This is a genomic window from Streptomyces sp. NPDC059828 (genome assembly GCF_042731955.1).
GTDB lineage: Bacteria > Actinomycetota > Actinomycetes > Streptomycetales > Streptomycetaceae > Streptomyces.
The window spans coordinates 26,135-72,958 of sequence record NZ_JBHWIW010000038.1; the positions used below are offsets into that span (position 1 = coordinate 26,135).

Annotated in this window: 44 protein-coding genes and 1 riboswitch; of the genes, 11 read left to right on the plus strand and 33 right to left on the minus strand. The window is 71.4% G+C overall.

Annotated features, from left to right (window positions below; all coding sequences use genetic code 11):
• Positions 1 to 121: 121 nt before the first annotated feature.
• From der to ACFV6V_RS22090, 6 genes are all read right to left on the minus strand, one after another.
• The gene (der, locus tag ACFV6V_RS22065) at positions 122 to 1,570 is read right to left on the minus strand and encodes a ribosome biogenesis GTPase Der (protein WP_385567560.1); all 1,449 of its coding nucleotides are present in this window, start codon (positions 1,568 to 1,570) and stop codon (positions 122 to 124) included.
• 82 nt (positions 1,571 to 1,652) lie between these two features.
• Positions 1,653 to 2,240 carry a lysophospholipid acyltransferase family protein gene (locus ACFV6V_RS22070; RefSeq protein WP_385567562.1) on the minus strand — a complete coding sequence of 196 codons (588 nt, stop codon included), beginning with the start codon at positions 2,238 to 2,240 and terminating at the stop codon, positions 1,653 to 1,655.
• A gap of 62 nt (positions 2,241 to 2,302) precedes the next feature.
• A complete protein-coding gene (gene cmk, locus ACFV6V_RS22075) occupies positions 2,303 to 2,983 on the minus strand; it encodes a (d)CMP kinase (protein WP_385567565.1) in 681 nt (226 codons plus the stop codon).
• A gap of 176 nt (positions 2,984 to 3,159) precedes the next feature.
• Positions 3,160 to 4,245 carry a prephenate dehydrogenase gene (locus ACFV6V_RS22080; RefSeq protein WP_385567568.1) on the minus strand — a complete coding sequence of 362 codons (1,086 nt, stop codon included), beginning with the start codon at positions 4,243 to 4,245 and terminating at the stop codon, positions 3,160 to 3,162.
• Positions 4,242 to 4,604, minus strand: coding sequence for a chorismate mutase (aroH, locus tag ACFV6V_RS22085; protein ID WP_385567571.1), 363 nt, complete (start codon positions 4,602 to 4,604; stop codon positions 4,242 to 4,244). The genes ACFV6V_RS22080 and aroH overlap by 4 nt, the downstream gene beginning before the upstream one ends.
• Positions 4,605 to 4,730: 126 nt before the next feature.
• Positions 4,731 to 5,159, minus strand: a complete 429-nt coding sequence (locus tag ACFV6V_RS22090; protein WP_385567573.1) for a YidB family protein — start codon at positions 5,157 to 5,159, stop codon at positions 4,731 to 4,733.
• 161 nt (positions 5,160 to 5,320) lie between these two features.
• Here ACFV6V_RS22090 and ACFV6V_RS22095 point away from each other — a divergent pair, with 161 nt between their 5' ends.
• The 4 genes from ACFV6V_RS22095 to ACFV6V_RS22110 are packed head-to-tail and all read left to right on the plus strand — an operon-like array spanning position 5,321 to position 7,826.
• Positions 5,321 to 5,986, plus strand: coding sequence for a hypothetical protein (locus ACFV6V_RS22095; protein ID WP_385567575.1), 666 nt, complete (start codon positions 5,321 to 5,323; stop codon positions 5,984 to 5,986).
• A 32-nt stretch (positions 5,987 to 6,018) separates the two neighbouring features.
• Positions 6,019 to 6,642: a DUF6529 family protein gene (locus ACFV6V_RS22100; RefSeq protein ID WP_385567577.1), complete on the plus strand. Its 624-nt coding sequence runs from the start codon at positions 6,019 to 6,021 to the stop codon at positions 6,640 to 6,642.
• Entirely contained in the window at positions 6,639 to 7,112 is a 474-nt protein-coding gene (locus ACFV6V_RS22105) for a Rieske (2Fe-2S) protein (RefSeq protein WP_385567579.1), read from the plus strand. Before ACFV6V_RS22100 ends, ACFV6V_RS22105 begins: the two co-directional genes overlap by 4 nt.
• A 30-nt stretch (positions 7,113 to 7,142) precedes the next feature.
• Positions 7,143 to 7,826 carry a DNA polymerase beta superfamily protein gene (locus ACFV6V_RS22110; protein ID WP_385567582.1) on the plus strand — a complete coding sequence of 228 codons (684 nt, stop codon included), beginning with the start codon at positions 7,143 to 7,145 and terminating at the stop codon, positions 7,824 to 7,826.
• A 12-nt stretch (positions 7,827 to 7,838) separates the two neighbouring features.
• Here the strand turns inward: ACFV6V_RS22110 and ACFV6V_RS22115 are convergent, their stop codons facing one another.
• The 5 genes from ACFV6V_RS22115 to pnuC are packed head-to-tail and all read right to left on the minus strand — an operon-like array spanning position 7,839 to position 12,156.
• Positions 7,839 to 8,615 carry a DNA polymerase beta superfamily protein gene (locus ACFV6V_RS22115; RefSeq protein WP_385567585.1) on the minus strand — a complete coding sequence of 259 codons (777 nt, stop codon included), beginning with the start codon at positions 8,613 to 8,615 and terminating at the stop codon, positions 7,839 to 7,841.
• A gap of 3 nt (positions 8,616 to 8,618) precedes the next feature.
• The gene (locus ACFV6V_RS22120; protein ID WP_385567586.1) at positions 8,619 to 9,671 is read right to left on the minus strand and encodes an ADP-ribosylglycohydrolase family protein; all 1,053 of its coding nucleotides are present in this window, start codon (positions 9,669 to 9,671) and stop codon (positions 8,619 to 8,621) included.
• A complete protein-coding gene (locus tag ACFV6V_RS22125; RefSeq protein WP_385567588.1) occupies positions 9,658 to 10,413 on the minus strand; it encodes an NUDIX domain-containing protein in 756 nt (251 codons plus the stop codon). Before ACFV6V_RS22125 ends, ACFV6V_RS22120 begins: the two co-directional genes overlap by 14 nt.
• A 4-nt stretch (positions 10,414 to 10,417) precedes the next feature.
• A complete protein-coding gene (locus ACFV6V_RS22130; protein ID WP_385567591.1) occupies positions 10,418 to 11,500 on the minus strand; it encodes an AAA family ATPase in 1,083 nt (360 codons plus the stop codon).
• Entirely contained in the window at positions 11,497 to 12,156 is a 660-nt protein-coding gene (pnuC, locus tag ACFV6V_RS22135) for a nicotinamide riboside transporter PnuC (protein WP_385567593.1), read from the minus strand. The genes ACFV6V_RS22130 and pnuC overlap by 4 nt, the downstream gene beginning before the upstream one ends.
• Before the next feature lie 145 nt (positions 12,157 to 12,301).
• Positions 12,302 to 12,369, plus strand: a riboswitch (guanidine-III (ykkC-III) riboswitch).
• 12 nt (positions 12,370 to 12,381) lie between these two features.
• Here pnuC and ACFV6V_RS22140 point away from each other — a divergent pair.
• Positions 12,382 to 13,260 carry an MBL fold metallo-hydrolase gene (locus ACFV6V_RS22140; protein ID WP_385567596.1) on the plus strand — a complete coding sequence of 293 codons (879 nt, stop codon included), beginning with the start codon at positions 12,382 to 12,384 and terminating at the stop codon, positions 13,258 to 13,260.
• 141 nt (positions 13,261 to 13,401) lie between these two features.
• Complete coding sequence (locus ACFV6V_RS22145; RefSeq protein ID WP_385567598.1) at positions 13,402 to 14,415, plus strand: 1-aminocyclopropane-1-carboxylate deaminase/D-cysteine desulfhydrase; 1,014 nt, start codon at positions 13,402 to 13,404, stop codon at positions 14,413 to 14,415.
• Between the two features lie 246 nt (positions 14,416 to 14,661).
• Here the strand turns inward: ACFV6V_RS22145 and ACFV6V_RS22150 are convergent, their stop codons facing one another.
• From ACFV6V_RS22150 to ACFV6V_RS22195, 10 genes are all read right to left on the minus strand, one after another.
• Positions 14,662 to 16,056: a DUF6493 family protein gene (locus ACFV6V_RS22150; RefSeq protein ID WP_385567601.1), complete on the minus strand. Its 1,395-nt coding sequence runs from the start codon at positions 16,054 to 16,056 to the stop codon at positions 14,662 to 14,664.
• 77 nt (positions 16,057 to 16,133) lie between these two features.
• On the minus strand, positions 16,134 to 17,195 hold the full coding sequence (locus ACFV6V_RS22155; protein WP_385567604.1) for a pseudouridine synthase: 1,062 nt from the start codon (positions 17,193 to 17,195) through the stop codon (positions 16,134 to 16,136).
• Positions 17,195 to 17,851: an SMC-Scp complex subunit ScpB gene (gene scpB / locus ACFV6V_RS22160; RefSeq protein ID WP_385567660.1), complete on the minus strand. Its 657-nt coding sequence runs from the start codon at positions 17,849 to 17,851 to the stop codon at positions 17,195 to 17,197. Before scpB ends, ACFV6V_RS22155 begins: the two co-directional genes overlap by 1 nt.
• A 47-nt stretch (positions 17,852 to 17,898) precedes the next feature.
• A complete protein-coding gene (locus ACFV6V_RS22165) occupies positions 17,899 to 19,029 on the minus strand; it encodes a segregation and condensation protein A (protein ID WP_385567606.1) in 1,131 nt (376 codons plus the stop codon).
• 56 nt (positions 19,030 to 19,085) lie between these two features.
• Positions 19,086 to 19,682, minus strand: coding sequence for a hypothetical protein (locus tag ACFV6V_RS22170; protein WP_385567609.1), 597 nt, complete (start codon positions 19,680 to 19,682; stop codon positions 19,086 to 19,088).
• Positions 19,667 to 20,692 carry a ParA family protein gene (locus ACFV6V_RS22175; protein ID WP_385567612.1) on the minus strand — a complete coding sequence of 342 codons (1,026 nt, stop codon included), beginning with the start codon at positions 20,690 to 20,692 and terminating at the stop codon, positions 19,667 to 19,669. Before ACFV6V_RS22175 ends, ACFV6V_RS22170 begins: the two co-directional genes overlap by 16 nt.
• Positions 20,693 to 21,233: 541 nt before the next feature.
• Positions 21,234 to 22,349 carry an alanine dehydrogenase gene (ald, locus tag ACFV6V_RS22180; protein WP_385567661.1) on the minus strand — a complete coding sequence of 372 codons (1,116 nt, stop codon included), beginning with the start codon at positions 22,347 to 22,349 and terminating at the stop codon, positions 21,234 to 21,236.
• Positions 22,350 to 22,512: 163 nt separating this feature from the next.
• Positions 22,513 to 24,492, minus strand: coding sequence for a tetratricopeptide repeat protein (locus ACFV6V_RS22185; protein ID WP_385567614.1), 1,980 nt, complete (start codon positions 24,490 to 24,492; stop codon positions 22,513 to 22,515).
• A gap of 351 nt (positions 24,493 to 24,843) precedes the next feature.
• A complete protein-coding gene (locus ACFV6V_RS22190) occupies positions 24,844 to 25,473 on the minus strand; it encodes an NUDIX domain-containing protein (RefSeq protein ID WP_385567664.1) in 630 nt (209 codons plus the stop codon).
• A 98-nt stretch (positions 25,474 to 25,571) separates the two neighbouring features.
• Entirely contained in the window at positions 25,572 to 27,248 is a 1,677-nt protein-coding gene (locus ACFV6V_RS22195; RefSeq protein WP_385567617.1) for a CTP synthase, read from the minus strand.
• Between the two features lie 475 nt (positions 27,249 to 27,723).
• On the opposite strand from ACFV6V_RS22195, the gene ACFV6V_RS22200 reads away from it, so the two are divergent.
• From ACFV6V_RS22200 to ACFV6V_RS22210, 3 genes are all read left to right on the plus strand, one after another.
• Complete coding sequence (locus ACFV6V_RS22200; protein WP_385567620.1) at positions 27,724 to 29,526, plus strand: glycoside hydrolase family 15 protein; 1,803 nt, start codon at positions 27,724 to 27,726, stop codon at positions 29,524 to 29,526.
• A gap of 79 nt (positions 29,527 to 29,605) precedes the next feature.
• The gene (locus tag ACFV6V_RS22205) at positions 29,606 to 30,991 is read left to right on the plus strand and encodes an FAD-binding oxidoreductase (RefSeq protein WP_385567622.1); all 1,386 of its coding nucleotides are present in this window, start codon (positions 29,606 to 29,608) and stop codon (positions 30,989 to 30,991) included.
• A 57-nt stretch (positions 30,992 to 31,048) separates the two neighbouring features.
• The gene (locus ACFV6V_RS22210) at positions 31,049 to 32,686 is read left to right on the plus strand and encodes a PucR family transcriptional regulator (RefSeq protein ID WP_385567625.1); all 1,638 of its coding nucleotides are present in this window, start codon (positions 31,049 to 31,051) and stop codon (positions 32,684 to 32,686) included.
• 22 nt (positions 32,687 to 32,708) lie between these two features.
• Here ACFV6V_RS22210 and ACFV6V_RS22215 read toward each other — a convergent pair whose 3' ends face one another.
• The 6 genes from ACFV6V_RS22215 to ACFV6V_RS22240 all read right to left on the minus strand — a co-directional run bounded on the left by ACFV6V_RS22215 (position 32,709) and on the right by ACFV6V_RS22240 (position 38,934).
• Entirely contained in the window at positions 32,709 to 33,815 is a 1,107-nt protein-coding gene (locus ACFV6V_RS22215) for a glycosyltransferase family 4 protein (protein ID WP_385567628.1), read from the minus strand.
• Positions 33,816 to 33,904: 89 nt separating this feature from the next.
• Positions 33,905 to 34,642 (minus strand): hypothetical protein, encoded by a 738-nt coding sequence (locus ACFV6V_RS22220; RefSeq protein WP_385567630.1) that lies wholly within the window; start codon positions 34,640 to 34,642, stop codon positions 33,905 to 33,907.
• 301 nt (positions 34,643 to 34,943) lie between these two features.
• The gene (recN, locus tag ACFV6V_RS22225) at positions 34,944 to 36,662 is read right to left on the minus strand and encodes a DNA repair protein RecN (protein WP_385567666.1); all 1,719 of its coding nucleotides are present in this window, start codon (positions 36,660 to 36,662) and stop codon (positions 34,944 to 34,946) included.
• A 151-nt stretch (positions 36,663 to 36,813) separates the two neighbouring features.
• Positions 36,814 to 37,767, minus strand: a complete 954-nt coding sequence (locus tag ACFV6V_RS22230) for an NAD kinase (RefSeq protein WP_385567633.1) — start codon at positions 37,765 to 37,767, stop codon at positions 36,814 to 36,816.
• A complete protein-coding gene (locus ACFV6V_RS22235; protein ID WP_385567636.1) occupies positions 37,764 to 38,579 on the minus strand; it encodes a TlyA family RNA methyltransferase in 816 nt (271 codons plus the stop codon). Before ACFV6V_RS22235 ends, ACFV6V_RS22230 begins: the two co-directional genes overlap by 4 nt.
• 7 nt (positions 38,580 to 38,586) lie before the next feature.
• Positions 38,587 to 38,934 (minus strand): hypothetical protein, encoded by a 348-nt coding sequence (locus ACFV6V_RS22240; protein WP_385567638.1) that lies wholly within the window; start codon positions 38,932 to 38,934, stop codon positions 38,587 to 38,589.
• 42 nt (positions 38,935 to 38,976) lie between these two features.
• On the opposite strand from ACFV6V_RS22240, the gene ACFV6V_RS22245 reads away from it, so the two are divergent.
• Positions 38,977 to 39,324, plus strand: a complete 348-nt coding sequence (locus ACFV6V_RS22245) for an SCP2 sterol-binding domain-containing protein (RefSeq protein WP_385567641.1) — start codon at positions 38,977 to 38,979, stop codon at positions 39,322 to 39,324.
• Here the strand turns inward: ACFV6V_RS22245 and ACFV6V_RS22250 are convergent.
• From ACFV6V_RS22250 to ACFV6V_RS22265, 4 genes are all read right to left on the minus strand, one after another.
• Positions 39,272 to 40,111 (minus strand): ABC transporter ATP-binding protein, encoded by an 840-nt coding sequence (locus tag ACFV6V_RS22250; RefSeq protein ID WP_385567669.1) that lies wholly within the window; start codon positions 40,109 to 40,111, stop codon positions 39,272 to 39,274. The two genes, ACFV6V_RS22245 and ACFV6V_RS22250, sit on opposite strands and share 53 nt — an antisense overlap.
• A 98-nt stretch (positions 40,112 to 40,209) precedes the next feature.
• Positions 40,210 to 41,247, minus strand: coding sequence for a FecCD family ABC transporter permease (locus tag ACFV6V_RS22255; protein ID WP_385567644.1), 1,038 nt, complete (start codon positions 41,245 to 41,247; stop codon positions 40,210 to 40,212).
• A complete protein-coding gene (locus ACFV6V_RS22260) occupies positions 41,244 to 42,305 on the minus strand; it encodes a FecCD family ABC transporter permease (protein WP_385567646.1) in 1,062 nt (353 codons plus the stop codon). The genes ACFV6V_RS22255 and ACFV6V_RS22260 overlap by 4 nt, the downstream gene beginning before the upstream one ends.
• A gap of 98 nt (positions 42,306 to 42,403) precedes the next feature.
• Positions 42,404 to 43,450: an HAD-IIA family hydrolase gene (locus ACFV6V_RS22265; RefSeq protein WP_385567649.1), complete on the minus strand. Its 1,047-nt coding sequence runs from the start codon at positions 43,448 to 43,450 to the stop codon at positions 42,404 to 42,406.
• A 75-nt stretch (positions 43,451 to 43,525) separates the two neighbouring features.
• On the opposite strand from ACFV6V_RS22265, the gene ACFV6V_RS22270 reads away from it, so the two are divergent.
• Positions 43,526 to 44,806 (plus strand): DUF1015 family protein, encoded by a 1,281-nt coding sequence (locus ACFV6V_RS22270; protein ID WP_385567652.1) that lies wholly within the window; start codon positions 43,526 to 43,528, stop codon positions 44,804 to 44,806.
• Positions 44,807 to 44,882: 76 nt separating this feature from the next.
• Here the strand turns inward: ACFV6V_RS22270 and ACFV6V_RS22275 are convergent, their stop codons facing one another.
• Positions 44,883 to 45,650 (minus strand): tetratricopeptide repeat protein, encoded by a 768-nt coding sequence (locus ACFV6V_RS22275; protein ID WP_385567654.1) that lies wholly within the window; start codon positions 45,648 to 45,650, stop codon positions 44,883 to 44,885.
• Positions 45,587 to 46,585: a hypothetical protein gene (locus ACFV6V_RS22280; RefSeq protein WP_385567657.1), complete on the minus strand. Its 999-nt coding sequence runs from the start codon at positions 46,583 to 46,585 to the stop codon at positions 45,587 to 45,589. Before ACFV6V_RS22280 ends, ACFV6V_RS22275 begins: the two co-directional genes overlap by 64 nt.
• Positions 46,586 to 46,824 lie beyond the last annotated feature (239 nt).

Here is a 46,824-nt window from a genome sequence, read left to right on the forward strand (position 1 = left end):
GGGGGGCGCCCCCCCCAACCCCCTTGGGGGCGGGGCTGCCGGGGGGGTCACTGCACAGGTTTGGGGCGGGGCGGGTGGGCCCCCCCCGGCCACTTCGGCGTCTGCGCGCCTCTCGCGAGGGCTACTTCTTCTTGCCGCGCTTCTCGCGGACCCGCACCGAGATATGGATCGGGGTGCCCTCGAAGCCGAACTCCTCACGCAGCCTGCGCTCCACGAAGCGCCGGTAGCCGTGCTCCAGGAAGCCGGATGCGAAGAGGACGAAGCGCGGGGGCTTGGTGCCCGCCTGGGTTCCGAACAGGATGCGCGGCTGCTTGCCGCCGCGGATCGGGTGCGGATGGGCCGAGACCAGCTCCCCGAGGAAGGCGTTGAGGCGACCGGTCGGCACCCGGGTCTCCCATCCCTCCAGGGCCGTCTCGATCGCCGGGACCAGCTTCTCCATGTGCCGACCGGTGCGGGCGGACACGTTCACCCGGGGTGCCCAGGCGACCTGCTGCATCTCGGTCTCGATCTCGCGCTCGAGGTAGTAGCGGCGCTCTTCGTCGAGGGTGTCCCACTTGTTGTACGCGATGACGAGCGCGCGGCCCGCCTCGACGGCCATGGTGATGATCCGCTGGTCCTGGACGGAGATGGACTCACTGGTGTCGATGAGGACCACGGCGACCTCGGCCTTCTCGACGGCGGCCGCGGTACGCAGCGAGGCGTAGTAGTCGGCGCCCTCCTGGAGGTGGACCCGCTTGCGGATGCCCGCGGTGTCCACGAACTTCCAGGTCGTGCCACCGAGTTCGATGAGCTCGTCCACGGGGTCGCGGGTGGTGCCGGCCATCTCGTTGACGACGACGCGGTCTTCGTTCGCGACCTTGTTCAGCAGGGACGACTTGCCGACGTTCGGACGGCCGATCAGCGCGATCCGCCGGGGACCGCCGATCGCGCTGCCGAAGGTCTGGGCGGGGGCGTCGGGCAGGGCCTTGAGCACCTCGTCCAGGAGGTCTCCGGTGCCGCGACCGTGCAGTGCGGAGACCGGGAACGGCTCTCCGAGGCCGAGGGACCAGAGCATGGCGGCGTCGGCCTCGGCGGAGGGGCCGTCGACCTTGTTGGCTGCGAGGACGACGGGCTTTCCGGCCCTGCGCAGCAGCTTGACGACGGCCTCGTCGGTGTCGGTGGCGCCGACGGTGGCGTCCACGACGAACACGACGGCGTCGGCGGCCTCGATCGCGAACTCGGCCTGGGCGGCGACGGAGGCGTCGAGACCGAGGACGTCCTGCTCCCAGCCGCCGGTGTCGACGAGCTTGAAGCGTCGTCCGGCCCACTCCGCCTCGTAGGTCACCCGGTCGCGGGTGACCCCGGGCCGGTCCTCCACGACGGCCTCGCGGCGGCCGATGATCCGGTTGACGAGGGTCGACTTGCCGACATTGGGCCGGCCCACGACGGCGAGAACGGGCAGCGGGCCGTGACCGGCTTCCTCGATGGCGCCTTCGACGTCTTCCCGGTCGAAGCCCTCCTCCGCGGCGAGCTCCATGAACTCCGCGTACTCGGTGTCGCCGAGTGCCCCGTGGTCGTGCTGGTCGTTCATGAAGTCCGTTCCTTGTTCTTCCGTGGTGATCGGTGGGCTCGCGCGGGCCGGTGAGGCCGGGAACCCACTACTGAAGTCTGGCTCAGCGCCCGGTGAGGCGCCTGGCGTTTTCCAGGTGGGTGGTGAGCCGCTTCTGGATGTGTACGGTCGCGTCGTCCAGCACCTTGCGGGTGCGTCTGCCGGTCCCGTCGCCCTCGGTGAAGGCCTCGCCGAAGACGACGTCGACGTTGCAGCGCAACGGGGGCAGCGCGGGTATCACCCGGCCGCGCCGCTGGCTGCTTCCCAGCACGGCGACCGGGACGATCGGAGCCCCCGAGCGTACGGCGAAGTAGGCGAGTCCGGAGCGGATCGAGGTGAAGTCTCCCTCGCCCCGGGTGCCCTCGGGGAAGATCCCGAGGACGCCACCGTTCTCGAGCACCGCCAGGGCGGAGGTGATGGCCGCGCGGTCGGCGCTGGTGCGGTCCACTTCGAGCTGGCCGATCCCGCGCAGGAACCCGCCGAGCGGACCGATGAAGGCCTCCCGCTTGATCAGGAAGTGCACCGGCCTGGGGGCGCAGCCCATCAGCATGGGGCCGTCGATGTTGTGGGCGTGGTTGACGGCGAAGATCACGGGACCACTGGCCGGGACATGCCAGGCTCCCAGCACGCGCGGCTTCCACAGCGTGTACATGAGCCCGATCCCGATCCGTCTGCCGACGGCGGCACCTCTCCCTGAAGGAACAGCCGGCACGGTCACCGGGCGGCCCGCTTCTCCTCGACCAGCGTCACGACACACTCGATGACCTGCGAAAGCGTGAGGTCGGTGGTGTCGACCTCGACGGCGTCGCCGGCCTTGGCGAGCGGCGAGGTCTTACGGCTGGAGTCGGCGGCGTCGCGCTTGATCAGCGCCTCGCGGGTGGCGTCGAGCCCGCTGGCCTCCTTGCCCTTCAGCTCACCGCTGCGGCGGGCGGCGCGGGCCTCGGCGGACGCGGTCAGGAAGACCTTGAGATCGGCGTCGGGCAGGACGGTCGTGCCGATGTCCCGCCCCTCGACCACGATGCCCTTCTCGGCCGCCGCCGCCACGCTCCGCTGGAGGTCGGTCATCCGGGCGCGCACCTCGGGTACCGCGCTGACGGCGCTGACCTTGGAGGTGACCTCCTGGGTACGGATGGGGCCCGAGGCGTCCGTACCGTCCACGCTGATGGTGGGGGCGAGGGGGTCGGTACCGGACTCGATGACGGGCTTCTCGGCGGCACTGGCGATCGCGACCGGGTCGCTGGTGTCGATCCCGTTGGTGATCATCCACCAGGTGATCGCCCGGTACTGCGCACCGGTGTCCAGGTAGCTGAGCCCCAGCTCGGCAGCGACCGCCTTTGAGGTGCTCGACTTGCCCGTGCCGGAGGGGCCGTCGATGGCGACGATCACGGATTCCACGGTGTCGGGACCTTCCTCGTACGCGTATGCGGGCAGGCCGGAATGCCAAGGTGCCCCGCACAAGGTTACCGAGTGCGGGGCGGGGTCCGTGCACCCGTTCATATCGGCTGCTTATTGACCTTGTTCTAGCCGGCCGCCGGACGACCTCGACCGGGGCTCCTGACCTGGCCGGGTGGCTACTGGCGCAGCGCCCAGCCCCGCTCCCGCAGCGAGGCGCTGAGTACCGGGGCGGTGGCCGGCTCCACCATGAGCTGCACCAGACCCGCCTGCTGGCCCGTGGCGTGCTCGATGCGGACATCCTCGATGTTGACGCCCGCCCGGCCCGCGTCGGCGAAGATCCGCGCCAGCTCGCCGGGCTGGTCACTGATGAGGACGGCGACTGTCTCGTACGCGGCGGGGGCGGCGCCGTGCTTGCCCGGGACCCGCTCGCGCCCCGCGTTGCCGCGGCGCAGCACGTCCTCGACGCCAGTGGCGCCGTCGCGCCGCTTGTCCTCGTCGGACGACTGGAGGGCGCGCAGTGCGCGGACCGTCTCGTCGAGGTCGGCGGCGACCCCCGCGAGGATGTCGGCCACCGGGCCCGGGTTCGCCGAGAGGATGTCGATCCACATCCGGGGGTCGGAGGCCGCGATACGGGTCACGTCCCGGATGCCCTGGCCGCACAGCCTGACCGCGGTCTCGTCGGCGTCGGCCAGCCGCGCCGCGACCATGGACGAGATGAGCTGCGGGGTGTGGGAGACCAGCGCCACCGCGCGGTCATGGGCGTCCGCGTCCATCACCACGGGCACGGCCCGGCACAGCGCGACCAGTTCCAGGGCCAGGTTGAGCACCTCTGTGTCGGTGTCCCGGGTCGGGGTGAGCACCCAGGGGCGCCCTTCGAAGAGGTCGGCGGTCGCGGCCAGCGGGCCCGAGCGCTCCTTGCCCGACATGGGGTGCGTGCCGATGTAGTTGGACATGTCCACGCCCAGCGCTTCCAGCTCCCGCCGCGGCCCGCCCTTCACGCTGGCCACGTCGAGGTACCCGCGTGCCGCCCCGGCGCGGATCGCTTCCGCGAGCGCGGCGGGCACATACGCGGGCGGTACGGCCACGATCGCGAGGTCCACCTGCCCCTCGGGGACCTCGTCCGTACCGGCGCCGAGTGCCGCCGCCGTCCTGGCCTGCGCCGGGTCATGGTCCCTGAGGTGCACGCTGACGCCCCGCCCGGCCAGTGCCAGCGCGGCGGAGGTGCCGATCAGACCGGTTCCGATGACAAGCGCTGTTCTCACTGGGCGATGTCCTTGCGCAGAGCAGCCGCCGCACCGAGGTACACATGGGCGATCTCGGGCTTGGCCTTCTCGGATTCGACGTGCGCGAGGATCCGTACGACGCGGGGCATCGCACCCTGGATGTCCAGTTCCTGGGCGCAGATCAGCGGAACGTCCACGATGCCGAGGCCACGTGCCGCGGCGGCCGGGAAGTCGCTGTGCAGATCGGGGGTGGCCGTGAACCAGATACTGATCAGATCTTCGGTGGTGAGCCCGTTGCGCTCCAGGATGGCGGTGAGCAGCAGACTGACCTGCTCGTCCATGTGCCCGGCCTCGTCCCGTTCCAACTGGACTGCTCCCCGGACGGCTCGTACCGCCACGTCGTGCTCCTCTGCTCGTGCTCGGCATGTGCTCAGGTCAGCGTAGTCAGCCGCCCGGACGCACCGGCGCGGCGACCGCCCTGCGAGACAGGGCGGCCGCCGCGGCACGGTCGGTGCGCGGACGGGTCACATCCGCTGCGACTTGATCAGCTCCTCCAGGGAGCCGGCCTTCGGGAGCTCACCGTTGGGGGTCAGCTTGTCGACGGCCTTCGGCAGGGACTGGGCGATCTCGTCCGCGGCCTGCTGCGGCGTCACACCGCTCTGCTGCGCGACCTTGTCCAGCGTCTCGTTCGGCAGCGCCTCGGCGATCTGCGAGCCGCTGACCGGCTTGTTCTGGCCGGTGCCGATCCAGGACTGAGCCTGCTCGACCAGACCGGACTTGTTGAGCATGTCCATCAGCCCACTGAGCGGACTGCCGTTGGACGCGCTCTTCCCGTTGCCGCTGAACGCGTTGAGCAGGGCGCCGAGGATGTTTCCGGCACCGCCCTGACCGTTGCCGCTCTGGCCTCCGCCGAGCAGATTCCCCAGAAGACTGCCGAGATCGTTTCCCGCCATGATCCTGCCTTTCGCGTAGGAGACGGAGGATCACGGACAATGTCACCCACGCCCGGCGCTACCGCCACCCGGAGCATCACGGATTGTCGACCACTGGACACTCGATGTGATGTCGGTTTGCATGGACACAACCCTGTCCGCCGCCCCTGCGGAAGGCGCCGATGAAGCATCCAGGACCACTGATCACCCTGTTCGCCGGACTGGTGCTCGGGCTGTTCATGCTGTCGCTCAACGCCACCACCGGTGAGCCCTCGCCCACAGCGGTGAAACGTCCGGCGCAGAGCCGGCCTCCGGGCCCGAGTCCGAGCACGCCCGCGCCCAGGTCTCCAGCCACCGTCCCGGCGACGAGCCCGGTGGCCCGGCCGCAGACCGAGTACGCGGGCCGCACGGCCGACGACACCGCCTCCGTCGCGATCTCGCTGCGCGGGGACAGGGCCATCGCGTACTTCTGCGACGGACACACCCAGGAGGCCTGGCTGCGGGGCCCGGTCGAGGACGACGGCGACATGCATCTGACCAGCACCGACACCGACGCCAGACTGGACGGCTTCCTCGACGCGGGCAGGGTCACCGGAACGGTCCGGATCAACGGCCGCGACCATCTGTTCACCGCCCCGAAGGCGGGCAAGCCGGCCGGGCTCTACCGCGCAACGGCGGAGGTACGCGGTGCCGAACTCAAGGGCGGCTGGATCATCACGCAGGACGGCCGCCAGGTCGGGATCGTCACACGCGACGGCGAGACCACCGCGGCTCCCCCGATCGATCCGGCCACCGGTGCCGTCACGGTGGACGGGACCCAGCTGACCGCCCGCCCCGTAGTCCCCTGAGCGTCCCCAAGCGTCCCTGAGGTGCGTCTGTCATGAGCGTGGACCCGAACGCGCACAGCGGAGGCTATCCGCCCCCGCCGCCCCCACCCCCGTCCCAGCCCCCGTCCGAGCCCGAGCTCGCCGGTCCCGGCGCGACGCGCTTCCTGGTCCCCGCCCTGGTCGGCGCGGCGGTCGCGGTCGTCCTCGGGGTGTACGGGAGGGTGCACACCCCTGCGGCCACCGCCTTCAACCTGGCCGGATTCAGCAGTCCGAGCGCGGTGAAGGCATGGCTGGCCACGGTGGCGCTCGCCCTGGCGCTGGTACAGCTCGTCTCGGCACTGACGATGTACGACCAGATGCCGGGGCTGCGTGCCGGGTCCTGGACCCCCGTGCTGCACCGCTGGTCGGGCAGGGTGGCGTTCCTGGTGACGGTGCCGGTGGCAGTGCACTGCCTGTACGCGCTGGGCTACCAGACGGACACCCCGCGTGCGCTGTGGCACTCGCTGCTGGGCTGCTTCTTCTTCGGGGCGTTCAGCGCGAAAATGTTGCTGTTGCGCATGGAGCGACTGCCGGGGTGGCTGCTGCCTGTCGTCGGCGGAGTGGTCTTCGTCGTGCTCACCATGCTGTGGCTCACCTCGGCGCTCTGGTTCTTCCGCACGTTTGGAGTGACGGCATGACTGAGCGCAGGAGCAACCCGCCGGACGACGGGGTACGCGGCCAGGGCAGCAGCCGCCGTACCGTGCTCGTATCCGGAGCCGCCGTCCTCGCGGCGGCAGGCTGCACCCGGTACGGGGAGGACACCGGTGGCGGCGAGTCGTTCGCCCCCGAGCCCGGCTCACCGACGGCCGCCTCGCCCGGAGGCGAGCGGCTGGGCACGACCGCCGAAGTACCCGAGGGCGGCGGAAAGGTGTTCACCGGGCAGAAGGTCGTGGTGACCCAGCCGGAGAAGGGCGACTTCAAGGCGTTCACGGCGGTCTGCACCCACCAGGGCTGCCTGGTCGACAAGGTGGCGAACGGCACGATCGACTGCCCCTGCCACGGCAGTGAGTTCAGCGTCACGGACGGCTCTGTGGCCAGGGGTCCCGCGACCCGTCCCCTCGCGGCCAAGCCGATCGCCGTCTCCAGGGGCGAGATCAGACTCGTCTGACACACCCCCCGGTCACATAGCCTTTCGCCCATGACCCCCGAGGCGCTGATACGTGACCACACCATCTACTCCTGTGTGATGGGCTCCCGGGCCTTCGGCCTGGCGACGGACGGCAGCGACACGGACCGCCGCGGGGTCTTCCTGGCCCCCGCCCCGCTGTACTGGCGCTTCGACAAGCCCCCGACCCATGTGGAGGGTCCGGCGGACGAGCAGTTCAGCTGGGAGCTTGAGCGCTTCTGCGAGCTGGCACTGCGCGCCAACCCGAACATCCTGGAGTGCCTGCACTCCCCGCTCGTCGAGCGCATCGACGACACCGGACGCGAACTGCTCGCCCTGCGCGAGGCGTTCCTGTCGCGCCAGGCGCATGAGACCTTCGTCCGCTACGCCCTGGGCCAGCGTCGCAAACTGGACGCCGATGTACGCCGGCATGGGGCGCCCCGCTGGAAGCACGCCATGCATCTGCTGCGCCTGCTGGCGTCCTGCCGCGATCTGCTGCGCACGGGGCGGCTGGTCATCGAGGTCGGCGAGGACCGCGAGCGGCTGCTCGCGGTGAAGCGTGGCGAGGTGCCCTGGGCCGAGGTGGAGTCCTGGATGGCCCGGCTCTCCGACGAGGCCGACCGGGCTGTCATCGGCACCCCGCTGCCCGGGGAGCCGGACCACCGCCGGGTCGAGGACTTCCTGGTGCGTGCACGCAGGGCGTCGGCCGCGAGCTGACGAAGCGGACGGTCACGCCTGTACGGCCACGGCACCCGCCCCCTGCGCCAGACGCACCCGCACGACGAAGTCGTCCAGGGCGGCAAACGCCTCCGGCTCGGCGGGCAGTTCCGTCCGTTCCTGTGCCGCGTCCAACGCGGCGTGCAGCGCGTCGACGTCCGCGCGGACCGACTCGGTGTCGACCCCGGCAGGACCGTGCTCGGCCTCCGTCTTGGCCGCGATGAGCTCGGACAGATAGCCCGGCGCCGTCACCTCCCCGAGGAGAGTGGGCAGATGTGCCTGCACCTGCCCGGTGCGCATCAGGTGGATGCCCGTGAGCAGCGCCCTGAAGGTGTAGAGCAACGGCTTCAGTTCACCGGTCTTGTCGAACAGCCGCCACTGGGTGCCCGCGAAGCCCCGGTAGTGGTGCGCGTGGTGGCTGGTGAGCACCCCCGGTGCCAGCGCCACCAGCTCGGCGTGCTCCTGCGTCGTGTGGACGACCAGTGGTGACAGCAGCTGCTCCAGCACATAGCCGTTGCGCCGCAGCATCAGCCGTACGAACTTCCGCAGGTCGTGCGTCACCAGGTCCAGCTCGGTGCCGTCCCGGTCCCATATCCGGGACCGGGTCTCCTCCGGGTCACGCAGCCCCACGATCCGCTCCACCGGCAGCACATGGACCCCCCGCAGGTCCACATCGGAGTCCCGGGAAGGAAATCCGTACAGGTGGGCGCCGGAGACCGTGGCGAAGACGAGGGCGTCCGGCTGATCGGCGACGACAGGGCTGAGGTCCAGGCTCAGGGCATCCAGCATGGATCAAGCATCCCAGAGCGCTCCGAGCGTCAGCAGTTCGCTGCGGTACTCGATGCGCTCGGCCCATTCCTTGGGCCATGCCGCCGCTCCCAGGTGCGCCCCCGCGAACGCCCCGGCGAGGCAGGCGATCGAGTCGGAGTCGCCCCGGGTGCATGCTGCCCGGCGCAGGGCCAGAAGCGGCTGTTCGGGGAAGAGCAGGAAGCAGTGCAGAGCGGTGGCGAGGGCTTCTTCGGCGATCCAGCCGTCGCCCGTCGCGATGCACGGGTCGATCTCGGGGTCCGGTTCACGCAGCGCCGCCGCCACGCGCTCCAGGACGGCGAGGCATTCGTCCCAGCCGCGCCGGATGAAGTCCTCGGGTGAGGCGTCATGGGCACGGGTCCACAGGTCGCCGAGCCAGCGGTGGTGGTAGCGGGAGCGGTTCTCGTACGCGTACGAGCGCAGCCGGCCGACGAGCCCGAGCGGCTCCGTTCCCTGGGCGAGCAGGAACACCGCGCGTGCGGTGAGGTCGGAGGCGGCGAGGGCCGTGGGGTGGCCGTGGGTGAGTGCTGCCTGGAGCTGTGCGGCGCCTGCGCGCTGTCCTTCGCCGAGGCGGGGTACGAGTCCGACCGGCGCGACGCGCATGTTCGCCCCGCAGCCCTTGGAGCCGATCTGGCTGGCCTCCTGCCAGGGCCTGTCGCTGTCGAGCTTCTCGCAGGCGACCAGGCAGGTGCGTCCGGGGGCCCGGTTGTTGTCCGGCGAGTGGTACCAGTCCACGAACTCCTCGCGCACGGGTCGTGTCATCCGCAGCGGGTCGAGCGGGCCGCGGTCCATCGCCGTGCGGATGCCCCGGGCGACCGCCAGGGTCATCTGGGTGTCGTCGGTGACGATCGCGGGCTTCGGCAGCGCCATGTCCCGCCAGGGCCCGCACTTGGCGAGGATCGCGGGCACGTCGTTGAACTCGGTGGGGAAGCCGAGTGCGTCTCCGAGCGCCAGTCCGGTCAGGGTGCCGGTGGCCGCCCGTTTGGTGGCGGTCCTCATCGTGGCCCTGTCGTTCGCGGACCTGTCATTCGCGGTCATTTCGCGCTCCTTCCGGTCGCAGCAGTGGAGGGTGCAGGGCTTTCGCCGGCCCCGCGCGATAGAGCGCGGCCGGCTTGCCCCGGCCGCCGGTCAGGCGCGCCCCGCCCGCCACCGCATCGACGAAGCCGGGGGTGGTGAGGACCTTGCGCCGGAAGTTGGGGCGGTCGAGCTCGACGCCCCAGACGGTCTCGTAGACCTGCCGCAGCTCGCCGAGGGTGAACTCGGGTGCGCAGAAGGCGGTCGCGAGGCAGGAGTACTCGAGTTTCGCGCCGATGCGGTCGTGGGCGTCGGCGAGGATGCGGTCGTGGTCGAAGGCGAGCGGGCCGTGGCCGGCCCAGGGGATCCACTGCGCGTGTGCGGCGTCGCCGCCGCCGTGCGGCTCCGGGAGGTCCGGGACGAGCGCGGCGTATGCGACCGACACCACCCGCATCCGGGGGTCGCGGTCCGGATCGCTGTAGGTCCGAAGCTGTTCGAGGTGCAGTGCGGCGACCGTGGTCTCGGACAGCCCGGTCTCCTCGGCGAGTTCACGGCGGGCGGCACGGCCGGCGGACTCGTGAGGCAGGATGAAGCCGCCCGGCAGGGCCCAGGCGCCCTTGTAGGGGTCCTGGCCCCGCTCGATCAGGAGGACGTGGAGCTGTCCGTCGCGAACCGTGAAGACGGCGAGGTCGACGGTGACCGCGAAGGGCGGGAAGGCGTGCGGGTCGTATGCGCCCGGGTCGTGTGCCCCAGTGGAGTCAGGCATCCGTTCACCGCCTTTCCGGCAGCGGATCGGCGAGCCGCCAGCCGTCGGCGAGCAGCGCGTCGACGGCGGCGAGTGCCGTGGCCAGCCGCTGCTCATGGGGGCCGCTCAGGGTGAGGAACCGCCGCCCGGTGGCGGTGAGCCGCTCGGCGAAGCGCCCGGTCATCCAGGGCCGGAGGTGCTCTCCGTCACGCAGCCCGTCGTCTTCGAACGGCACATCCCGGTGGTCGGTGAGCAGCCACAGGTCGGCACGTCCTCCGCGCGCCGCGACCTCCTCGACCTCGACGCTGGGTCCGCCCATGTAGCGCTCGTGCCAGATGGTCGTGGCGAAGGCGTCGGTGTCGCAGATGAGCACGGGTGAGCCGGTGCGGGCCGCGGCGTCCTCGAGCGCTGCCTGCCGCCGTGCGATCAGCGGGAAGTCCTCGGTGCGGAAGCTGACATCGGACCAGGTGGCACCGGGTCGCTCGGCCCGCAGCCGGGCAAGCCGCTGCTCACTGAACTCCCGGCCGTACTCGGGTACGCAGCCGGTGCGCGACCAGATCCCCCCGCGTGCCCTGAGCTGCCGCGCGAGCGCCCGGGCCAGTGTGGTGGTGCCGGTCGACTCGGCGCCGAGGACCACGATCCGTCGTGCCAGGGCCGCGCGCACGGGCGGCTCCAGGAAGTCCCAGCAGCCCACGGGGTCCTTGCGCACGGCGGTCCCGGACACCGGGAAGACCGTGCGGGCGGGGTCGACACAGACGGCCTCGGCCCGGAAGCGGCGGGCGAGTTCGGTGCCGTAGGGCTCCGAGGTGAAGACGGCGTCCACCCGCCGGGGTACTGCGGCGCGGAAGACCGCCATGTGGGCGTCCCAGACGGCAGGGTCGGTGAGGTCGACGGGGATGTCGTCCACGGCCCCCACGACGTCGGCGTCCGGATGCACCTCCCGCATCCATGCCACGCGGTCCTCGAGCGGTATCGACTCGACGGACGCGGCGCAGACCAGCACGGTGAGCCGCTCGCAGCGGTCGCGAGCCGTGCGCACCAGATGGTGGTGCCCGGCGTGCGGCGGATAGAACTTGCCGAGCACAAGCCCGTGTCCGTGGCGCTTCATGCCGCCGTCGCCTCCATCGGGCGCGGCGCCTGCGCCGCCATCTGCTCCCGCGACCAGGAGCGCAGACCGTTGACGCACAGGGCCAGGAACCCGGCGTAGAGCAGCGCGGTGAGATAGAGCTCCTTGTACGCGTACAGAGGCACGTAGACGACATCCGCGGCGATCCAGAGCCACCAGGACTCCAGCCGCTTGCGGCACTGGCCGTAGGTCGCCATGAGGGAGAGCGCGGTGGTCAGGGCGTCCCAGAAGGGGACGGTCGAGTCGGTGACGTGGTCCAGCAGCAGTGTGAAGCCGAGAGTGCCCACCACCCCCGCCGCGAGCAGCCATGTCCACTCGGCACGCGTGGTGCGTCGTACCGGGAGGGCGTCGGAGCCTGGTCCACCCCCGTGGGCCCAGGTCCACCAGCCGTATGCGGCGAGGGTGATGAAGACGACCTGGAGCGCCGCATCGGCGTACAGGCCTGCCTGCGTGAACAGCAGGATGAACAGCGCGTTGTTGGCGATGCCGATCGGCCAGTTGGCGATGTGCTGCCGGGCGACCAGCCACACACAGAGCGCGCCGCTTCCGAAACCGAGCACCTCGGTCCAGCTGACCGGGGTGCCGAGCAGCGTGAACAGCGGTCGCTGCAACGGTTCGAGCACATCTGCCAGGTCCACGACCATCCCCCTTAAGAGTCATCCTGACTATAAAGCGGGAGGGGTGGCTGGGCAAGCACGATGCGGACCCGGCAACCCGTCCCTGGGCCTGCTTCGAGGCCGCGACGGGCGCCTGATCGGCCCGATGGTGCGTGTTAACCTCGCCGTGGAGGCTCATATGTGTCTGCCCCGGACGAGATGTGCGCCGTACCCGGCCCGCCAAGACGACGCACTCAAGGGATCGCCATGGGTGCCCACACCTCTCTGATCGACTTCACCGGAGCGACTCCCAGGCCTCGTGCGCTGGATGTGCGTTGGATCCACGGCTCGCCGTCGGCCAAGCACAACACCGACCCGGACATCCAGGTCCACGCCTATGACGAGCACACCTTCGTCCTCCGGCAGAACATGGCGATCGACTACGAAGCGCCTTTCCTGTTCCTGCTGTTCGGCAACGCCCGGGTGCTGCTGATCGACACCGGAGCCACCGCTTCCGCCGAGTTCTTCCCCCTGCGCCCGGTGGTCGACGAGCTCATTGAGACCTGGCTGGCCCGTCACCCCCGTGAGGGGTACGAGCTGCTGGTGCTGCACACCCATCCGCACGGTGACCACATCGCGGGCGACGGCCAGTTCGCCGATCGTCCCGGCACCACGGTGGTCGGCGCGGATCCGGTCACCGCCTGGCCGTACTTCGGATTCGCCGAACGCCCCGATGCCGTGGCGGAGGTCGACCTCGGGGGGCGGGTGCTGGAGTGTCTGGCCACCCCGGGTCACCACGAGGCGGCGGTCACGTTCTACGACCCGTGGGCCGGGTTCCTCCTCACCGGCGACACGGTCTACCCGGGTCGGCTCTACATCAAGGACTGGCAGGCGTTCACCCGGACGATCGATCGCTTGATCGACTTCTGCGACCACCGGACGGTCACCCACGTACTCGGCTGCCACATCGAGATGACCCGGCAACCGGGCGTGGACTACCCGATCCGCACCGTGTACCAGCCCGACGAGCCCCCACTGCAGATGACCACCGGCCACCTGCGCGACATCCGCGCAGCGCTGGAGGAGTGCGGCGGCCGGCCCGGCCGCCGTGCCTTCCCGCTCTTCGTGCTGTGCCCCAGCGAATGAGTGGCACGAACAGGCCGGGTCCCGTCGCTCGGGGCGTGCGTCCACGCCTCCGTCGGCGCCGTACCGCTCCGTGAACGGCGTCAGTACGCTGTGCCCGGCCCGGGAGCGCCGGGGCGAACCCCGGGACGGGAGTCACCAGGCATGGACAAGCCGCTGCTGCACCACCGGTATCCGCGGCTCGCCGCCTCCCTCCCCCATGTGCCGCTCGGCGATGGGCCGACGCCCGTACGCGAACTGACCGGGCTCGCCCGCGGTGTGACGCTGTGGTGCAAGGACGAGAGCGGATACGGCTCGGGCGGATGGGGCGGCAACAAGGTCCGCAAGCTGGAGTGGATCCTTCCCGATGTACGCCGCCGGGGCGCGCGCACCATCCTCACGGTGGGCGGGCTCGGCACGAACTGGGGCCTGGCGACCGCCCTCTACGCCCGGGAGCAGGGCCTGGACACCGCACTGGCCCTGATCGACCAGCCGGTCGACGACCATGTGCGGGAGCAGTTGCGGCGGCTTCGGCGGTCGGGCGCCGCCCTGCACTTCACCCACACCAAGGCGCGCACCGTCGCGGCGGCCCCCTGGCTCTTCCTGCGCCATGCGCGCGGCGGACGACTGCCGTACTTCCTGCCCGCGGGCGGCTCGGCCCCGGTCGGCACCCTCGGCTATGCCGAGGCCGCGTTCGAGCTCGCGGCACAGGTGGCCGCCGGGGACCTCCCCGAGCCGTCCCATGTCGTCACCGCCGTCGGCTCGGGCGGCACCGCAGCCGGACTGGCACTGGGTCTTCGGCTCGCGGGCCTTGAGCGCACCCGGGTCGTGGGCGTGGTCGTCAACGACACCCTGCGCCTCGACGCACCAGCCATCGCCGCCCTGGCCCAGCGGACCGGACGACTGCTGCGGGAGCGCGGCGCGGACCTTCCGGCGACCGGGATCACCCCGGACGACGTGACCATGGTGCGGGACTGGCTGGGCCCCGGCTACGGCCACAGCACTCCGGAAGCCCTCGGCGCGCTGCGCCTCGCCGCCGAGAGCGAGAGCCGGCTCGGGCTCGAACCCGTCTACACGGCGAAGGCTCTGGCCGCGCTGATCGCCATGGCGGAAGAAGGCCGCCTCGGCAGCGGGCCGGTGCTCTTCCTCCAGACCCACGGGCCCCGGGACACGGACTGAGCTCGCACGGGGCGGCTTGTCCTGGACCGGCAGCTCTCAGTACATCGGATGGGCAGTCCGGCGGGGCCCCACCGGCATCGTCCGGCTTGGCCGACGGCCTCGGCCCAGCCCTGAGGCAGCACGCTGAAGCACCTCAAGCCGGTCGTGCGGCGCGCCATCCCCATGAGGTGTGCCGGTCGGCGACCAGGGCGCGATATCCACGCCCGTGCGATGACATCCGCTCCGTCCCGTCGGCACGGACGTTCCTCAGGCGCCCGCCAGGGAGTCCCGCAGCCTCCGGGCCTGCCGGACCACTTGGGAGGAGCCCGGCCGCTCGGCAATGGCAGCGACCTCGGGGATGGTGCCCCGCGCCCCGGACAGCCCCGCGGAATCCGCCCCTATGGCGAGCAGCGGACCGTGCAGTTGCGGCCTGGTGTGGGTCAGCAGCCCGGGAAGGGCGGCGGCCATGACGTTCCACACCGGAGCCGCGCCTCCCGGTGTCCCGCCCGCGGCACGGAGTGAGTCCGTGAGCTGGGGCACCTTCAGGGTGCCCAGACCGACGAGTTCGGCGATCTCGCGACCGAGCAGGGCCCCGTCCAACCCGCCCCGGTCGGCAAGCGTGACGAGCGCGCGGGCGGCGGCCAGCCGGTCGGCCTCCGGCACCGCCGCGAGTCCGTAGGCCAGGGCCAGATGCACGGCGGGACCGGCAGGGCCCTCGCTCGCGGCCAGCGCCGGGAGGAACTCCGCCCCGCTGCGGCCGTCCTGGTCGGCGACCGACGCCACCTCCGCCAGCTGCCGGGCGGCGACGATCTCCGGATGCCATGGCAGCACCGAGGCCGCATGCGCGTCACGGGAGTGCAGACCGGAGTGCGGGCAGGAGATGTGCGGCTCGTAGGCCCGAAACAGCGACCAGAAACGCCGGGGGAACTCCCCCCGCCCCTCGATGGCCTCCGTCCCGATCAGTACCCGCCGCCCGATCCGGTACCCCCGGCGCCTGCTCGGCCGCTGCGGCTCGCCCGCCTCGCGCTCGCGCCAGGACCCCGGCCGGGGCAGGCCGCCCTGCCGCAGCCAGGCCGCCACGCGGGGGCCCTCGGGAAGCTCCAGCTTCTCCGCCGCCCGCAGTACGTCAGGCGCGACTGGACCGCCGCCGCAGCGCAGCAGCGCGAGACCCAGATCGGCCGCACCGGGCCGGACACCGGCACGCTGGTGGGCGGCAAGGCGGGCGACGAGGTCCTGCGGCTCCACGGCCCCGCCGGGTCTGCTCGGCCGCGACAGCAGGCACGGTATCGCGTCGCCGGTGCGCAGCCGCTGGACGAGCTCACCCGTACGTGCGCCGAAGGCATAGTCCGTCGCCTGGTGCTGGCACAGCTCGAGCCATCCCGAACCACCACTCCCACCGGCAAGACCCGGCCTCAGGCCGTGGGACACGATGTGCCGGAGGAGCCGTCCGCCGCCCAGCGGGTGCCGGGCCGCCCCAACGGGCGTTCCGGCACCGGACGACAGCGCCTCGACCAGCGCGGCGGGGTCGCGGAACCCCCAGAAGAGCACGGAGTCGAGCAGCCGCTCGAAGGCGGGCACATCGCTGTCGTCCCGGGCGCACAGGTCCGCGACCTCCTCGGCCAGCAGGCCGAGCGGCATCGCGGTGGATTCCCCCTCGATCATGTGCCGAAGGCTATCCGCCGGTACCGACAACGCGCCTGTTCGCCGAGAGCCCCCAGGAACTCAGGGCCGTGGGTGGCTCAGAGGCCGACTTCCTTCATCAGCATGCCGACCTCGGTGTTGGTCAGCCTGCGCAGCCAGCCCGACTTCTGGTCGCCCAGCGCGATCGGCCCGAAGCCGGTGCGCACCAGCTTGTCGACCGGGAAACCGGCTTCGGCGAGCATGCGGCGCACGATGTGCTTGCGGCCCTCGTGGAGGGTGACTTCGACCAGGTAGTTCTTCCCGGTCTGCTCCACGACCCGGAAGTGGTCGGCGCGGGCGTACCCGTCCTCGAGCTGGATGCCGTCCTTGAGGCGCTTGCCGACCTCGCGCGGAAGGGGACCCTGGATGGCCGCGAGATAGGTCTTCTTGACGCCGTACTTGGGGTGGGTGAGGCGGTGGGCCAGCTCGCCGTGGTTGGTGAGCAGGATGATGCCCTCGGTCTCGGTGTCGAGCCTGCCGACGTGGAAGAGACGGGTCTCACGGTTGGTGACGTAGTCGCCGAGGCACTGGCGGCCGTCCGTGTCCTCCATGGTGGAGACGACACCGGCGGGCTTGTTGAGCGCGAAGAACTGGTGCGACTGAGTCGCGACCGTGAGTCCGTCGACCTTGATCTCGTCGTTCTCCGGGTCGACCCGGAGGCCCTGCTCGACCACGATCGAGCCGTTGACCTCGACCCGGGCCGCGTCGATCAGCTCCTCGCAGGCACGCCGCGAGCCGTAGCCGGCCCTGGCCAGCACCTTCTGCAACCGCTCGCCCTCCTGCTCGGCGCCGGGGAAGGTCTTGGGGGTCTTGATCTCCGGCTTGTCCGCGTAACGCGCGCGGTTGCGCTCCTCGGTGCGCGCCTCGTACTCGCGCGAACGGGACGGGGCCGTGCGACCGCCTCCACCGCGCTGCTGCGCGGACTGCTTGGGCCCGCCCTTGGCGCCGCCCCGGGCGGCCGTGCCACGACCCTTGCGGGGGCCTTCGGACGCGGACCCTCCGACGTCGTAGCGGCGCTCCTCGGGACGGGGCTTGCCCGCGCGCTTCTGCTTGTCGTCGCGCGAGTTACCGGCACCCCGGTTGTTACCGCGTCCGCTGCTGTTCCTGCCGCTGCTTCGCATCAAAGTTCCGTCGTCGTCGTGTCGTCATCGTCTGCGTCCGGAGCATCCGGATCGAACGACGGAACCCCTTCCAGGGTCTCGGCCTCGATCGCCTCCGCCTCCGGAAGGAACGGAGCGAGCTCGGGGAGCTCGTCCAGGCCGCGCAGGCCCATCCGCTCCAGGAAGTAGTTCGTCGTCCTGTACAGGATCGCACCTGTTTCGGGTTCCGCGCCCGCCTCCTCCACCAGACCGCGCTGAAGCAGGGTGCGCATGACGCCGTCGCAGTTCACTCCGCGTACGGCCGAGACCCGGGACCGGCTCACCGGCTGCCGGTAGGCGACCACGGCGAGGGTCTCCAGGGCCGCCTGCGTCAGCCGGGCCTGCTGCCCGTCGAGTACGAAGCGCTCGACGGCGGCGGCGTGCTCGGGGCGGGTGTAGTAGCGCCAGCCGCCCGCGACCAGCCGCAGCTCGAAGCCGCGCCCCTGGACGGTGTACTCGTCCGCCAGCTCACGCAGGGCGTCCGCGACCTCCCTGCGGGGCCGTTCGAGCACTTTGGCCAGGTGTTCCTCAGTGGCCGGCTCGTCGACCACCATCAGGACCGCCTCCAGTGCCGGCTTGAGCGGCGGCTCGGGATCTCCGGAAGCCGGGTCGCCTGCGCCGCTCAGGTCGGCGTCCACGGCGGGGCTCGGGCCCGTGTCCACGGCGGGGTCCAGGTCCACGTCGCTCACGCCTTCTCCTCCGCGATCTCGGGGGCACGGTCGAATTCGTCGGTGACCTGCGCGGTGGAATCACCACCGGCCCAGGTGACGGTCAGCTCCCCCAGGGCGTCCTCCTGGTCGAGGACGACGGCCTTGTCACGATAGAGCTCCAGCAGCGCCAGGAACCTGGCGACCACGGTCAGGGTGTCGTCGGCGCCCTCGGTCAGCTCGCGGAAGCTGACCCTGCCGCGCTCCCGCAGCATGGCCACGACCAGTTCGCCCTGCTCCCGCACGCTGACCAGCGGCGCATGGATGTGGTCCACATAGACCTGGGGCCTGGGCTTCGGCTGCATGGCCTTGACGGCCAGCCTGGCGAATCCTTCCGCGCCGATGCTGATCACGACCTCGGGGAGCAGCTCGGCGTGGTGGTCCTCGAGGCCCACGGTCCGGGGGTAGCGCCTGGCCTCCTCCTCCAGCCGGCCGTTGAAGATCTCCGCGATCTGCTTGTAGGCACGGTATTGCAGCAGCCGTGCGAACAGCAGGTCCCGCGCCTCCAGCAGTGCCAGGTCACCCTCGTCCTCGACCTCGGCAGCGGGCAGCAGCCGGGCCGCCTTCAGGTCGAGCAGGGTCGCCGCGACCACGAGGAACTCGGTGGTCTGGTCGAGGTCCCAGTCGGGTCCCATGGCCCGGATATGGGCCATGAACTCGTCGGTGACCTTGGACAGGGCGACCTCGGTCACGTCCAGCTTGTGCTTGGAGATCAGCTGGAGGAGCAGGTCGAAGGGGCCCTCGAAGTTGGCCAGCCGCACGGTGAAGCGTCCGTCGTCGGCCGTGGCGGCCCGTTGCTCCCCCGCTTCGCGCTCGCCGGGCTCGTGCTCTCCGGGGGCCGGAACCGCCACCTCGGCGGTATCCCGGCCGGGTGACTCCGTCTCCGCTGCCGTTCCCGTCTCCGCTGCCGTTCCCGTCTCCGGGGCCCCCGTCACCACGGCCGGGTCCTGCTGCGGTACCACCGCGGCAGGAGGCTCCACCGGCTCGGGAGGCGCGGGGGCGAGCGGAGGCGGGTCCATCGTTCGCGGCCCGGACGCGCCCGGGCCGCGGCCCAGCACGCGGCGCGACGCGCGCGCAGCGGGGGCGGCAGGGTCATCGGTCGGGGACATCACGGTCCAGGGTGTCCAGGGTGCGGAAAAGGTTCGGGCGCGCGCAGGCTACCCCGTCAGCGACCGCGCAGACGCCGCACCAGGATGCTCGCGTCGCCGCGGGACTCCAGATCCGCCAGCACGACGGCAACCGCCTCGCGCACGATGCGTCCCCGGTCGACGGCGAGCCCGTGCTCCCCGCGCAGCACCAGACGGGCGTGCTCCAGGTCCATCAGCTCTTCGGCCGAGACATAGACGGTGATCTTCTCGTCGTGGCGCTCACGGCCGCTGGGACGCCGGTTGGTGCCGCGCCCGCGGCGCTTGGGGGCCGCCCCCGTGGCCGGAGCAGCAGCGGCTGCGGCACGCCCCGTGCCCGGGGATGCCTGGGCGGTCGGCGCCGCGGTCTCACTCTCCGCGGCGGCTCCCCGGCTGCGCGGCACGGCCGTCTCGGTCTCCTCCGCCGCCGGGGCGTGCTCCTCCCCCGCCGAAGAGGACGGGCCGGCCGGGGCCGACGCACCGGCCGGGGGCTCCTCCGCCGAGGCTGCCGGTGCCGGCACCCTCGCCTCCCCGTTGGCCGCGGTCGCCCCCCGCCTCGGGGACGACGGCTGGAGCGCCGTGCCCCCGGTCGTACGGAACAGCTCGTCGGCTCCGGGCAGACTCACTCGGCGTGACACCGGGCGAGCACCTCCCTGGCGAGCTGGCGATAGGCGGCGGCACCGACCGAGTTGCTGGCGTACGTGGTGATGGGCTCGCCCGCGACCGTGGTCTCCGGGAAGCGCACCGTACGCCCGATGACCGTGTGGTAGACGTGGTCGTCGAAGGCTTCGACGACACGCGCCAGTACCTCGCGGCTGTGGACCGTGCGCGAGTCGTACATCGTGGCGAGGATGCCGTCGAGCTCCAGCTCGGGGTTGAGCCGCTCCTGGACCTTCTCGATGGTCTCCGTCAGCAGCGCGACACCGCGCAGCGCGAAGAACTCGCACTCCAGCGGCACGATGACCTTGTGAGCCGCCGTCAGGGCGTTGACGGTGAGCAGGCCGAGGGACGGCTGGCAGTCGATGACGATGTAGTCGTAGTCCTGCATCAGCGGCTTCAGGGCGCGCTGGAGGGTCGACTCGCGGGCGACCTCGCTCACCAGCTGCACCTCGGCGGCGGAGAGGTCGATGTTGCTCGGCAGCAGGTCCATGTTGGGCACCGCTGTCTTCAGCAGGACCTCGTCGGCGGCCATCCCCCGCTCCATCAGCAGGTTGTAGACCGTGAGGTCGAGCTCCATCGGGTTCACCCCGAGGCCGACCGACAGGGCTCCCTGCGGGTCGAAGTCGACGAGCAGGACACGCCGCCCGTACTCGGCGAGCGCGGCGCCCAGATTGATGGTCGACGTCGTCTTGCCGACGCCGCCCTTCTGGTTGCACATCGCGATGATCTTCGCGGGGCCGTGATCGGTCAGCGGGCCCGGGATCGGGAAATAGGGCAGCGGCCGCCCGGTGGGGCCGATCCGCTCGCGGCGCTGGCGGGCCGCGTCGGGCGCGAGCGTGGCCGCGTACTCGGGGTCGGGCTCGTACTCGGCGTCTGGGTCGTAGAAGTGCCCCTCGGGCACCCCGTCGAAGTCGGCGAAGTGGGTGGACTCTCGGCCACTCTCGTTGCCGGCCGTGGCGTTCACGTGTTGGCCGTCCATCATCTTCATCGTGTGGGCTGTCGTCGTCGTGTGCTGGTGGGTCCCGGAGGTTCGGACAGCGACGGAGCCGACAGCTTCGTGCCCGGACGCAGCACCCTGGTCCTGGGCCGGGGGTGCCCCCACGCCCCCGGGGCGCGGTGGCGGGAATCCCGTGTGACCACCCCCGGGAGAAAATGTCGACTCATTCACAAGTCGTCTTACCTCCTTGGACGTGACCAGGAAACTTATCGATAGGTCAGCGTGGCACTATGCCGACGGTTGGCGACTCTATGGCGTGTCACCGCTCCGCAGCAACACAATCCGCCGGACCCGGCCCGATGTGTCGGCAACCGAACCCCTCCATGTCAAGGGCGCACGGAGCCCGGTCCGCACTTTTCACGGCTGCGCGAAACGGCTGAAGCGTTGCGTTCGAGGCGAGTTGGGCGTCATCGCATCGTGTCCGGACACACATCCGGCCAGACCTTGTTCATCAAGGTCCGGCCGGATGTGTGATGTTGACGACCTGTATTGACAGATTGGCCGTCGTTGTCGGCCGCTTGCCTGCGCGGGATCAGCCGAGGAGGGTGCCGAGCTCCACGGTCTCGAGGCCGTGCGCCTCGGCGACCTCCCGGTAAACAACCTGGCCCTCATGGACGTTGAGCCCCTTGGCCAGCGCCGGGTCACGCCGCAGCGCCTCGACCCAGCCATTGTTCGCGAGCGACACCACGTACGGGAGCGTGGCGTTGGTGAGCGCGTTGGTGGAGGTGCTGGGCACGGCGCCCGGCATGTTGGCGACGCAGTAGAACACCGAGTTGTGCACCCTGAAGGTCGGCTCGGCGTGGGTGGTGGGACGGGAGTCCTCGAAGCAGCCGCCCTGGTCGATCGCGATGTCGACAAGGACACTCCCCGGCTTCATCCGGGAGACCAGCTCGTTGGTGACCAGCTTCGGGGCCTTGGCACCGGGGATGAGCACCGCGCCGATGACGAGATCAGCGTCGAGGACGGCCTTCTCCAGCTCGTAGGAGTTGGACATGACGGCCTTGACCTTGGTGCCGAAGATCCGGTCGGCCTCGCGCAGCTTGTTGATGTCGCGGTCCAGCAGGGTCACGTCGAAGCCCATGCCGACGGCGATCTGCGTGGCGTTCCAGCCGGAGACTCCGCCCCCGATGACGACGGCCTTGGCCGGGGTCACACCCGGGACGCCACCGGGCAGCACACCACGGCCGCCGACCGGGCGCATCAGGTGGTACGCGCCGACCTGCGGGGCCAGCCGGCCTGCGACCTCGGACATCGGGGCGAGCAGCGGCAGGGCGCGGCTGGGCAGCTCGACCGTCTCGTAGGCGATGGCCGTGGTGCCGGAATCGACGAGGGCGTCCGTGCACTCCTTGGAGGCCGCCAGGTGCAGATAGGTGAAGAGGATCTGGTCCTTGCGGAGGCGGTGGTACTCCTCCGCGATGGGCTCCTTGACCTTCAGCACCATGTCGGCGGCGGCCCAGACCTCGTCGGCGGTGGGCAGGATCTGCGCACCGGCCCCGACGAACTCCTCGTCCGTGATCGAGGAGCCCAGACCAGCGTTCGCCTCGATGACGACCTGGTGGCCGTTGCGCACCAGCTCGTGCACTCCGGCGGGGGTGATGGCCACCCGGAACTCGTTGTTCTTGACCTCGCGGGGGATGCCGACCTTCACGTCGATCACGGTCCTTGGCTCAGGGGGATTTTTTATGCATTTCCATACTTACCCGGATATGCGCGGCACACCGGTGGGAGCCAGGACGACGCCCGGCAGAGCCAGTCTAATGAAGGAGTTCGCGCTGTCTAGCCTTGCAAAGCAAAATTCTTCGAGCAGACCACTACGGATTTCGCAGGCCAGGGGCCTCGGTTTCCAGGAGCTCCTCAGCAGCGGTGCGATGCAGCCGGGCCGCGGTGGGGTCGCCGAGCCGGTCGAGCGTGTCGGCCAGCCTGAGCTGGAGCGCGGCCTGCAACCGCACGTCCCCGGCACGCCGCGCGCAGGCCACCGCCTCCTCGCAGGTACGCAGCGCTTCCCGGGGTCGGCCGGCGTACTCCTGGACCCGCGCCACCTCGCTCAACGCCCGTGCGTGACCGGGCATATCACCGAGTCGGCGGTATCCGGCCGCCGCCGCCCGCCAGCCACGCAGGGCGTCCCCGTAGCGGCCCGCATAGATGTGCACGGCACCGAGACGGCCGTACAGCCGTGCCTCGTCGGCGAGCTCTCCCCTGGCAAGCCTCTGTGAGAGCGCACGTCCGTACCAGTCGGCGGCCCTCTCCCAGTCCTCCAGCTCCTGGTAGGCACCGGCGACGGATTCCATCGCACGGCCTATGGCATACGGATCGTTCGCCCGCCGTCCGGCGTCCAGAGCCGACCGGTAGCGCGGCAGCGCGGCGTCGGTGCGGCCCATCTGCACGTCGAGGTCGGCGAGGTTCAGCAGCGCCGCGGCCTGCTCCCGGTGGAGCCCGCGGCGCTCGGCCATGTCCAGGACGAGCCGGTGCAGCTCGTACAGCTCGGGCGCGGCGGACTCCGGTCCGCGATGGGCGACGAGGGCGCGGACCAGGGCCGCGATCAGCCGCCGGGCCAGGGTGTCCAGCTCACCGTCGGCCACGGCGAGCCGCGCGGCGGCGGACAGCGCGTGACGGCGGGCGAGCAGCCAGGCCTCGGCCGCCCCGGGCCCGGAGAAACGCAGGGTGCGCGGTAGACCGGCGAGCCTGCGGCGGGCATCGGAGCCCTCGGGCTCGGTGACGGCCCGGCACGCCTGCAGCAGCCGCACGGTCCGTTCCAGCATCCGGGCGCGGGCGAGCTGGATCTCGGCGGGCCGGTCATGCTCGGTCATCGCCTCGTACAGGAGCGCGGCGAGACAGCCGGGCACCTCGTACAGCTCGCCGTCCGATTCGCTCGCTTCATCCGGTTCGCGAGGTTCTTCGGGCATGTCGCCACGCGCCCTCAGCAGTCCCAGCGAGGCGAAGTCCTCCAGTGCGAGCCCGGCGTCCGCGAACGAGCACCCGGCGAGCGCGGCGGCTGTGTTCGGGTCGACGAGCCCGGCCGGGGCCAGGACGAGCAGTCGCAGCATGCGGGCGGCCGGCGCCGACAGCGAGTCATGGACCAGCTGGAAGGCCTTGGCCAGCGGCCGGACGCCGACAGGCTGCTCGGGATCGTCCGGCAGCCCGCGCAGCCTCTTGGCGGCGTCGGCGACCGAGGCGTTCGGACGGGCCGCGAGCCAGCCGCCGACCAGCACCATCGCGGCGGGCTGGCCCCCGCACAGCTCGACCAGGGACTCCGCCGCCTGCGGGTCGACGGTGATCCGTACCTCGCCGGTGAACCGGCCCAGCAGTTCGATCGCCGACTTCGGGTCCATGCCCCCGACCGTGCAGGGCCGCACATCCGGGATTCCGGTGAGCGGCCCCTGGGCGACGGCGACGACCAGACAGCCGGGGTTGTCGGGGATGAGCGGGTCCACCTGTTCGGCGTCACGGGCGTCGTCCAGTAGGAGCAGACAGCGCCGCTCCGCCAGCGCGTCGCGGACCATCCCGGTGAGCTCGTCCTCGTCCGCACCCGGGGACGGGGTGACGCCCATGGCGCCGAGGAGGTCGCGTGCGGTGCGTTCGGTGGGTACGGCGGCTCCGCCAGGCTCCACGAGACGCGCCCGCAGCATTCCCCCGGGGTAGTCGCCCGCGAGTCCTTTCGCCAGCTCACCGGCGAGAGCGCTCCGACCGGAGCCGGGGCGCCCGGCCACGAGCAGCACCCTGGCGCGTGGTTCCTTGCGGCCCGAGAGGGTGTCCAGGCCGGCCCGTTCGATATCGGCCCGCAGGGACTTCAACTCACGCTGGCGTCCGATGAATTGCCCACCCGTGGATTGCCCAGCCGTGCGGCTTGCGGTCCCCTGCGCTGCCGGCCCCGCACCGGAGAACCGCTCCGCCGGTGGCGCCGGACTCCCGGACGCAGGGCCGTCCGGGGAAGAGCCGTCCGGCGAAGGGCCGTTCACATCCACGCCTGCTCCCTCATGGCCCACGCTCCAGTCCGCCGCTGAACGAGCCGAACCCACCGGAGGTTCCCCGCGTGGGCGCTCCGAGCGTAGATCAGCCGTCTGCCGGACTCAGGGGAGCGCTGCGGCGCGTGCGCCCGGTTCCCTCGATCGGATCAGCCGATCGTCCCACCGGGCGCCTGGTGCCTACGACGCTTCGAACGGCCGGGCGGGCCACGGAGCCTCGGCCGGGCGCAGGGACTCCACCCCGTCGCCCGCCAGCGCGGCGGCGAGCGAGAGCACGCCCACAGCCAGGCAGTTGTTGTGCAGCTCCCCCGCGAGCACTCCGCGTACCAGGTCCTCGAGCGGCACCCGGGCCAGCTCCATGTCGGCCTCCTCTTCGGAGACCTGGAAGCGCTCGCCCGCGACCTCGGAGAGGTCGCGGGCGAGGAAGACCCGTACCGCCTCGTCGCAGCCGCCCGGCGTGGTGTAGACATCGACCAGCACCCGCCAGTCGACGGCCTTGACGTGCGCCTCCTCGTACAGCTCGCGCTGGGCGGCCGTCAGCGGGTTCTCCCCGGGGACGTCAAGCAGCCCGGCCGGGATCTCCCACAGCTTCTGGCGCACGGGGTGCCGGTACTGGCGCAGCACCAGGACCCGGTCCGACTCGTCGAGGGCGAGTACGGCTACGGAGCCCGGGTGGACCTGGTAGTCGCGGCGCGCCACCGCACCATCGGGCATGACCACATCATCGGTCCGGACGCTTGTCTTGTTGCCCTTGAAGGGGACCGCGGTCGCCGTGACCCGCCACTCCTCAGGGGTGTCCTTGATGGTCATGGTCATATGCGTCCTCCCAAAGCGCCGGAACCGGGGTACGGAGCCTGCCCGTACCCCGGTCCACGTTAGTTCTTCTGCCTCACGTGCCCAGCGTGGCCCTACTTGCCCGCAGCGCCCTCGGCCGCCTCTTCCCGGCGCCGCACGGCAGCCTTCACCAGTCCGGCGAACAGCGGGTGAGGACGGGTCGGGCGGGACGTGAGCTCCGGGTGAGCCTGGGTCGCGACCAGGTAGGGGTGCACGTCGCGCGGGTACTCGACGTACTCGACGAGCTTGTTGTCCGGGGAGGTTCCCGAGAAGACGATGCCGGTCTTCTTCTCCAGCTCCGCACGGTAGGCGTTGTTCACCTCGTAGCGGTGGCGGTGGCGCTCCTCCACGTACGGCTGGTCGTCGTAGACCTCACGCACGATCGAACCCTCGGCGAGCTTCGCCGGATAGAGCCCGAGACGCATGGTGCCGCCGAGGTCGCCGGCGCCCTCCACGTAGGCGAGCTGCTCCTCCATCGTGGAGATGACGGGGTGAACGGTGGTCGCGTCGAACTCGGTGGAGTTGGCCTCGGGGATACCGGCCAGGTTCCGCGCGGCCTCGATCACGATGCACTGGAGGCCCAGGCAGAGGCCGAGCAGCGGGATCCTGTTCTCGCGGGCGTACTGGATGGCGCCGACCTTTCCGCTGACCCCGCGGTCGCCGAAGCCACCGGGGATGCAGATCGCGTCCACGTCACCGAGCTGCTTGGCCGCGCCCGCCTGCGTCTTGCAGTCGTCCGAGGTGACCCACTTGATCTTGACCCGCGCGCGGTTGGCGAAACCGCCGGCCCGCAGTGCCTCGGTCACGGACAGATAGGCGTCGGGCAGGTCGATGTACTTGCCGACCAGGGCCACACTGATCTCGTGGTCCGGATTGTGGACACGGTCCAGCAGGTCGTCCCAGGTCGTCCAGTCGACATCGCGGAACGGCAGGTCCAGCTTGCGCACGACATAGGCGTCCAAACCCTCGGTGTGCAGCACCTTGGGGATGTCGTAGATCGACTTGGCGTCGATCGCCGCGACCACGGCGGCCTCGTCGACGTCGCACATCAGCGAGATCTTGCGCTTGATCGCGGTCGGCACGTCCCGGTCGGCGCGCAGCACGATCGCGTCCGGCTGGATACCGATGTTCCGCAGCGCGGCGACCGAGTGCTGGGTCGGCTTGGTCTTCAGCTCGCCCGAGGGACCGATGTACGGCAGCAGCGAGATGTGCACGACGAAGACGTTGTCCCGGCCGACCTCGTGACGGACCTGGCGGACCGTCTCCAGGAACGGCAGCGACTCGATGTCGCCGACCGTGCCGCCGACCTCGGTGATCACGACGTCCACATCGTCCGTGGCCATCCGGCGGATGCGGTGCTTGATCTCGTTGGTGATGTGCGGGATGACCTGGACCGTGTCGCCCAGGTACTCGCCACGCCGCTCCTTGGCGATGACCTGCGAGTACACCTGCCCGGTGGTGACGTTCGCCGAGCCGTCGAGGTCGACGTCGAGGAACCGCTCGTAGTGGCCGATGTCCAGGTCGGTCTCGGCGCCGTCGTTTGTGACGAACACCTCGCCGTGCTGGAACGGGTTCATCGTGCCCGGGTCGACGTTCAGGTACGGGTCGAGCTTCTGCATCGTGACCCGAAGACCACGGGCCTTGAGCAGCGCGCCCAGACTGGAGGCCGTCAAGCCCTTGCCGAGGGAGGAGGCGACACCCCCGGTGACGAAGATGTGCTTGGTCGTCGTGTTCGAGGATCGAGCCGGCATGGCCAAGAGGGGGCTCCCGTGGTCGCGAGTTGTCGTGCGTACCGGCGATCCCGCTGTGAGATCCGGAGATTCCAGGGAGGCGCCGTCGCTGCGGTTCGGGGGCCGCCAATCGTGTGAGGAGCCCACCGGTCCACGGGCTACCAGGGTATCAGCGCCAGGGGGAGACTGCTTCCGGCCACACGGGGCATGATGGCTCTCACGGGCCTCTCCGGATTCACCCACCGCTCACCCGTTCGGTGCCACCGGATTGCCGGGAGCATCGCGCGGATCACGGGGGTGCGTCGTATTCTGCTCGGACACTTGGTTCGGAATGTCGCTCCCGAGCAAGCCGGCGATTGGCACCACCCCCGCCCCTTCTCCCGGAACAAGAGCTCGTCAATGACCGATTGACCGATTGACACCCTTGACCGCAGCAAGACCGCAGCAAGAGCACAGAGCCACGCAGGGCGGACGTGGCCGTTCGACTGGAGATCCATTGGCCGGGCGCATCGAGGACTACGCACTCATCGGGGACATGCAGACCGCTGCCCTGGTCTGCCGGGACGGCACGGTCGACTGGCTGTGCCTGCCCCGCTTCGACTCGCATGCCATCTTCGCCGGGCTCCTCGGCACCGAGGAACACGGCTTCTGGCGTCTCGGCCCCGCGTATCCGGGCCACACCGAGCCCCCCACGGCCGACCGGCGCAGATACCGGGGCGACTCGCTGATCCTGGAATCGGAGTGGGACACGCCGCGCGGCACGGTCCGTGTGACGGATTTCATGCCGCCGCGTGACGGCGCGCCCCAGCTGATCCGGATCGTCGAGGGCGTGAGCGGCCGGGTTCCGATGCGCTCGGCCCTGCGGATGCGGTTCAGCTACGGCCGGGTCGTGCCATGGGTGCACAAGGTCGACAACCGCACGGTGGCGGTCGCGGGACCCGACTCGGTGTGGCTGGACACGCCCGCGGAGACGTACGGCAAGGACCTGACGACGTACTCCGACTTCACCGTCTCCCCCGGTGACCGGATCGCCTTCACCATCAGCTGGCAGCCCTCGCACCGCGAGCCCCCCGCGCTGCCCGACCCCGAGGGGTCGCTGGACGCCACCGAGGAGTTCTGGCGCGAGTGGGTCGATCACTGCACGTACCACGGCCCGTACCGGGAATCGGTGGTCCGCTCCCTGATCACCCTGAAGGCCCTGACCTACGCCCCGACCGGCGGGATCGTCGCCGCGCCCACCACCTCCCTGCCGGAGGAGATCGGCGGGGTACGGAACTGGGACTACCGCTACACCTGGCTGCGTGACGCGGCGATCACCCTGTCCTCACTGCTGCGCACCGGCTACCGGGAAGAGGCCCGGGCCTGGCGTGAGTGGCTGCTGCGGGCGGTCGCCGGCGACCCGGAGAATCTCCAGATCATGTACGGCATCGCCGGCGAACGCGAGCTCGGCGAGGCCGAGCTGGACTGGCTGCCCGGCTACGAGGGCTCCGTCCCGGTCCGGGTCGGCAACGGCGCCGCGAACCAGCTCCAGCTGGATGTCTACGGCGAGGTCACCGAGGCCCTGCATCTGGCCCATATGACCGGTCTGTCCCGCAACGACTACGCCTCCGTGCTCCAGCTGAGGCTGATCCGGTACCTCGAGGACCACTGGGACCAGCCCGACGAGGGCATCTGGGAGGTCCGCGGGCCCCGCCGCCACTTCGTGCACTCCAAGGTGATGGCGTGGGTTGCCGTCGACCGCACGATCAAGCTGATCGAGTCGGGCGACGTGGACGGGCCCCTGGAGCGCTGGCGTGAGCTGCGCGACGAGATCCACCGCGATGTCTGCGAGAAGGGCTACGACAAGGAGCGGAACACCTTCACGCAGTCGTACGGCTCGAAGGAGCTCGACGCCTCGCTGCTGCTGATCCCGCAGATGGGCTTTCTGCCGCCGGACGACAAGCGCGTCATCGGCACGATCGAGGCGATTCAGCGGGAGCTGTCCACACCGGACGGTTTCGTGCTGCGCTACCCCACCGCGGGCGACGAGGCCGGGGTCGACGGGCTCGAGGGCGACGAGGGCGCCTTCCTCGCCTGCTCGTTCTGGCTGGCCGACGATCTGGCGATGATCGGCCGCGTGGACGAGGCGCGGCGGCTCTTCGAGAAGCTGCTGTCCCTGCGCAACGACCTCGGGTTGCTCGCCGAGGAGTGGGACCCGCGGCTCCAGCGCCAGGTGGGCAACTTCCCCCAGGCCTTCAGCCATGTCCCGCTGATCGACACGGCGCTGCGGCTCACGGCCTCCGGAGCCTACGGAGGCTGACGGCTGGGCTTGATGTGCGCGGCAGGACCGCTCGTACCTACGATGAAAGGGTCCTGTCCGCGCCCCGGAAGGGGACATCATGGCAGCGCCCCAGCCCGTTGCGGATGCGGCCCTGGCCGGGCTGCGCACGACCGTGTCCGGCGAGGTGATCCCTCCTGGTGATCCGGCCTATGACGAGGCCCGCACGCTCTTCAACGCGATGGTCGACCGGCGTCCCGCGGTGATCGTCCAGTGCGAGACCGCCGCCGATGTGGCGGCGGCGATCCGCTTCGGCCGGGACCAGGACCTGGAGATCGCGGTCCGCGGCGGCGGCCACAGCGTCGCCGGCCTCGCGACCACCGACGGTGGCCTGGTGATCGATCTACGCCGGATGCATGCCGTCACGGTGGACCCCGACGCCCGCACCGCCCGGGTCGGCGGCGGAGCGACCATGAGTCATCTGGACCGGGCCACCGGGCCGTTCGGCCTGGCCACCACCGGAGGCAGGGCGTCCACCACCGGCGTAGGCGGATTCACCCTCGGCGGCGGATCCGGCTGGCTCGAGCGGAAGTTCGGACTGGCCTGCGACAACCTGCTCGCCGCGGACCTGGTGACCGCCGAAGGGACCGAGATCCACGTCGACGCGGAGTCGCACCCGGAGCTGTTCTGGGCGCTGCACGGCGGCGGCGGCAACTTCGGTGTGGCCACCTCGCTCACGCTGAGGCTGCACCCGCTGCCCGCCATGTCCGTGGCGATGCTGTTCTTCCCCGCCGCGCGCGGGGCCGAGGTGCTCCCGGTCTACCGCGACGTCCTGGCGAGCGGCCCCGACGAGCTGGGCGGCGGCTTCATCTACCTCACCGGCCCGCCCGAGGACTTCATGCCCGAGCACCTGGTCGACCAGGCCGTGGCCCTGGTACTGCTCACCTACGCGGGCACCGAGCCCGAACTGCGCAGGGCCGCCGGTCCGCTGCTGGGCCTCGGCCATGAGGCCGAGGTCATCATGGAGCTCCCCTACGCCGAACTCCAGTGCATGATCGACGATCCACCGGGCCTGCGTAACTACTGGTCGGCGGAGTACCTCGACGCCCTGCCGGCCGCGGCTGTCGACGCCTTCTGTTCCAGTGCCTCGTCGATGATCGTGCCGTCGAACTCCCAGCACATCCTGTTCCCGATGGGCGGGGCGCTCGCGCGCGACGATTCCGACTACCCGGTTCCGTGGCGGTCCGCCCAGTGGGCCGTGCACCCGTTCGGGATCTGGAGCGACGCGGCCGACGACGAACGCGGCAGGCAGTGGGTGCGCGACGTCCGGTCCGATGTCGAGCCCTGGTCGCTCGGCATGACGTACCTCAACTTCATCGGCCTGGAAGGGCCGGAGCGGGTGGTGGCCGGACTCGGCGCCGCGAACTACCGGCGGCTCGCCGCGGTCAAGCAGCAGTACGACCCCGACAACGTGTTCCGGCTGAACCACAACATCAAACCGGGCTGATCCCCGGCCCGGCACGGCAGTTGTCCTGCAAACTTTCGCCCAGGTAGCGTCCCCGCAATGGAAACACAGGGCGGTATCACCGTGCAGCGGGCGCTTGAGCTGCCCGCGCTCCGCAGCGGACTCCCGGAAGTCGTGGCCGGAGCCGACCGGCTGAACCGCACCGTCCGCTGGGTGCACGCCGGTGAGGTGCCGAACATCGCGTCGCTGCTCAAGGGCGGGGAGCTGCTGCTGACGACGGGCCTCGGCCTGGGCACCCGCCCCGCCGAACAGCGCGCCTTCGTACGACGGCTCGCCGACCGCGGGGTCGCCGCGCTCGTGGTCGAGCTCGGTTCGCGCTTCACCCGGCTGCCCACCGCGGTCGTCGACGCGGCGTCCTCCGCCGGGCTGCCGCTGATCCAGCTGCACCGCGAAGTCGCGTTCGTCTCGGTGACGGAGGAGGTCCACACCGAGATCGTCAATCTGCACTACGCGCTGCTCCAGCGGGCCGACGAGGTGCACCGGCGGTGCACGGAGGCCCTGCTCGGCGGGGGCGGGATCCCCCAAGTACTCAGGATCCTCGCGGACTTCACGGCCAACCCGGTGTTCCTGGAGACCGCGGACGGACAGCTGCTGTACGCCGCGGAGAGCGGCTCAGGGCCGGCCGCGGCCGACCCGCTCCAGGTGTGGGAGGGGCTGCGCGGCCAGCGGGCCGCGCGGGAGTCCGGACCGCCTGCCGGGGCGGTGCTGGTGGATGTGCCGGGCGGTGGCCACGGCACCGGGGCGGTACGCGCCCGGCTCGTCGTACCGGCCGTCGCCACTCCGCTGCTGCCGGTGCACCGGATGGCGCTCGAACGGGCGGCAGGGGTGCTCGCGGTGGTCCTGATGCAGGCACGGCAGGAGGAGGAGCTGGCGGCGCGCGGCCGGGGCGACTTCCTCACCGATCTCGCCGAAGGCCGGATCTCGGCGGACGACGCGCCGGAGCAGGCCCGGGTGCTGGGCTTCAAGTCCGCTGACGGGCCGCTGCTGCCGGTGGTCATGCGGCTGACCCCCGAACTGTCCCCGTCCGGCAACTGGTCGCTCCTGGCCCGCGCGGTGCTGGACGAACTGTCCTCCGTCGGCGTTCCGGTGCTGCTCGGGGTGCGGCCCTTGGAAGGCCGCGTACCGCTGCTCATCGGTCTGCGCACGGAGTCGGAGCGCATGGCGGTCGCGGACCGGGTGGCCGCGGCGCTGCGCGCCGGTCTGAGACGGGCCGGCCTGGAGCGGGCCGAGCGGACCGGAGCCCATCCCCCCGTGGTCGTCGTGGGCGCCGCCGGCGGCTGGGGCGCCGCCTCGGCGGGGCTGCGCCACGCGGCCGAGACGGCGACCGCGGCACTGGGCCTCTCCGACCGGCCCTGGTACGACGCGCGCCGCCTCGACATCGACCTGCTGCTGTGGCGCCTGCGGGACCACCCGGACCTGGCGGCGTTCGTGGACCGGGCGATCGGCCCGCTGACGCAGCACGACCGCGCCTCGCGCCCACCGCTGCTGCCGACCCTGGAGACGTATCTGGCACACGCGGGCCGCAAGGCGGAGACGGCACGCGAGCTGCACCTCAACCGTCAGACGCTGTACAACCGGCTGGCCCGGATCGAGGAGTTGCTGGGCACGGACCTGGACGACCCCCAGACGGTGCTGGCCCTGTCCCTGGCCCTGCGGGCACGCCGCCACCTGCCGTGACCCGCCCTCCGCGCGGTGGGCGTCAGGGCGGCGCGGCACCACGTGGCGGAGCGAACTCGTCGTAGACGCTGAGGATCTGGGCGATCGTCTCGTCCTCCGTCGGCCAGGTGGCCGCCTGTGCACGGCCCGCCGCCGAGAGCCGGTGGCGGGCGGACGGGTCGGCGAGCAGTCCGGTGACGGTCGTGGACAGTGCGGCGGGGTCGCCGTAGGGCACCAGTGCCGCCGCGTCGCCGACCAGTTCGGGCACTCCGCCGACGCGGGTGGCCACCAGCGGTACCCCGAGGCGGAGTGCCTCCTGGGCCAGGAGGGAGCGCGACTCCCAGCGGCTGGGCAGCACCGCGATGTCGGCCGCCGCGAGCAGGTCGGTGATGTCCTCGCGGCGGCCGATGAGCCGGACCGGGAGCCCTTCCGCCTCGATCCGGCGTTGCAGAGCGGCACGTTCCCGGCCCTCGCCGGCGATCGCGACCAGCGGCACGGGGTCGAGCCCGCGCCAGTCCCGGGCCGCTTCGAGGAGGGTCGCGTACCCGCGGTCGGGCTCGAGTCTGCCCACCGCCATGAGCAACGGCCGGCCCACTGCGCCCAGCTCCGCCCGGGCCTTGTGCTCGGCCCTCTCGTACGCGGCCGCATGTCCGATCGGTCCCGGCGCCGTGACCGGGGAGAGCCGTGCGTCGCGCGCACCCCGCTCGCGCGCCCGGTCGACCAGCTCCGATGACGTGCCGAGCACCACCGCGGCCGACCGCGCCGCTTTGCGCTCCATCAGCCGCACCATCTGGCCCTTGGCCCCGTCGGCGAGCGAGCGGGTGTGCCAGGTGACGACGAGCGGCACCCGGCGTTGCCGGCCGATGGCGAGCCCGGCGCGTACGGCGGCGTTCAGCCCGTGCGCGTGCACCACGTCCGCCCCTGCGCATACGGCCCTGAGGGCGCCGACCGTGGCCGGGTCGCTGCGCGGCGGCATCGGCACGAAGTGCGCGCCCGTGCCGAGGAAGTCGTAGTCGTGTTCCAGGGATGCGGGGGCGCAGACGGTCACCCGCACTCCCCGAGCCACCAGCCCGGCGGCCAGTGATCTGACATGAGCGCTACTGCCCGCGCTGCCGCCGCCCAGCACCTGGACCGTACGGAGCTGTGTCACGCGCCAAGGATGCCAGTCCGTACGCACGTTCCGGCACCGCCGGGACGGCTTTCCCCTGTCCCACGTGGCAACTCCCTCACCTGGTTCACTCACATGGGTGAGCGTGCGAGTTCGGTGATCCGGTCGCCGTACGCCGCGGCAGCGACCAGCCCAGCCGCGTGGAGGGCCAGCCCGGCCCGGCCGTTGCCGGCGGCGATCGCGGCGCCGACGGCCGCGCCGAGCGCATGCGCCCCGGCGTCGCCCAGCATCGTGCTCTCACCCAGATCGTCGCCCGCCACGGCCGACACCGCGCCCATCGGAGCGGCCGCGAGCGGCCCCCGCAGCAGCCCCGGCGCGCCGAGACCCAGCACGGTGAGCGCGGCGCGCCCGGGTCGTACGTCGACGAGGTTCACCAGGTGCGCCGTGCCCGCGATCACCACACCCGCGAGCACCTTGTCGACGGGCCGGTCCTTCATCAGCGCCCCGGCGAACAGACCGGCCGCCCCGACCCCGAAGAGCTTCACGGCGCCACTGGTGACCTCGCCCTGCCCCAGAGCCGTCAGATGGGCCCTGAAGCCCCGCCGTTCGTCGCCCGCGACGTCGTCGTACGCCCCGCACACCCCCGCCACCAGTGCGGCGGCGGCAGCCGCCGGCGTGCCCGCCACCAGCGCGCCGGCGGCAACGCCCACGGTCACGGCGGGTCCGGCGCACAGATCGACCGTGCGCCCGGCGTAGTTGGTGCGCTCCCAGCGCGCCGCCCCGCGGGTGCGCGCCCGGAGCGCGCGGTACACAAGGCGGGTGCCGCCCACGGCGACGGCGAGGGCGGTGACTCTGTTCAGCGTTGCCATGATCGCCAGCCTAGGCTCGGCACTCAGGCCGCCGGTGCGATGCCCGTGAAAACACCAACAGCCGGGCAGGAGAAGTCGGGACGGCTCATCCGTTCCCGGAGCACGGGCCGCTCCGCCGTAGCCGGGGCAGGACCCGGAACGCTCACGCCGTCCCGTGGCGGACGGCCCCGTTCCCCGTCAGCGCCGCAGGCTACTCGCCCGGGAGAGCCGCGTCGGCATCCGGCAGGGAGCCCCGACCGGGCCCTGGCCCGACCGCTCCCTCTCGGCCCGGGGACCCAGGGGGCCACTCGAGGCCCGCACCTCACACCTCCGCGCGCGCCGTCGCCAGCAGCTCCTCCGCGTGCGCCCGGGCCGTCTCCGAGTCCTCCTGGCCCGCCAGCATCCGCGACAGTTCCCGTACCCGGTCCTCGCCCTCCAGCACCGTGACGCCGGACCGGGTCACCGTGCCGTCGCTGGTCTTCTCGACCAGGAGCTGGCGGTCGGCGAAGGCCGCCACCTGCGGCAGATGGGTGACCACGACGACCTGCGCGGTCCTGGCGAGCTTCGCCAGCCGCCGACCGATCTCGACCGCCGCCTTGCCGCCGACGCCCGCATCGACCTCGTCGAAGAGATACGTCGGCACGGGGTCGGTGCCCGCGAAGACGACCTCGACCGCCAGCATCACCCGGGACAGCTCACCGCCCGACGCGCCTTTGGCGATCGGCCGCGGCTGGGCGCCGGGGTGCGGGGCGAGCAGCAGCTCGACCTCGTCCGTGCCCGACGACGTGCAGGCGACGAGCCGGCCGCCGACCTCGATTCCGTCCGGGTCGTCGGACTGGCGGATGTCGATCGTCACCCGCGCGTGCGGCATCGCCAGGTGCGTCAGCTCCGCGGTGACCGCGTCGGCGAACCGCGCCGCCGCCTCCGCACGCGCGTCGGTCAGTGCCTGGGCGAGACCGGACAGTTCGGCGCGCAGCGCGTCGCGCTCGGCCGTGAGCTCCCCGATCCGGTCGTCGTCGCCGTCCAGGTCGGTGAGCCGCTGTGTGCTCTCCTCCGCCCAGGCCAGCACGGCGTCGATGTCCGCGCCGTACTTGCGGGTCAGTCCGGCCAGCGCGGCCCGCCGCTCCTCGACCGCGGCCAGTCGCAGCGGATCGGCGTCCAGGTTGTCGGCGTAGCCGGCGAGCTCGCCCGCCACATCGGCGAGCAGGATCGAGATCTCGCCCATGCGGTCGGCGAGTGCGGCCAGCGCCGCGTCATGGGACCGTACGGCGTCCAGGGCCCGTCCGGCCCCCGCGACCAGCGTGGTGGCGTCGACGGCCTCGGGGTCCTCGGGGTGGCCGGCGAGCGCCGCGTGCCCCACCGAGGCGGCGGAGGCGAGTGCCTCGGCGTGGCCCAGCCGTTCGGCCTCGGCGGCCAGCTCCACGTCCTCGCCCTGGCGCGGTTCGACGCCCGCGATCTCGTTCAGCCCGAAGCGCAGCAGGTCCGCTTCCTGGGCCCGCTCACGGGCACGCGTGGTGAGCTCGTCCATCTCGGCTGACACGGCCTTGAGGCGCCGGTAGGCGGTGAGGTACCTGGCGTGCGGTCCGGACACGGCGTCACCGGCATACCGGTCCAGTGCCTGGCGCTGCCGTGCGGCCTTGAGCAGCCCCTGCTGATCGGTCTGCCCGTGTACGGCGACGAGTTCGTCGGCCAGTTCCGTGAGCATGCCGACCGGCACCGAGCGTCCGCCGAGATGGGCCCGCGAGCGGCCCTCGGCGGAGATCGTCCTGCTGATGAGCAGCGCGCCCTCGTCGAGCTCGGCTCCGGCCTCCTCGGCCCTTACGGCAGCGGGCGCGCCCATGGGCAGGGCGACCCGCCCCTCCACGACCGCCGACTTGGCGCCGATCCGCACCAGGGCGGGGTCGGCGCGCCCACCGAGCAGCAACCCGAGGCTGGTGACGACCATGGTCTTGCCCGCACCGGTCTCTCCGGTCACCGCCGTGAATCCGGGCGACAGCTCGACAACAGCGTCGTCGATGACCCCGAGCGACCGTATCCGCATCTCCTCCAACACGGTGACGACCTTACGAGGTCCGACCCCGGCTGTGCGACGGCCCCCGCCTTACAGCGGCGGAGCCGCAGCTCGCGGGCCGTCGCTCCCACCTGCCCATCACCCTACGGAGTGGTTCTCGAACACCGGGCGAGCACCGGCTTCAACGCGCCACGCCCCGCCACCCCGAAACCGGCAGCGCGAACTTCGCCACCAGCCGGTCGGTGAACGACGCGTGGTGCAGCCGCGCCAGCCGCACCGGCACCTCGCCCCTGCGCACCTCCACCCGCGCGGCGTGCGGCAGCTGCACGGCCCTGCGGCCGTCGCACCAGAGCACACCATGCGGGGTGTTCGGCTGGACCTCCACGGCCAGGATCGAGGTGGGTGAGGTGACCAGCGGTTTCGCGAACAGGGCGTGTGCGCTGATCGGCACCATCAGCAACGCCTCGACCTCGGGCCACACCACAGGCCCGCCCGCCGAGAAGGCGTACGCGGTCGAGCCGGTCGGGGTGGCGCAGACGATGCCGTCGCAGCCGAACGCGGTGACCGGCCGGCCGTCGATCTCCAGCACGACCTCCAGCATGCGTTCCGCCGACACCTTCTGGACGGCGGCCTCGTTGAGCGCCCAGTCCCGGTGCACCACGTCGCCGTTGCTGCGTACGACGACGTCGAGGGTCATCCGCTCCTCGACCTCGTACGCGCGGCTCACGACGCGGTCGACGACCTTGTCGAGGTCGTCCCGCTCGGCCTCGGCGAGGAAGCCGACCCGTCCCAGGTTGACCCCGAGCATCGGCACCCCGGAGGCACGGGCGAACTCGGCGCCGCGCAGCAGCGTCCCGTCACCTCCCAGCACGATCAGCAGCTCACAGCCGTCGAGGACCTCGGGCGTGGCCTCGGGGACGGTCTCCACGGCGTCCGGCAGCGGGAGGTCCCTCGCCTCGAAGGCGAGCACCCGCACGCCGAGCCCGGCCCGCAGCAGGCCCTGCACGACGAGTTCGGCGCTGCGGATGGCCGCGGGCCGCCCGGTGTGGGCCAGCAGGAAAACGGTGCGGGTGTCGTGCGGGTCTCCGCTCGCACCCGTGCCCGCACTCGTCGTGTTCGTACTCGTATCGGTCAACGCGGCCCCTCCGCCACTGCACGATCGACATCCCCCGGGTCGAGGTCCGGTGCCCCGGCCCTGAGCCACAGAAAGTACTCGACGTTCCCGGAGGGGCCGGGCAGCGGACTCGCGGTCACACCGAGCACGCCCAGACCGAGCCCTCCGGCCTGCCGCGCCACGGTGCGCACCGCGTCGGCGCGCAGCTCGGGGCTGCGCACCACTCCACCGCTGCCGAGCCGCTCCTTGCCGACTTCGAACTGCGGCTTGACCATGAGGACGAGATCGGCGTCGGGCGCCGTGCACCGCACGAGTGCGGGAAGCACAAGGCCGAGCGGGATGAAGGACAGGTCACCCACGACCAGGTCCACCGGCACCCCGTCGATCGTCTCCAGGGTCAACTCACGTACGTTCGTACGGTCCTTGACGGTCACGCGTTCATCGGTCCGGAGAGACCAGGCGAGCTGGCCGTAGCCGACGTCCACGGCGACCACGTGCGCCGCGCCGGCGCGCAGCAGCACATCCGTGAAGCCTCCGGTGGAGGCGCCCGCGTCCAGCGCGCGCCGGCCCCCGACCTTCAGCCCTTGCGGGACGAACGCCTCGAACGCGCCGGCGAGCTTGTGGCCGCCGCGCGAGACGTATTCGGGGTCGGCGTCGTCCTGGGCGACGACGATGGCGGCGCTGGTCTCGACCTGGGTTGCCGGCTTCGTGGCGGTGTTACCGCCGACGGTCACCCGTCCTGCCGCGATCAGCTGGCTCGCGTGCTCGCGCGAGCGTGCGAGCTTCCGGCGTACCAGCTCGGCGTCGAGACGGCGGCGTGCCAGTCCTGCCACGTTCGGTTCAGCTCCTGTGATTGTGCTGGTGATGCGGGTTGTGCGGGTTGTGCGATGCGCCGGGACGCGGTCCCGGGGGTTGCGCGTCGAGCGCGGTGAGCGTGTCGCGCAGACCTCGGTGTACATCCTCGTACACCTCGAGGTGTCCGTCCGCAGGGAGCAGGTCGGCATCGGCGAGCCGTCCCAGGTGCGTGTCGACCTCCGCGTTGCCGGTGGGGATCCGCTCGACGCCCAGGGGCGCGGGTGCTGCGGGGTCGTACGGCTCCACTGCCGGTACACCGCGCGCAGCAGGTGCGGCAGGTTCGCCCTCCGCCGCCGATACCACCTCGCCGGGGGCTTCCATCGAGTCGCTCATGCCCAGACGCTACCTCGAAGCCCTGGGGTACCGTCGATCACGATGGCGACCACGGAGGAGTGCCGCAGCGCACTCGACAGACTTTCGGACAACCTGGCGGCGGTGGACGGGGAGCTGCGCGGCGCCGCCGCCCTCGACCGCTCCCTGAGCTGCCACATCACGGACCTGGGCATCACGTTCACCGGCAGACTCAGAGCGGGCCGTATCGAGGTCCTGGACACCCTGGACGGTCCGCCCGCGAAGAAGGCGGACGTGCGGCTCGCGATGACCGGTGACGACCTGGTGGCGATGGTCGACGGGAAGCTGAACTTCGCGAAGGCCTGGGCCTCGGGCCGGGTCAGACTCGAGGCGGGTTTCCGCGATCTGCTGCGCCTGCGGGCACTGCTGTAGCGGCTCGGCGCCGGGCCAGTGGCACCACCAGCGGCGTGCCCGTCTCCGGGTCCTCGATGACCTGCGAACGCACCCCGAACACCTGCTCGACAAGCTCCGTGGTGACGACATCGCCGGGGGCGCCCTCCGCGGCGATCCTCCCCTCGCGCATGGCGATCAGGTGGGTCGCGTAGCGGGCGGCCTGGTTGAGGTCGTGCAGCACCGCGACGAGCGTACGGCCCTGGGTCTCGTGCAGCTCGGCGCACAGATCGAGGATCTCCAGCTGGTGCTGGATGTCGAGGAACGTGGTGGGTTCGTCCAGCAGCAGCAGCGGAGTCTGCTGGGCGAGTGCCATGGCGATCCAGACCCGCTGCCGCTGGCCGCCGGAGAGCTCGTCCACGTAACGGTCGACCAGTTCGGCGACCCCGGTCGCGGCCATCGACTCCTGGACGATCCGCTCGTCCTCGCGGGACCACTGGCGCAGCAGGCCCTGGTGCGGGTACCGGCCACGGGCGACCAGGTCGCCGACCGTGATGCCGTCGGGCGCGATGGAGGACTGCGGCAGCAGGCCGAGGGTCCTGGCGACTCGCTTCGCGGGCATCGAGTGAATGGTCTGGCCGTCCAGCAGCACCCGGCCCTGGCTGGGCTTGAGCATCCGCGAGAGCGCCCGCAGCAGGGTGGACTTGCCGCAGGCGTTCGGTCCGACGATCACCGTGAACGAGTGGTCGGGTATCTCGACCGAGAGATCCTCGGCGATCACCCGCTGGTCGTAGGCGAGGGTGACCGACTCGGCGGTGAGGCGCTGCATGAACGTGCTCCTGCTCCTGGGGTTCTTCTCGTTCTTCTCGTTCTTCTCGGCGCTCTGGACGCTCTCGGTGCTCTCGGCCCCTTCGGTCCGGGTGGCCGTCATATACGCCCCGCCTTGCGCTCGGTGACGAGCAGCCAGAGCAGATAGACACCACCGAGCACACCGGTGACGACCCCGACCGGAAGCTCCCGGTCCCCGAACGCCGAGGTGGCGACCCAGTCGGCGCTCAGCAGCAAAGCCGAACCCATCATGGCGCTCGCGCCGATGTTCGGTCCCGGGGAACGCGTCAGCTTGCGGGCGAGCTGCGGGGCACTGAGGGCGACGAAGACGACCGGCCCGGCCGCCGCGGTGCCCACGGCCGTGAGCAGCACGGCGGCGCCCATGAGCACGCCCCGGGTCCGCTCGACGCTCACGCCGAGTGCGTACGCCGCGTCATCGCCCATCTCCAGCATCCGCAGCGGCCTTCCGTAGGCCATGCACAGCGGGATGAGCACCGCGCACACCGCGAGCAGTGGCCAGAACTGGCTCCAGTCACGCCCGTCGAGCGAGCCGGTCATCCAGACCACGGCGCGCGTGGCGTCGACCAGGTTCGCCTTGGTGACGAGGTAGTGGATGGCACCGGTGAGCATCGCGGCCACCCCGATGCCGACCAGGACCAGCCGGTAGCCGTGCACTCCGCGCTTCCACGCGAGCAGATAGACCGCGAGCCCCGTCACCAGAGCCCCCACGATCGCACCGCCCGCGGTCGCCACCGCCCCGCCGTGGAACATGACGATCACGATGAGCGCGCCGACCGTGGCACCCTGGCCGAAGCCGAGGACGTCCGGACTGCCCAGCGGGTTGCGGGCGATGGACTGGAAGACCGCCCCGCCCACCGCGAGTGCCGCGCCGACCAGCAGCGCCACCAGCACCCGAGGCAGCCGTAGCTCCTGGACGATGAACTCCTGCGCCGGCGTGCCGTCGCCGAGCAGGGTCGCCACCACCTCCTCCGGCGTCATCGGGAAGTCGCCGCTGCCGACGAGCACGACGGCGACCATGAGCGCGACGGCCAGCAGGAGCAGACCCACCAGGGACGCCCGGGGGTCGACGCGGACCGAGAACCCACCGGGGGTGCGTATCGCCTTCACTGCCTTCACAGCTGAGCCATCCTCTTGCGCCGTACCAGATAGATGAAGACGGGCCCTCCGATGAAGGCGGTGACCACGCCGACCTGGAGCTCGGACGGCCGGGCCACGAGCCGGCCGACCACATCGGAGCCCAGCAGCAGCACGGGCGAGAGCACCGCGGCGTACGGCATGATCCAGCGCATGTCCGGACCGGTGATGGCCCGGACGAGATGCGGGATCATCAGGCCGATGAAGACGATCGGCCCGCAGGCCGCGGTCGCCGCGCCGCACAGCAGCGTCACCGCGAGCATCGCGAGCACACGCGTCCGGGTCAGCCGCGCGCCCAGGGCCCTGGCGGTGTCGTCACCCATCTCCAGCGCGTTCAGCGGCCGGGCGATCAGCAGGGCGACCAGGATGCCCGCGCCGACGAACGGAGCGATCTTGCCGATGGTTTCGGGGTCGCCCGAGGCCAGCGAGCCGACGGTCCAGAAGCGCAGCCGGTCCAGAGCCACCGAGTCCAGCAGCTGTACGGCATTGACATAGCCGTACAGCGCGGCGGTGGCGGCCGTACCGGCGAGCGCGAGCCGCACCGGCGTGGCACCGCGGCTGCCGCCGAGTACGTACACGACGACGGAGACGACGCCCGCACCGATGAACGCGAACCAGACATAGGCGTCGACGGACCTGACGCCGAGGAAGCTGATGGCGGACACGACGGCAGCAGCCGCGCCCGCGTTGACGCCGAGCAGTCCCGGCTCCGCGAGCGGATTGCGCGTGAGCGCCTGCATCACCGCGCCCGCGAGACCGAGCGCGGCGCCGACCAGCAGGCCGAGCACGGTCCTCGGCACCCGGACGTCATGCACGATCACGTCGTTCCCCGTGCCCGTGTTCTCGAAGAGACCGTGCCACACGTCGCCCACCGGAATCGGCTTGGCACCGATGGCGATACTCGCGACACAGACCAGCAGCAGGACACCGACGGCGACCAGCAGCCCGACGGCGCGCAGCGCATGACGTCTGCGCGGTTCCGGCGCGGGCTCGGCGGACCCCGGGTCCGCGCTCTCTTGGGGAGGACTGTCGACCAACACGCGAGTTAGGTTAGCCTACCCTCCCAAACCGCCCGATCCGGGGGGAGCCCGTCGGCCACCGCCCCCACGGGTCACCGACGAGAATCATCAGCCCGGGCTCACCAGTCCAGCCGTGACAGCGCCTTCCCCGCGTCCAGTCCACTCCCCGATTCCCCGGCCTCCGACCACGCCGCCGCGCACAACGCCCGCAGCCCGTCGAGCGCTTCGCCCTCGCCCTCCAGCACCAGCGCGCCCCCACGCACCGACGCCGCCCAGCCCCGGCAGGCGAACCCGTCCCCGGACCCGTCTCCGTCATCGCTCTCGGTCACCTCGGGCTGCCCGGTCAGCAACCCCCGCAGATCCGCGTCCACATAGGTGGGCCGGTGCTCCGGACGGGCCGCCAGCAGCTGTTCCGGGTCCGTCACCCCGGTCAGCACGAGCAGCGAGTCCACGCCCCCGTTGAACGCCCCCTCGATATCGGTGTCCAGCCGGTCCCCCACCACCAGTGGGCGTGCGGCCCCCGTCCGCAGAACGGTCTCCCGGTGCATCGGCGGCAGCGGCTTCCCCGCCACCTGCGGCTCGGCTCCGGTGGCGATCCGCACCACCTCCACCGCCGCCCCGTTCCCCGGTGCGATCCCCCGGGCGCTCGGGATGGTCAGATCGGTGTTGGACGCGAACCACGGCACACCCCGCGCGATGGCGTAGGACGCCTCCGCGAAACGCCCCCAGGCCAGCTCCGGGCCGCCGTACCCCTGGACCACGGCGGCCGGATCGTCGTCCGCCGACTCCACCGGCACAAGCCCGCGCTCGCGCAGCGCGACCCGCAGCCCCTCGCCACCCACGACCAGGACCCGTGCGCCCGCAGGCACCTGATCGGCGATGAGGCGCGCCACGGCCTGCGCCGAGGTGATCACATCGGCGGGCTCGGCAGGCACTCCGAGCTCAGTGAGGTGCCGCGCCACCGCGTCAGGTGTGCGCAGCGCGTTGTTCGTGACGTACGCCAGGTGCATACCGCCCGCACGTGCAGCCCCGAGGGCATCGACCGCGTACGGAATCGCTTCCCCGCCCGCGTACACCACCCCGTCGAGATCAAGCAGTGCGGTGTCATACGCGATGCTCAACGCCCGCACGCTGCCGCTCGGCCTGGTCCTGCCCGGCTCGCCCATTCTGCTGCGCTCCTCGCTCGTCGTGGCGCTGTCCCCCGATCATCGCGCATCACCGCGGACACATACGATGCATGGATGAACACGAGAGGTGTCCCAGGCGACAACGGTCTGTGCCTGAACCCGTTCCGCGGACTTCGCTACGTCCCCGAGCGGGTGGGCAGCATTGCTGCCGTGACCTCGCCTCCGTACGACGTGGTCGTGCGCCCCGACGGGCTGCTCCACCTGGAGTCCGCAGATCCGCACAACATCGTCCGGCTGATCCTCCCGCAGGCCGAGACTCCTGCGGAACGCCACAAGCAGGCCGCGGACACACTGGAACGCTGGCTGGCCGAGGGGGTGCTCGCGCCGGACCCGGAACCAGCCCTGTACGTCTACGAGCAGCGCAAGGGCGAGATCCTCCAGCGTGGGCTCATCGGCGCCCTGGCCCTGTCCGAGCCGGACAAGGGCATCGTGCTCCCGCACGAGGACGTGATGCCGCACGTGGTGGCGGACCGCGCCGCCCTGATGCGGACGACCGCAGCCAATCTGGAACCGCTCCTTTTGACCTACCGTGGCGACGGATCGGACTCGGGAGCGGGCGCCGTCATCGACCGGATCGCTCTTGACCGCCCCTTGCTGGCGACCACCACGGAGGACGGCTTCAGCCACCGACTGTGGTCGGTCACCGCCCCCGACGACCTCGCCAGGATCTCCCAGGACCTGACCCGCCACCAGGCTCTCATCGCCGACGGCCACCACCGCTGGGCGACGTATCTGCTGCTGCGTGACGAGCAGCGCGTGCCGGGTGCCTGGAACTACGGCCTGGTCCTGCTGATCGACACGGCCCGCTACCCGCTGCGGGTCCGTGCGATCCACCGGCTGCTGAACCGCCTCCCGGTCGCGGACGCCCTCGCCGCCGTCGAGGGCCACATGCGGGTACGGGACATCGACGGCCCCCTCGACAATGCCCTTGAGGCGCTGGCGGACGCGGCGGCGGAGGGCAATGCCTTCGTGCTGGCCGGCGCCGGCGGCTTCCACCTCCTGGACCGCCCGGACCCCGCCCTGCTGGCGCGTACGGTGCCGACGGGCCGCCCCGAGGCATGGCGGGCGCTCGACGCGACGGTGCTGCACTCCACCCTGCTGGAACACGTCTGGCGGATCCCGGACTCACCCGAGGAAGTCACGTACATCCACGCCACCGAGGCCGCGGTCGAGCAGGCCGAACGACGTGGCGGCACAGCGGTTCTGATGCATCCCGTGCGGGAGGACGTGGTGCGGGACCTCGCGCGCCAGGGTGTCACGATGCCGCGCAAGTCGACGTCGTTCGGGCCGAAGCCCGCGACGGGTCTGGTGCTGAGGAGCCTCAGCCTGGACTGAGCGGTGCGACCACGGACAAAGGTCCGGTCCCCATGGACGCCATGGGGACCGGACCTTCGCTGTGTCGAGGACGGGATCAGTCCTCGTCGGTGCCTTCGGAGACTTCGGCCTCAGCCTCAGCCGCTGACTCGCCCTCGGCGTCGGCGTCGGCCTCAACCGCTACGGAGTCGGACTGCACGCCCTCGTCCCCGCCGTCCTCGTCCTCCTCCTCGATGAGCGCGTCGACGAACTCCACCCCGTCCAGCGCGGCCAGCCGGTCCGAGGCGTCCGTGGCCCCGTCCTTGTCGGCCTCGACAGCCTTGGCGAACCACTCACGGGCCTCGTCCTCACGCCCGGCGGCCAGGAGCGCGTCCGCGTACGCGTAACGCAGCCGCGCGCTCCACGGGTGGACCGCGTTCGAAGCCAGCTCAGGGCTCTGAAGCGTGACGATGGCTGCTTCGAGCTGCTCCATGTCGCGCCGCGCCCCTGCGGCGACGAGCCGCATCTCGACCTGCCCGGCCTTGTCCAGCTTCTGCACCTCGGCCTCACCGGCCATCGCCAGAGCCTTCTCGGGCCGGCCCAGGCCGCGCTCGCAGTCGGCCATCACAGGCCACAGCTCGACGCTGCCGGTCATACGCCGAGCAGCACGGAACTCCGCGAGTGCCTCCGAGTACTTCTGCATGGCGTAAGCGGCGAATCCCGCCGCCTCACGAACGGCAGCGACACGAGAGGCGAGCCGCAGCGCCACACGCGAATACCCGTAAGCCTGCTCCGGGTCCTCGTCGATCAGCCGAGCCACCATCACCAGGTTCTTGGCAACATCCTCGGCGAGCGTCTTCGGCAGGCTCTGGAGCTCCTGCGCCACGTCCTTGTCGATCTCGTCCCCGGTGACGTCCTCCGGAATCGGCAGCCGCTTGATCGGCTCCCGGTCCCGGTCCCGGTCCCGGTCGTCACGGCGGCCGTATCCCCCGCGGTCGTCACGGCCACGGTAGCCACCGCGGTCGCGATCCCGGTCATCGCGACGGAACCCACCACGGTCGTCATCACGGCGGGGGCCACGGTCATCGCGACGCGGGGCACGGTCGTCGCGACGGAACCCACCACGGTCGTCGTCACGGCGCGGACCACGATCGTCACGACGGAACCCACCACGGTCGTCATCACGGCGGGGGCCACGGTCATCGCGACGCGGGGCACGGTCATCACGACGGAACCCACCACGGTCGTCATCCCGACGCGGACCACGATCGTCACGACGGAACCCACCACGGTCGTCATCCCGACGCGGACCACGGTCATCGCGACGGAACCCACCACGGTCATCGTCACGACGCGGACCACGATCGTCACGACGGAACCCACCACGATCGTCATCCCGACGCGGGGCACGGTCATCGCGACGCGGGGCACGGTCATCACGACGGAACCCACCACGGTCGTCATCACGGCGGGGGCCACGGTCATCGCGACGCGGGGCACGGTCATCGCGACGGAACCCACCACGGTCATCGTCGCGACGCGGACCACGGTCATCACGACGGAACCCACCACGATCGTCATCCCGACGCGGGGCACGATCGTCACGACGGAACCCACCACGGTCATCGTCACGACGCGGGGCACGATCGTCACGACGCGGACCACGGTCATCGCGCGGGAATCGACTGCCACGGCCATCGTCACGACGGTCGTCGCGGGCTCCGTAGCCACCTCGGTTGTCGTCCCGACGGCCGGTACCCCGGTCGTCGCGGCGGTCGTCACGACGACCGCTTCCACCACGGCTGTCGTCGCGACGATCATTGCCGCCTCGGTAACCGCCCCGGTCACCGCCACCATCCCGGCGACGCGGCTCGCGCTCCGGACGATCGTCGGAGGAGTTGGTGGACATGGGTAAGGCTCCTGTCTTCGGGTACCGCAGTCATTCTCACGCAGCCGGACACCCAGCGCGCTTCGAAAAATTTCAGGCAAAACAAATGGACACGTGGTCCCATCGGAACGAAGGGACCACAGGTCCTGATAGATTTTTCGGCCGCGTCCAA

What these genes read in the sequence shown, in the direction of transcription:
- der (WP_385567560.1), bottom strand. Translation starts at nt 1,570, where the DNA reads ATGAACGACCAGCACGACCACGGGGCACTCGGCGACACCGAGTACGCG.
- ACFV6V_RS22070 (WP_385567562.1), bottom strand. Translation starts at nt 2,240, where the DNA reads ATGTACACGCTGTGGAAGCCGCGCGTGCTGGGAGCCTGGCATGTCCCG.
- ACFV6V_RS22090 (WP_385567573.1), bottom strand. Translation starts at nt 5,159, where the DNA reads ATGGCGGGAAACGATCTCGGCAGTCTTCTGGGGAATCTGCTCGGCGGA.
- ACFV6V_RS22095 (WP_385567575.1), top strand. Translation starts at nt 5,321, where the DNA reads ATGAAGCATCCAGGACCACTGATCACCCTGTTCGCCGGACTGGTGCTC.
- ACFV6V_RS22100 (WP_385567577.1), top strand. Translation starts at nt 6,019, where the DNA reads ATGAGCGTGGACCCGAACGCGCACAGCGGAGGCTATCCGCCCCCGCCG.
- ACFV6V_RS22105 (WP_385567579.1), top strand. Translation starts at nt 6,639, where the DNA reads ATGACTGAGCGCAGGAGCAACCCGCCGGACGACGGGGTACGCGGCCAG.
- ACFV6V_RS22110 (WP_385567582.1), top strand. Translation starts at nt 7,143, where the DNA reads ATGACCCCCGAGGCGCTGATACGTGACCACACCATCTACTCCTGTGTG.
- ACFV6V_RS22115 (WP_385567585.1), bottom strand. Translation starts at nt 8,615, where the DNA reads ATGCTGGATGCCCTGAGCCTGGACCTCAGCCCTGTCGTCGCCGATCAG.
- ACFV6V_RS22120 (WP_385567586.1), bottom strand. Translation starts at nt 9,671, where the DNA reads ATGACCGCGAATGACAGGTCCGCGAACGACAGGGCCACGATGAGGACC.
- ACFV6V_RS22125 (WP_385567588.1), bottom strand. Translation starts at nt 10,413, where the DNA reads ATGCCTGACTCCACTGGGGCACACGACCCGGGCGCATACGACCCGCAC.
- ACFV6V_RS22130 (WP_385567591.1), bottom strand. Translation starts at nt 11,500, where the DNA reads ATGAAGCGCCACGGACACGGGCTTGTGCTCGGCAAGTTCTATCCGCCG.
- ACFV6V_RS22140 (WP_385567596.1), top strand. Translation starts at nt 12,382, where the DNA reads ATGGGTGCCCACACCTCTCTGATCGACTTCACCGGAGCGACTCCCAGG.
- ACFV6V_RS22145 (WP_385567598.1), top strand. Translation starts at nt 13,402, where the DNA reads ATGGACAAGCCGCTGCTGCACCACCGGTATCCGCGGCTCGCCGCCTCC.
- ACFV6V_RS22150 (WP_385567601.1), bottom strand. Translation starts at nt 16,056, where the DNA reads ATGATCGAGGGGGAATCCACCGCGATGCCGCTCGGCCTGCTGGCCGAG.
- ACFV6V_RS22155 (WP_385567604.1), bottom strand. Translation starts at nt 17,195, where the DNA reads ATGCGAAGCAGCGGCAGGAACAGCAGCGGACGCGGTAACAACCGGGGT.
- ACFV6V_RS22165 (WP_385567606.1), bottom strand. Translation starts at nt 19,029, where the DNA reads ATGTCCCCGACCGATGACCCTGCCGCCCCCGCTGCGCGCGCGTCGCGC.
- ACFV6V_RS22175 (WP_385567612.1), bottom strand. Translation starts at nt 20,692, where the DNA reads ATGAAGATGATGGACGGCCAACACGTGAACGCCACGGCCGGCAACGAG.
- ACFV6V_RS22190 (WP_385567664.1), bottom strand. Translation starts at nt 25,473, where the DNA reads ATGACCATCAAGGACACCCCTGAGGAGTGGCGGGTCACGGCGACCGCG.
- ACFV6V_RS22195 (WP_385567617.1), bottom strand. Translation starts at nt 27,248, where the DNA reads ATGCCGGCTCGATCCTCGAACACGACGACCAAGCACATCTTCGTCACC.
- ACFV6V_RS22205 (WP_385567622.1), top strand. Translation starts at nt 29,606, where the DNA reads ATGGCAGCGCCCCAGCCCGTTGCGGATGCGGCCCTGGCCGGGCTGCGC.
- ACFV6V_RS22210 (WP_385567625.1), top strand. Translation starts at nt 31,049, where the DNA reads ATGGAAACACAGGGCGGTATCACCGTGCAGCGGGCGCTTGAGCTGCCC.
- ACFV6V_RS22220 (WP_385567630.1), bottom strand. Translation starts at nt 34,642, where the DNA reads ATGGCAACGCTGAACAGAGTCACCGCCCTCGCCGTCGCCGTGGGCGGC.
- recN (WP_385567666.1), bottom strand. Translation starts at nt 36,662, where the DNA reads ATGCGGATACGGTCGCTCGGGGTCATCGACGACGCTGTTGTCGAGCTG.
- ACFV6V_RS22240 (WP_385567638.1), bottom strand. Translation starts at nt 38,934, where the DNA reads ATGAGCGACTCGATGGAAGCCCCCGGCGAGGTGGTATCGGCGGCGGAG.
- ACFV6V_RS22245 (WP_385567641.1), top strand. Translation starts at nt 38,977, where the DNA reads ATGGCGACCACGGAGGAGTGCCGCAGCGCACTCGACAGACTTTCGGAC.
- ACFV6V_RS22250 (WP_385567669.1), bottom strand. Translation starts at nt 40,111, where the DNA reads ATGCAGCGCCTCACCGCCGAGTCGGTCACCCTCGCCTACGACCAGCGG.
- ACFV6V_RS22265 (WP_385567649.1), bottom strand. Translation starts at nt 43,450, where the DNA reads ATGGGCGAGCCGGGCAGGACCAGGCCGAGCGGCAGCGTGCGGGCGTTG.
- ACFV6V_RS22270 (WP_385567652.1), top strand. Translation starts at nt 43,526, where the DNA reads ATGAACACGAGAGGTGTCCCAGGCGACAACGGTCTGTGCCTGAACCCG.
- ACFV6V_RS22280 (WP_385567657.1), bottom strand. Translation starts at nt 46,585, where the DNA reads ATGATCGTCGCGACGACAGCCGTGGTGGAAGCGGTCGTCGTGACGACC.